The sequence below is a fragment of the Moritella sp. JT01 genome (assembly GCF_001574435.1).
Lineage (GTDB): Bacteria > Pseudomonadota > Gammaproteobacteria > Enterobacterales > Moritellaceae > Moritella.
Window position 1 is genome coordinate 1 of record NZ_LOCN01000006.1, and the last position, 49,177, is coordinate 49,177.

At 38.8% G+C, this 49,177-nt stretch carries 45 protein-coding genes and 2 pseudogenes; 15 read left to right on the plus strand and 32 right to left on the minus strand.

Going from position 1 to position 49,177, the window contains the following annotated elements; genetic code table 11:
- Window positions 1-45: 45 nt before the first annotated feature.
- The 8 genes from AKG98_RS22975 to AKG98_RS05155 all read right to left on the minus strand — a co-directional run bounded on the left by AKG98_RS22975 (window position 46) and on the right by AKG98_RS05155 (window position 4,199).
- The gene (locus AKG98_RS22975; RefSeq protein ID WP_369814913.1) at window positions 46-192 is read right to left on the minus strand and encodes a DUF3465 domain-containing protein; all 147 of its coding nucleotides are present in this window, start codon (window positions 190-192) and stop codon (window positions 46-48) included.
- Entirely contained in the window at window positions 167-226 is a 60-nt protein-coding gene (locus AKG98_RS22980) for a hypothetical protein (protein ID WP_369814917.1), read from the minus strand. Before AKG98_RS22980 ends, AKG98_RS22975 begins: the two co-directional genes overlap by 26 nt.
- A 1-nt stretch (window position 227) precedes the next feature.
- Complete coding sequence (locus AKG98_RS22430; protein ID WP_067042387.1) at window positions 228-434, minus strand: hypothetical protein; 207 nt, start codon at window positions 432-434, stop codon at window positions 228-230.
- 105 nt (window positions 435-539) lie between these two features.
- Entirely contained in the window at window positions 540-962 is a 423-nt protein-coding gene (locus AKG98_RS05135) for a VOC family protein (protein ID WP_067042391.1), read from the minus strand.
- A gap of 117 nt (window positions 963-1,079) precedes the next feature.
- Window positions 1,080-1,703, minus strand: a complete 624-nt coding sequence (locus AKG98_RS05140; protein WP_067042394.1) for a DUF3885 domain-containing protein — start codon at window positions 1,701-1,703, stop codon at window positions 1,080-1,082.
- Between the two features lie 116 nt (window positions 1,704-1,819).
- A complete protein-coding gene (locus AKG98_RS22435; protein ID WP_067042396.1) occupies window positions 1,820-2,029 on the minus strand; it encodes a hypothetical protein in 210 nt (69 codons plus the stop codon).
- Window positions 2,030-2,249: 220 nt separating this feature from the next.
- Window positions 2,250-2,597 carry a hypothetical protein gene (locus tag AKG98_RS05150; protein WP_067042399.1) on the minus strand — a complete coding sequence of 116 codons (348 nt, stop codon included), beginning with the start codon at window positions 2,595-2,597 and terminating at the stop codon, window positions 2,250-2,252.
- A 555-nt stretch (window positions 2,598-3,152) separates the two neighbouring features.
- Entirely contained in the window at window positions 3,153-4,199 is a 1,047-nt protein-coding gene (locus AKG98_RS05155) for an alcohol dehydrogenase catalytic domain-containing protein (RefSeq protein WP_067042402.1), read from the minus strand.
- A gap of 729 nt (window positions 4,200-4,928) precedes the next feature.
- On the opposite strand from AKG98_RS05155, the gene AKG98_RS05165 reads away from it, so the two are divergent.
- Window positions 4,929-5,336, plus strand: a complete 408-nt coding sequence (locus AKG98_RS05165) for a LexA family transcriptional regulator (RefSeq protein ID WP_067042408.1) — start codon at window positions 4,929-4,931, stop codon at window positions 5,334-5,336.
- Window positions 5,336-6,592 (plus strand): Y-family DNA polymerase, encoded by a 1,257-nt coding sequence (locus tag AKG98_RS05170; RefSeq protein ID WP_067042412.1) that lies wholly within the window; start codon window positions 5,336-5,338, stop codon window positions 6,590-6,592. Before AKG98_RS05165 ends, AKG98_RS05170 begins: the two co-directional genes overlap by 1 nt.
- Window positions 6,593-6,925: 333 nt before the next feature.
- Here AKG98_RS05170 and AKG98_RS05175 read toward each other — a convergent pair whose 3' ends face one another.
- The 9 genes and pseudogenes from AKG98_RS05175 to AKG98_RS05220 form a co-directional block, all read right to left on the minus strand.
- Window positions 6,926-7,285 (minus strand): hypothetical protein, encoded by a 360-nt coding sequence (locus tag AKG98_RS05175; protein WP_157534067.1) that lies wholly within the window; start codon window positions 7,283-7,285, stop codon window positions 6,926-6,928.
- Window positions 7,248-8,312 (minus strand): annotated as a pseudogene (locus AKG98_RS05180) (IS3 family transposase). Before AKG98_RS05180 ends, AKG98_RS05175 begins: the two are co-directional and overlap by 38 nt.
- A 327-nt stretch (window positions 8,313-8,639) precedes the next feature.
- Complete coding sequence (locus AKG98_RS05190) at window positions 8,640-9,398, minus strand: hypothetical protein (protein ID WP_067042421.1); 759 nt, start codon at window positions 9,396-9,398, stop codon at window positions 8,640-8,642.
- Window positions 9,398-11,923 carry an N-6 DNA methylase gene (locus AKG98_RS05195; protein ID WP_067042423.1) on the minus strand — a complete coding sequence of 842 codons (2,526 nt, stop codon included), beginning with the start codon at window positions 11,921-11,923 and terminating at the stop codon, window positions 9,398-9,400. The genes AKG98_RS05190 and AKG98_RS05195 overlap by 1 nt, the downstream gene beginning before the upstream one ends.
- The gene (locus tag AKG98_RS05200) at window positions 11,923-14,889 is read right to left on the minus strand and encodes a type I restriction endonuclease subunit R (protein WP_067042426.1); all 2,967 of its coding nucleotides are present in this window, start codon (window positions 14,887-14,889) and stop codon (window positions 11,923-11,925) included. Before AKG98_RS05200 ends, AKG98_RS05195 begins: the two co-directional genes overlap by 1 nt.
- Window positions 14,890-14,891: 2 nt before the next feature.
- Window positions 14,892-16,100, minus strand: coding sequence for a restriction endonuclease subunit S (locus AKG98_RS05205; RefSeq protein WP_067042429.1), 1,209 nt, complete (start codon window positions 16,098-16,100; stop codon window positions 14,892-14,894).
- Entirely contained in the window at window positions 16,097-17,578 is a 1,482-nt protein-coding gene (locus AKG98_RS05210; RefSeq protein ID WP_157534068.1) for a class I SAM-dependent DNA methyltransferase, read from the minus strand. Before AKG98_RS05210 ends, AKG98_RS05205 begins: the two co-directional genes overlap by 4 nt.
- Entirely contained in the window at window positions 17,578-19,359 is a 1,782-nt protein-coding gene (locus AKG98_RS05215; protein ID WP_067042432.1) for a DUF262 domain-containing protein, read from the minus strand. Before AKG98_RS05215 ends, AKG98_RS05210 begins: the two co-directional genes overlap by 1 nt.
- Window positions 19,359-20,837 carry a class I SAM-dependent DNA methyltransferase gene (locus tag AKG98_RS05220; RefSeq protein ID WP_067042435.1) on the minus strand — a complete coding sequence of 493 codons (1,479 nt, stop codon included), beginning with the start codon at window positions 20,835-20,837 and terminating at the stop codon, window positions 19,359-19,361. The genes AKG98_RS05215 and AKG98_RS05220 overlap by 1 nt, the downstream gene beginning before the upstream one ends.
- Before the next feature lie 504 nt (window positions 20,838-21,341).
- Between AKG98_RS05220 and AKG98_RS05225 the strand changes: the two genes are divergently transcribed.
- From AKG98_RS05225 to AKG98_RS05235, 3 genes are all read left to right on the plus strand, one after another.
- A complete protein-coding gene (locus AKG98_RS05225) occupies window positions 21,342-22,370 on the plus strand; it encodes a tyrosine-type recombinase/integrase (protein ID WP_067042438.1) in 1,029 nt (342 codons plus the stop codon).
- 361 nt (window positions 22,371-22,731) lie between these two features.
- Window positions 22,732-23,493, plus strand: a complete 762-nt coding sequence (locus AKG98_RS05230) for an SDR family oxidoreductase (RefSeq protein WP_067042441.1) — start codon at window positions 22,732-22,734, stop codon at window positions 23,491-23,493.
- Window positions 23,493-24,122 (plus strand): TetR family transcriptional regulator, encoded by a 630-nt coding sequence (locus AKG98_RS05235; protein WP_067042444.1) that lies wholly within the window; start codon window positions 23,493-23,495, stop codon window positions 24,120-24,122. Before AKG98_RS05230 ends, AKG98_RS05235 begins: the two co-directional genes overlap by 1 nt.
- 25 nt (window positions 24,123-24,147) lie before the next feature.
- On the opposite strand, the gene yqfB is transcribed toward AKG98_RS05235, so the two are convergent.
- The 3 genes and pseudogenes from yqfB to AKG98_RS05250 form a co-directional block, all read right to left on the minus strand.
- Complete coding sequence (yqfB, locus tag AKG98_RS05240; RefSeq protein ID WP_067042447.1) at window positions 24,148-24,468, minus strand: N(4)-acetylcytidine aminohydrolase; 321 nt, start codon at window positions 24,466-24,468, stop codon at window positions 24,148-24,150.
- A gap of 59 nt (window positions 24,469-24,527) precedes the next feature.
- A pseudogene (locus AKG98_RS05245) lies at window positions 24,528-24,842 on the minus strand (DUF2268 domain-containing putative Zn-dependent protease); the annotation flags it as partial.
- A 211-nt stretch (window positions 24,843-25,053) separates the two neighbouring features.
- On the minus strand, window positions 25,054-25,794 hold the full coding sequence (locus tag AKG98_RS05250; RefSeq protein WP_157534069.1) for a hypothetical protein: 741 nt from the start codon (window positions 25,792-25,794) through the stop codon (window positions 25,054-25,056).
- Between the two features lie 356 nt (window positions 25,795-26,150).
- On the opposite strand from AKG98_RS05250, the gene AKG98_RS05255 reads away from it, so the two are divergent.
- Both AKG98_RS05255 and AKG98_RS05260 read left to right on the plus strand, forming a co-directional pair.
- On the plus strand, window positions 26,151-26,354 hold the full coding sequence (locus tag AKG98_RS05255) for a hypothetical protein (RefSeq protein WP_067042457.1): 204 nt from the start codon (window positions 26,151-26,153) through the stop codon (window positions 26,352-26,354).
- Window position 26,355: 1 nt separating this feature from the next.
- Window positions 26,356-27,123: a sulfite exporter TauE/SafE family protein gene (locus AKG98_RS05260; RefSeq protein WP_067042460.1), complete on the plus strand. Its 768-nt coding sequence runs from the start codon at window positions 26,356-26,358 to the stop codon at window positions 27,121-27,123.
- Between the two features lie 83 nt (window positions 27,124-27,206).
- Here AKG98_RS05260 and AKG98_RS05265 read toward each other — a convergent pair whose 3' ends face one another.
- From AKG98_RS05265 to AKG98_RS05285, 5 genes are all read right to left on the minus strand, one after another.
- The gene (locus AKG98_RS05265) at window positions 27,207-28,706 is read right to left on the minus strand and encodes an ABC transporter substrate-binding protein (protein ID WP_067042463.1); all 1,500 of its coding nucleotides are present in this window, start codon (window positions 28,704-28,706) and stop codon (window positions 27,207-27,209) included.
- Complete coding sequence (locus AKG98_RS05270) at window positions 28,687-29,727, minus strand: Gfo/Idh/MocA family protein (protein ID WP_067042466.1); 1,041 nt, start codon at window positions 29,725-29,727, stop codon at window positions 28,687-28,689. Before AKG98_RS05270 ends, AKG98_RS05265 begins: the two co-directional genes overlap by 20 nt.
- A gap of 168 nt (window positions 29,728-29,895) precedes the next feature.
- Window positions 29,896-30,486: an N-acetylmuramoyl-L-alanine amidase-like domain-containing protein gene (locus AKG98_RS05275; protein ID WP_198155429.1), complete on the minus strand. Its 591-nt coding sequence runs from the start codon at window positions 30,484-30,486 to the stop codon at window positions 29,896-29,898.
- A gap of 308 nt (window positions 30,487-30,794) precedes the next feature.
- Window positions 30,795-32,276: a hypothetical protein gene (locus AKG98_RS05280; RefSeq protein WP_067042469.1), complete on the minus strand. Its 1,482-nt coding sequence runs from the start codon at window positions 32,274-32,276 to the stop codon at window positions 30,795-30,797.
- Entirely contained in the window at window positions 32,269-32,853 is a 585-nt protein-coding gene (locus AKG98_RS05285; RefSeq protein ID WP_067042472.1) for a chromosome partitioning protein ParA, read from the minus strand. Before AKG98_RS05285 ends, AKG98_RS05280 begins: the two co-directional genes overlap by 8 nt.
- 354 nt (window positions 32,854-33,207) lie before the next feature.
- On the opposite strand from AKG98_RS05285, the gene AKG98_RS05290 reads away from it, so the two are divergent.
- From AKG98_RS05290 to oleD, 5 genes are all read left to right on the plus strand, one after another.
- A complete protein-coding gene (locus tag AKG98_RS05290; protein ID WP_067042475.1) occupies window positions 33,208-34,431 on the plus strand; it encodes a multidrug effflux MFS transporter in 1,224 nt (407 codons plus the stop codon).
- Window positions 34,432-34,539: 108 nt separating this feature from the next.
- Complete coding sequence (locus AKG98_RS05295) at window positions 34,540-35,589, plus strand: 3-oxoacyl-ACP synthase III (protein ID WP_067042478.1); 1,050 nt, start codon at window positions 34,540-34,542, stop codon at window positions 35,587-35,589.
- A gap of 4 nt (window positions 35,590-35,593) precedes the next feature.
- Window positions 35,594-36,472, plus strand: coding sequence for an alpha/beta fold hydrolase (locus AKG98_RS05300; RefSeq protein WP_067042482.1), 879 nt, complete (start codon window positions 35,594-35,596; stop codon window positions 36,470-36,472).
- Window positions 36,473-36,477: 5 nt separating this feature from the next.
- On the plus strand, window positions 36,478-38,214 hold the full coding sequence (oleC, locus tag AKG98_RS05305; protein ID WP_067042485.1) for an olefin beta-lactone synthetase: 1,737 nt from the start codon (window positions 36,478-36,480) through the stop codon (window positions 38,212-38,214).
- Between the two features lie 25 nt (window positions 38,215-38,239).
- On the plus strand, window positions 38,240-39,307 hold the full coding sequence (oleD, locus tag AKG98_RS05310; RefSeq protein ID WP_067042487.1) for a 2-alkyl-3-oxoalkanoate reductase: 1,068 nt from the start codon (window positions 38,240-38,242) through the stop codon (window positions 39,305-39,307).
- A gap of 125 nt (window positions 39,308-39,432) precedes the next feature.
- Here the strand turns inward: oleD and AKG98_RS05315 are convergent, their stop codons facing one another.
- From AKG98_RS05315 to AKG98_RS05335, 6 genes are all read right to left on the minus strand, one after another.
- Window positions 39,433-40,275, minus strand: coding sequence for a mechanosensitive ion channel family protein (locus AKG98_RS05315; protein ID WP_067042490.1), 843 nt, complete (start codon window positions 40,273-40,275; stop codon window positions 39,433-39,435).
- Window positions 40,276-40,591: 316 nt separating this feature from the next.
- Window positions 40,592-42,154 (minus strand): methyl-accepting chemotaxis protein, encoded by a 1,563-nt coding sequence (locus tag AKG98_RS05320; RefSeq protein WP_067042493.1) that lies wholly within the window; start codon window positions 42,152-42,154, stop codon window positions 40,592-40,594.
- Between the two features lie 650 nt (window positions 42,155-42,804).
- Window positions 42,805-43,431: an HAD-IA family hydrolase gene (locus tag AKG98_RS05325; protein WP_067042496.1), complete on the minus strand. Its 627-nt coding sequence runs from the start codon at window positions 43,429-43,431 to the stop codon at window positions 42,805-42,807.
- 93 nt (window positions 43,432-43,524) lie between these two features.
- Entirely contained in the window at window positions 43,525-43,890 is a 366-nt protein-coding gene (locus AKG98_RS05330) for a GFA family protein (RefSeq protein ID WP_067042499.1), read from the minus strand.
- A 182-nt stretch (window positions 43,891-44,072) separates the two neighbouring features.
- Window positions 44,073-44,219: a hypothetical protein gene (locus tag AKG98_RS22440; protein ID WP_198155431.1), complete on the minus strand. Its 147-nt coding sequence runs from the start codon at window positions 44,217-44,219 to the stop codon at window positions 44,073-44,075.
- 846 nt (window positions 44,220-45,065) lie between these two features.
- Window positions 45,066-46,160 carry a YdcF family protein gene (locus AKG98_RS05335; protein ID WP_067042502.1) on the minus strand — a complete coding sequence of 365 codons (1,095 nt, stop codon included), beginning with the start codon at window positions 46,158-46,160 and terminating at the stop codon, window positions 45,066-45,068.
- A gap of 316 nt (window positions 46,161-46,476) precedes the next feature.
- On the opposite strand from AKG98_RS05335, the gene AKG98_RS22915 reads away from it, so the two are divergent.
- Together AKG98_RS22915 and AKG98_RS05345 are read left to right on the plus strand one after the other, a co-directional pair.
- Complete coding sequence (locus AKG98_RS22915; protein WP_067042505.1) at window positions 46,477-47,643, plus strand: methyl-accepting chemotaxis protein; 1,167 nt, start codon at window positions 46,477-46,479, stop codon at window positions 47,641-47,643.
- A gap of 60 nt (window positions 47,644-47,703) precedes the next feature.
- The gene (locus AKG98_RS05345) at window positions 47,704-48,138 is read left to right on the plus strand and encodes an Rrf2 family transcriptional regulator (RefSeq protein WP_067042508.1); all 435 of its coding nucleotides are present in this window, start codon (window positions 47,704-47,706) and stop codon (window positions 48,136-48,138) included.
- Between the two features lie 107 nt (window positions 48,139-48,245).
- Here AKG98_RS05345 and soxR read toward each other — a convergent pair whose 3' ends face one another.
- On the minus strand, window positions 48,246-48,686 hold the full coding sequence (soxR, locus tag AKG98_RS05350; RefSeq protein ID WP_067042510.1) for a redox-sensitive transcriptional activator SoxR: 441 nt from the start codon (window positions 48,684-48,686) through the stop codon (window positions 48,246-48,248).
- 111 nt (window positions 48,687-48,797) lie between these two features.
- Between soxR and AKG98_RS22650 the strand changes: the two genes are divergently transcribed.
- On the plus strand, window positions 48,798-49,177 hold a 380-nt coding region (locus AKG98_RS22650), incomplete at its 3' end, for an MFS transporter (protein WP_228140209.1).

Below are 49,177 nucleotides of genomic sequence, written 5' to 3' on the forward strand. Positions count from 1 at the left end.
CGCAATAATGACTTACATCACCGCCCTAAAGGACAGTGTTTTTCGTCAAAGGTGATAAACCCTAAATATTGTCATTTGGATCTTTGTGGTCCAATCTACTACACCACGTTTGTTAGTCCACTTATACTCACCGTAGAACTGAACAGAATCGCCTTTTGAAATAGAATTAATTCTTGGGGGAAAGATCAACATTGTGAGCGACTAATCTAGTTTGACCTGAAGACAATTTAAGAATGAATGTTTGATGGCGAGTGCCTTGATGACCATGGAGGACAAGGCAGTTCATGATTAAATTTTTCAAATATTGCCACAACCAGCTCCTCCTCATATGGCGCGAGTAAACCCTCTTCTCTTAGATGCTCAACTTCAGTAAAAGGGCCATGCATTTCCCTTGGATCTTCGCTTTCGGCTCCAACTGCAAAACGAATATACATAATATGTTTTCCTCACCTAACGCCCAAATAATGGGAAATATCAGTTGGTTAAAATAAGCGACGAAGGAGCAAAACCAACTTTTTTAGTCCTGATTAATTTGCTTGTTATAGCGCTCTTGATGCTATCGGATGATTTGGGTTTAATTGAAGTAAATCCCATAAATTACCGTAAAGATCTTCAAATACTGCTACAGTGCCGTAATCCTGCTCTTTAGGCTCTCTAATAAACTTTATACCTTCAGATAACATACGATTATAATCACGCCAAAAGTCATCTGTATTTAAGAATAGGAATACTCGACCACCAGCTTGATTTCCCACAAAGTCATTTTGCTCAGGCTTAGATGCACGAGCTAATAATAGTGTGACACCATTGGAACCTGGTGGCGAAACCACAACCCAACGTTTATCTTGTTCTGGTTGGTAAGTATCTTCAACAAGCTCAAACCTGAGTTTATTTACATAAAAATCAATTGCCTCATCATAGTCTTTAACTACTATCGCAATATGTACTATTGATTGTTTCAATTCATCTATCCTTGAATTCAATGCTGATGTAACTCAGCGCTATAACGTTTTGCTAATGGGTGTGCGGTGTTCGCACATCCCAGTGAGTTTACGAACGAATTCAGCAACTTGTTATATTCATGAAAACAGGCTATCCATGTGCTTCTTGTCGTAGCCTAAAAGTAACTTGTTTTGTTCATGATAAATAGGCTCTAGCGAATCTTTACTTTTAGAAGCAATGTCCATTCCACGATCATCATAAATATGGAATACCAACCCTTTAGTGCAGTTCACTATGTACAATTCTCCACGTAGATTGGGACCTCTAATACCAAAATCAGAATTAATCAACGTTTCGATCATTTTTTTTACATCTAATTCACTTGTAAATAAACCTGAAATAGTCACTCTTTTCAAGCAATATGCTTTACGTTCAAGAGCTTCACTATAAATATCTCTATGTTCGGTAAACTCAATTTGCTTCCCCATCAAATCATTAAATATCTTAAAGAAATAGTCACCCTTCTTTATTTTCTTACGCCCATCAGAAAAAATCTGATAGCATATTTTTATTTCATCCGACGATATAAAAGCTGAATTAAATATACTTATAGCTCTTTCGGAGGCAATGTTAAAATATTTTTCATTTATAACTTCTTGCTCTCTATCAATCCAAAGGTCTACATCAGGAGGCCCTAACTCAAACCTTAAAGCAAACTCATTATTGTAATACACCGGCTTTTCAAGTTTTATTGACTCCATGCGTCTCAATTACTCCAGTATGAATATAACGCCTTACTAATGGGCGCAAAAATGCTTGGCTAAAAATAGCGACGAAGGAGCGCAAGTCAAGCGTTTTGCGTCCTTTTGATAACTTGTTATATGCCCACTTCAAAAGCTTGATCTTTGTACTTAACAACGAATTCTTTTGCTTGTTCCAAAGTACTCGGATACTTTTCTCGATACCAAACAGGACCTTCTTTACAATAAACTTTTTGAAAAAGGAAGCCATGTGAAACAAGAAACTCTACCTTTTTCCATTGTTTGTCATCTCGCTTCTTCGGTGGCCTGAATCTAATATCCATCATCAAAGCGTCACCTTCGCATGTTGGACACTTTCTGAGAAATACTTCCTTCTCAAATTCTCGTTTAAATGTGCACCTACATTCAAAGCAGGTAAACGGTACTAAATTAGGCTCGAATCTACTCTTAGCATATAACGCCCCGCTAATAAGTGACCAAATGCTGGCGGGCGATTTGCGCAGAAAATGGCATGACAGACTTGGTGAGTCTGAATTCAGCAGCTTGTTAGCTAATAATATTTTCGACAAGGCTAACATCTGCGTCGTAAAACCTTAACTCGATATAGCGATCATCAACAGTATTGATGGTTAGAGAGCAGAAGCGATCTTGAACCTCCAAAGCCAATAATAAGCTCGGAACCCCTAAATGAGCATCTAACTCACTAGAATTTGAGTCTTTATAAAGGCAACTTTCAGCTTTAGACCAACAGTCAATATTTAGATCATGAGGAGTATAAATAATCTCTCCCAAAACACAAACGGACTGAAACGTTACTGATAAATGCTTATTGATAGAGTCATAGCTAAAGCCTGTCACTATTTCATCAGAAAAATCCACGTCCTCGATTTTCATGCAAAACCCTTACGTCAGCTAACATTTGTATAACAGGACTCTCGATTCCCCCAAATTCATTCACCTCAATAAAAGTAGATCAATCAATTGAAAAATAAGATTATACTTCAAATTTATTAATTACATGTTTATGGGAAAACGAGCCGTCCTGTAAATTATTTCTTTAGTCTTGTAAGTTATATACAAGACTAGCTATGCTGTTGATTATATTACATTACTTTCAGAGTACAAGATAAACCTGACTGCCTTTTGGCAAATCGAGACTGGGTTCACCAGAATACCTATAACACTGTATAAAATCAGCCTATCTAGTCATTTCATTACACATAAGTAGGATTAACCTAGTTAGTAAATTTTGCATGATAAAAGTCTGACCGAATTGAGGTTAACGCCCATATTTAAGGGGCTGATAATTGTTTTCTAAAATATGTAGTTTAGGTAAAAGATGTTATTAGTGTGATTGAGTTAGGTGCCCTATTGATAAGTTTATAAGGGGACCTATCAATAGAATTTTAAATGGTGTATTAATCAATTTAACCTCTATAAATAGCTGTGTTATAGGAGATCATTAGAAATAATAACTTTTAAAGATTTGTAGTCGGAGGCATGCGTAAAGGTTGTGTATGCTTTTTCTGATTCTGATAGTTTAAATTGATGGCTAATTAATTTTTTAGGTTCCAGATGACCAGCCCTAATTTGTTTGATTAACATTGGGATCGTATTAGTATGAACCATTCCAGCAGTCATTGTAAAATTTCGCTTCCACATATCTTCAAGATTTATCGTCGCAGATTTACCGTGCACACCAAGTACCGCGATGTTACCGCCAGGGCAAACAAGTTTCTGGGACATCTCCCAACCTGCTGGAATGCCTATAGCTTCAATCACGACATCAACACCAACACCATCAGTAATGTCTAGAATCTGTTGAACTGCAGTGCCATCCGAATTATTAATTACATGTGTAGCACCGAGTTCAGTGGCGACTTGAAGTCTATGATCGTTTGTATCAATTGCATAAATGTCGCTTGGCGAGAAGAACTTTGATGTCATTAATGAAGAAAGGCCTACTGGACCACACCCAATAACCGCGACTGAACATCCAGGTTTCACTTGTCCATCAAGAACACCTACTTCATATCCTGTTGGGAATATATCACTTAATAGTACAAGAGAATCTGTATCTATATCTTTAGGAACTAGGTGTAGACTCGTGTCGCCAAAAGGAATTCTGACATACTCCGCCTGACACCCATCAATCTCATTCCCTAATAGCCAGCCACCATCTAAGCATTGCCCAAACTTTGAAACTTGACACATTTTGCAGCTACCGCAAGATGTAATGCATGAAATTATAACTCTATCACCCGTCTTGAATTTACTTACGAGATCCCCACATGATTCAACTATTCCAACCCCTTCGTGACCCATAATGGTACCAGGATTAAATGTAGCAACATTATTTCTCAAAATATGTAAGTCAGTGCCACAAATAGTAGTTTTTTCAACTTTAACGATCACATCACTTTGCTTTATGATTGTTGGTATTGGCCTATCTTCTAATTTAGCGCTTTCTTTTCCGTCGAATACATATGCTTTCATAATTTACCTTCGCTAGATTCGTTGTTGTATACCTTTATAATATAATAACTATTTAGGCATCAATACGACGCAAATGTCAAACCATAAATAGTAAACACCCAAATAGTCAATACCCATTTATGAATAACCCGGTAGTTATGGCTGTCACAGTTGTAATTTGTAGTGCTTCATTGAAATGTACGGCCGCACATTACTTTTGGTAATTGTCGGTGGACTAGTAATATCATTAATAAATACATTGTGATGAGTAACTGCTCTAACACGAAATGGGGTCGGACCTTGATAGAACCTAATGTAAAACCTGTCAGCTTAAAGTAGATTAATTCGCTGTTCTGCTTCTAATCTTTTAATAGAAACTTCATGAAATTAACATCACTTAACTGATTTGGGTGAATTGCAATTTATCGCCTCATTAAATCAGAAGGGTTTGTCACTTTGTGTCAAAAGGTGTCACAATTTTGACATTAGCGATCTTTAAATGATCGTCTAGATCCTTTACTGGCAAGGCTTGAGCTATAGTAGCGTGTCCATCGCCATGTCCAAAACGTGAAAAAATTGCGAAAACGCGGTAGGCGAAGAGGAGTGAATTTACCGGTAGTTTAGCCATAAGATTTAATCTCACTCTTCCCCTGGAGGAGTTCAAATTAAATGGTGGAATAAACCTCACTTCTTGAGTTTTCCTTATAACTGGCCTAAAATGAATACTGTATATAACAACAGTGTTTATTTATGAATATAATTCCAATCTCTGCAAGTGCCGGTATCACTGGTTTTGAAAGTCCTGCAGCTGAATATAGTCAGCTTAGATGTACCTTGGACGAAATTCTTATCGAGCACCCGAGCTCCACTTTCATTGGTAAAGCCAGTGGTGATTCAATGGAAGGTGTTGGTATTTTTGATGGTGACTTATTGATTGTTGATAGGCATGTTACGCCCAGGCAGCACGATATTATTGTTGCTAATTTAAATGGAGAGTTCGTTTGTAAGTTACTTGATGTTCGCCAACGTATGCTAGTGTCTGCAAATGATAAAGTTAAGCCTGTCTTCATTAATGATTTAGATTCATTTAGCATTGAAGGGGTTGTTATACGCTCTATTCGTTGCCATCGCCCTAGCTATCTATTGGATGATAATTAGTGTTTGCCCTCGTTGATGCTAATTCATTCTATTGCAGTGCAGAGCAAGTGTTTCGCCCAGATTGGCGTAATAAACCCATTGTGGTTTTGTCTAATAATGACGGATGTATCGTTGCCGCAAACAGGCAAGCAAAAGAAGCCGGTGTTCCAAAGTTTAAGCCTTATTTCCAGATCAAAAACTTATGTGAAAAAAAAGGCGTTATTGCGCTCTCTTCTAACTACGAGCTTTATTCAGACCTCTCGGCAAAGATGATGCAAGTCATTGGTCGTTTTGCGCCTGAACAGCATATCTACAGTATCGATGAGTCTTTCTTGTCATTTAAACAAACTTATCCCGCAATACCTTGCCTTCGAACCCATGGTGCTAAGATTCGGCGTGCTGTATGGAAAGAGTGCCGGTTACCTGTATGTGTCGGAATTGGCCCTACCCTGACTCTTGCTAAGATAGCCAACCAGGCTGCAAAGAAATTACATCACTATAATGGCGTTTGCGTACTCGACAATGACGCAGAACGATTAAAGGTACTTGCAGCGATGAGTATCAGTGATGTTTGGGGGATTGGTCGCAAGCTATCAAAGATCATGACAGTGATGGGATTGAATAACGCATTAGACCTTGCTGAATACCCTGCGGGTTTAGCGCGCAAAGAGTTCAATATTGAAGTTGAACGCACAATACGAGAACTCAATGGGCTACCTTGTAAAAATTGGGATACAGCTAGGGCTGATAAAAAACAAATTTACTCTACACGCAGTGTCGGCGAACGAATTACAGAACTCAGTACACTACAACAAGCGCTAAGCCAGCATGCTGGCATTGCATCGCTAAAAGCACGTAAGCAACATTCATTGTGTAAAGTAATGCTGTGCTTTGCGGCAAGCTCACCGTTTGATGACAAACCCGCGAGTTACCGCGCTATTCATCATTTCCCATACCCGACTGCAGATGTGGATCAAATAACGAAAGCTGCAACCCGATTAGCAAAAGATCTGTTCCATAAAGATGTAAGATATTACAAGATAGGTATCGGCCTGATCGATTTAGTTGATGGTACCCATGAACAAAAAAATTTATTCAACTCTGAGCAAAATAACGAAAATCTGATGCAAGTGTTCGATAAGCTCAATCAGAGATATGGCAATAATACCGTATTTTTAGGCGCCCAAGGCACAGAACAAAAATGGGCCATGCGACGTAAAATGCTTACACCACAATATACAACCAACTGGCAGGATATACCGAGAGTAAAGTGCTGAACGCTCTTCGTCATCTTTACAAGAAAATAATGATTAGATCCGTCAATTTCCCTTGGTAATTATAAAAACGACAGAGTCGCTTGGTAGTTATGGTACGACAGAGTCCCTTGGTGTTCACAATGAGTTAGCTGAGCTAGCTAACTCAATTCTGGACATAAACGGCTTAGAGTGCTGGCTCCAACCAGGTTTATATGTATTAAGAAAAGTATGGGTAAATTGAGATTAACGTCTCGCTATAAGACACTCGCACTGTACCTTGCCTGCCATGTAATAAAACCTAAGTTTGTTATTAATTAGAGGTTAATATTAAACACATTAGTTGCACTTCCATATTTACACTTTTATATTAAACTTACTTAATCTGTGTTTATTCAACGGACTTTCATTCCCTATTTCTTCTAGGGCTTTTTGAGTATTTCGCATCAATCCCTCACTGTTTCCAGCAAGCATTAAGCATGCTCTAATCCTTCGAGTAAGATCTTCACCTTTAAAGCTCTTAAACAGTTCTTTTAGCTCATCTGAGTTCAACCGTTCTAACACTGCCACTTCAGATGAATTGTAAGAGTCCTGACCACTTCGGCGTTCTAATATCTCAACTGGATCATCATCTTTTAGTTGTCCATCGTAATGTGCTTGGTGAATCGCCCCCAGTTTTCTAGACACCATCCAAGCTAGAAAAATACTGTTTTTCAAACGTTACCGGAGATTGCAGATTATTAAAACCATGTCGACGTTTTGAGTTATAAAACATTTCAATATAGTTAAATACGTCACCTTTAGCTTCATCTCTAGTATTATAAATTCGGCTCTAAATTATTTGCAGTTAAAAAACTTTTCCATTCGATACTACTAAACTGGCTACCTTGATCTGAATGGACCATGACTTTGTTTACAGGTTTTCTTCTCCAAACTGCCATTAGTAATGCATCTAGAGCCAAATCTGTTGTCATTCTACTTTTCATCGACCAGCCAACAACTTGCCGTGAGAATAAATCGATTACAACAGCGAGATACAACCAACCTTCATAGGTCCGAATATAGGTGATGTCAGTTACCCATACCTTGTTTGGCTCTGCTACATTAAATTGACGTTCAAGTAAGTTAGGCGCAGCTACAGGTGGTTTTCCACTGTAATAACCAGGTCGTCTTCTATAGCCTGTTTGCGAGCGTAAACGCTCGCCTGACATTAACCTCGCTACACGGTTTTTACCGCATATTTCGCCTTGTTCTCGAAGATCACAGTGAATCTTTCGATAACCGTATACGCCACCACTTTCTAGCCAAGCATGCTTAATTATACCAAGCAGTCTGGTATCTTCTTTCTACCTTTCAGACCTAGGTTGTTGCAACCATGCGTAATATCCACTGTGATGAACGTTCAGTACTTTACATAGTCGACGAATGCTATACACACTTGCTTGAGCCTTGATAAAGCCGTATCTCAGCCTGACTCCCTGGCAAAGTACGCGGCGGCCTTTTTTAGGATATCTCGTTCTTCAGTTACCCGCTTTAGCTCCGAGCGTAGGAGTCTTAATTCAGACTGCTCGCTAGATTCAGCTTGCCGTTGTTTCGCAGGTTTAGAGAACTGCTTACGCCATGCGTAAAGACTGTGGGTGGAAACACCAAGTCTACTGGATACATCAGCGACAGAATGGCCTCGCTCAGTGATCTGGCGTACAGCTTCAATTTTAAATTCTTCAGTGAAATGTTGTTTGCTCATAGAGACTCCTTTCTTACCTCATTATAAGGCTTGAAAGTGTCGAGTAAACTGGGGGCGATTCACTATGGTAAGTCGATATGAGCATATTATGCATGAGTAACAACTCAAACTAGAAAGGGGCAGAGTGTAGTTAGTAACTCGAAATTTAGAGTTGTGAAAGCTGCTTTTTCCAGCCGTACGAACCTAACTACCTTTACGTATCTAAACGATAAAAAAGGAACTTCAGCTTAGTTATTTTAACTATCGCCAGACGACATAAGCTCTGGAAACTACCCAAACTGGTAATTTAGGTAGTTATATTTAACAGCTAGCGTGATTATAATAGACTTATACTTCAAGACTGTATTTGCTATAAATCAGACTTATAAATGGGTGCCCGTACATACCCTCTTCATCTATTTCGAGCCAATCATCCATTAATTCATCAACCGTTTCAGCATCAAATTCAAAAGCTTTATTAAACTCGCTCCTGAGTGAAGTTGCTAATGCTAACCTTCCACCTCTTAACCGTTCACTATCTAAATTCAATCTTGTTATATGATTAACTCCTAATTCGACAGATATGTTTTGAGTTACACAATTATCTTCATTTAAGGATATTGAACCATCGGCTTCATTAAACAAAAAAATAGGATTTTGATTGTTTAACTCTAACGGTGAAATGAAAACACCCTCGGGATCGGCTTCCCCCTTCTTTTGCCCACATGTAAGTTTATTTTTATTTCTTTTATTCGCTCCAGTTCGACAATCAATATCTTGTTGAACAGAAAAATGCGCTAGCTTAGCAGTGCCACCTAAGCAACCTGGATACAAGTTTGCCCACTCTATAGCTCTATTCGCTATTCCATTTCCGAACTCACTATTGTCATTTCCTTTTTTAGGATAAAAGTGTTCAATCTGATAATCTATTTTAGCTATTAACTTATGTTCACAATAAACACATAGTCCACCAGTTTTCTTTATCGCAGTAACCTTCAGTGCATTGTTCACATCTGAATTAGCTTTCAACTGATTCCAGGTGGCATTGGGGGTAGCTAGCCTAAAATCCCTTAACAATATAGGTTCTTCAATATGTTGAATTGACATTACTGGCTCTTTCTTGACTTCATCCAATTAACACGCTTAATGGCTAAATCAGCCTCTACCAGCATGGGCTCTGTACCTCCGGTTAATAGTGAGAGTTCTTCTCGCAACCTTATTGCAGCTTCCTCTTCCCCTTTACCTAACTCAATTAAGAAGAAATATTCCTTTAGCTTTTCAGACACCTCTGTTTCAGGTCTAGGGTTAACATGCAGAATCTGCTGCATTACTCGGCTATTTTCACCTCCATACGGAGAAGTAACAGCCTCAGCCACTCTTGATGAACTCGATACCACCCGAATGCATTCACCCTTAACAGTTGTTAACACCTGTGGACTATGAGTTGTAACTACAAATTGTATATTAGGAAATAGTCCAGTTAACTCACTTAAGACCTTCTGTTGCCATCGAGGATGTAAATGAAGCTCAATTTCATCAATTAATACGACACCAAAAACAGATAATGGCTTAGGCATATCTGGATTTAACAGATACGCCCTACGCACTAGATCAATAGTGAGGGCAACCATATTGCGATAACCTTCACTCAATTGCTCAAGACTTAATGAGATAAACTTATTCTGTTCATTTTTCCAAACTACAACGACATCGTTAGAACCTTTATCGAAAGTTACATCATTAACTCTGTCTACAATTTGCTTAACCGCTTTAGTAATTAATTTTTTTGCCGGGTGAGTCAGCTTGTGATTCTTCTTTTCATCCCTTAATTTTAGTTCGTCGACTTCAATTTTAGAGAACCAGTTCTTTAATATCCCATAATTAATTTTGGCATCTAATGCGGAGTCGTACCCTTCACCTCGCAGGACTTCCTCAAAAGGGTTTATTGATACTTTGCCACTTTGTGTGGATAAAGCACGGTTAGTGCCATAATAGGCTATTAAAGGGTATTGCTCATCGCTATCAACGATTTGTTTCGCATAATCAGAAAGCGCTAGTGTCCCAATTTTGGCAAGCGTATTTCTATCCGAACCTTTAGTCGCTAAGTCCCAGCTGAGACTTGATGCTGTATCAATCGATATACGAGCTGAGTCTGCGACTCCATTAGCTCCAACATGAATATCAGATTTACGTATCAATTTACCTTTTGCATCAGGCATTGCGGTTAAAAATGGGCCTAGTCCACATGCAATAGCTTCTAATATTGACGTTTTTCCTGCTCCGTTTTCACCAACTATAACAGTCAACGATTCATGTAAAGGTATTGTAAAGTCTGTATATCCTCGAAAATTAGTCAACTGAACCAGGCTTACTTTGATTGTCTTTTCAACATATAAACTTGGATCTAAATTAAAATCATTTTTAGCAATATCATCACTCGTTGCTGTAATGCTAAACCTTCCATCCCTATGACAAGACTCTAGTATTTTTTTTATGTTATCGGGAGATAGAACATTTCTACCTCGACGGGGCTCATAAAATAATGAAGCATCAACAAAACGAATCCCTTTTTCTCTATGGCTAGTGTTAGCATCAAGGACTAGTAATACAGTTGATATTGAAGTGGAAAAATGAATACTTTTTGGCAAAAGAATTACCTTATCAATTACACCTTCATTAACAAGCCTCTCTCTAATAAATGCTTCAGCACCGGTACGTGTAAATGCACCTAATGACATACCAATAATTAGTTTCCCTTGTTTTTTTAAAGCAGAAAACATCGATAAGCATACAAACCAATCACTTCTTGATTCAGGAAGATTGTATGTGAGCCCTAGCCAGGGGCTATTTGAGCTATCAATAATATGTTGCCTTGCTAATTTTCGTATCTTTAACCCAAAAGGAGGAAACGAAGTAATCAAATCGTATTGATTATTTGAGAATTCAGGTTTTGTTAACGAATCGCCAACGAAATCAGAGCCTTTAATACCTCGAATGATTCTATTCACCACGATTTGAAAATGAACATTTCGATTAATTTCTTGAGTATCAATTCTCACACAGCCATTTAGGGCTTCATGAAAAGAAAATGCAGTATTGCCTCCACCAGCAAAAGGGTCACAAATTGATTTGGGTTCATAACTTAGACCAAGGGCAGTAACAAGACTGCTTACATCTTGAGGAGTGTAAAACTCACTACCCGACTTAGATTCATTTTCAGAAAAAAGAATATCGAGTTCACTTAAAGTAGCACGAGCTACACTGCTGTTTTTATTCAATAAATCACTTCGGATAGCTAATCTGATATAATCTTCATCTATATTATTATTTTTAAGTAAAATATCTTCAATATACTGACTTATATAACGCCCTTCATCTACAGAAAAAAGTTCTAAGTTTACACAGCTCTGTGAAAGTTCATCAATGTGGTTTCTAATAATATCAAAGGAATAGTACCTTGGAGAGTTAAAATGTGTCCCGCATTTATCTTGCATATAACGAATAAATAAAAGTGCATATGCTAGTGAACGATAATCAGAGATTGGTGAAGCACCACGAATATATTCAAGTAACTTCCATACTTCTTTTGCTTGAGCTTGAGCGACGCTATTAGCGTCTTCAAATTTACCCATTAATAATATTCCTTAATATACCCATAAGCCCTGTCAAATAGCACTTGGTCTGTATGTAGTCTGTATTTCAACAAAGCCTTACGCAAAGACTTCTGTACTTCACGTTCGCCGCCTGTTGTGTTCTGCCAACCAGGAAAGCGAACCACTCGTACAATGGCGTCAATATCGGTAACGATACGCTCTACAACTGCTGGTGTTTCATCATTTTTAAGTTCTAAGAACAAGTCAGTTAATGCGGATTTTGGCGATTTATCTTGTACTTCTTGCTCTAACGTCTTCTCTGCTTGTAATGTTTCTTTTGCTATCTTACAAAGCTCTTTAACAAAATCGATTGAAGCGATTAACCCTTTTTCAGCTTTATCTCGCAGTTCTTCCAGTCGTTCACTAAGCGATTTAAATACAGGTAAGTCCCCACGGTCTTTAAACCGTTGGGCAAGAGCTTTTTCTAATTGTTTCGTTTTCTTAGGGTCTGGATTATTAAAGATGTTTTCAATAACATCGGCATCAAGCACAAACTCTTCTAGATTATGTACTTCACCAACATGAATATTGTCGTGAATGAGTTGAGTCGTTTGAGCGCCTAGAGCTAACCACAACAACTTACCAATATTGTCTGACGCAGGTTTAACCGACTCATAAACTTGTGCGAGCCATTTATAGTCTTCGTTGTATTGGTCGAGGATACCATCAGGCGATAAAGACTCCCATAGCTTCGCGAGGTACTTAAAGTCTAAAGCAAAGGCATCTTTCTTTTCATTATTACCAATGGTATTTTGCGCGGCTTCTAAGCCTTCAAACCCTTCTATGCTTCTATCAACACTAGGAAAATGAGCTAACGTATCCAGCATCGCTTGAGGTAATTTTTCACGTAGTTCACTTAAATTAGAAATCACTTGTTGAATGCTTGTTTCATCAAACTCTAATGCTTTTGCTGCATCATCAAACACACCAAAATAATCGACAATACATCCAAAGGTTTTATTTGGGTATAAACGGTTAGTACGACAGATTGCCTGTAGCAATGTATGATCCTTGATGGATTTATCCAGATACATTGTTTGTAATATCGGAGCATCAAAACCCGTTAACAGTTTGGCGGTGACAATAATAAACTTTAACCCCGACTGAGCATCATTGAACTCATCCACTAATTTTTCTTGCTGGCTTTTATCAACACCCCATTTTTGTTTGAAGTCAAAATCATCATTTGCCGTTGTTGAAATCACAACCTTACTGGCTGATTCAGGGAAATGTTTATCTAGTTCTTCTTTGTATTGCACGCAGGCATGGCGGTCTGGCGTGACAATCATTGCTTTAAACCCTTGAGGGTCTACTTTATCCATAAAGTGAATGGCAATGTCTTCGACAATCTTTTCAACACGCTCCGGTGATTTTAAAAATGCAGACATTTTGGCTGCTTTTTTATTTAACGCATCGGCGTCTTCATCGCTTAGTGCTGAACGTTCTTGAAATTCTTTAAAGGCTTTGTCTAATGATTCTTTGTCAACATGCACATCTACGAGTCTAGGCTCAAAGTGCAAGGGCAATGTTGCTTCATCTCGAATAGACTCATGGAAGGTATAACGCGACATGTAGCCGCCTTTATCTTCTTCTGCACCAAATGCCCAAAAGGTATTTTTATCGGCTTTGTTTACTGGCGTACCAGTTAAACCAAATAGAAATGCATTAGGTAAAGCAGCTCGCATTTGACGGCCTAAATCACCTTCTTGGGTTCGATGAGCTTCATCCACCAGCACAATGATATTATCTCGTGTATTCATATTAGGTTTGGCATCACGAAATTTATGGATCATTGAAATGATAATCTTACGTGTATCGCGCTCTAACATTTGTTGTAATACTTTGATGCTATCTGTTGATTCTACGTTAGCGACATCAGCAGCGTTAAAGGTGCCGCTAATTTGGGTATCTAAATCTGTTCTATCAACTAATACAATCACCGTTGGACTCTTTAACTTCGGCTCACGGCGCAATTTTTGCGCGGCGAACACCATTAATAGTGATTTACCTGAGCCTTGGAAGTGCCAGATTAACCCTTTTTTAATTTTACCTTCAATAACACGCTGAACAATTTTATTTGCTCCTTCATATTGTTGAAAGCGCGGTATTATTTTCATGCGTTGTTTCTTTTTGTTACTTGAAAACAAAGAGAAGTTTCGCATAATATCGAGTAGTCGTGCGGGGCTTAATAAGTCAGTCAGCTCTCTGCCAATCTCAGCTAAACCTAACGCCTTAGAAACTTGATTGTCATCACCTTCAATGCGCCACGGAGCCCAAAATTCTAAGGGGCATCGAATTGCACCATAGAAGAGTTCCTTACCTTCAGTGGCAAACGATAGGATGTTAGGTACAAATAGTTGTGGTACCGCATTTTCATAGATGTTGTGTACATCATGAGCACCGTCTAACCAACTCACTGATGGTCTAACTGGTGTTTTAGCTTCGCCCACAACAACCGGAATCCCATTAATCATCAATACAACGTCAGGTATTTTGGTTTCTCGGTGATGAATACGAAATTGATTAGTCACTACATAGTCGTTGCGAGTTAAGTCGTCAAAATCGATTAATTTAACTGGTACATGCCGATTGTTTTCACCAAACGGCATGGTTTTTTCACCGGTCATCCAAGTAAAAAATTCTTCATTGGCTTTCACTAAACCAATTTGATTTACCGAAATTAAAATAGCACGGAGTTTATGTATTACTTCATCAGCTAAATGTGGGTTAGCTTCAATTTCAGGATTAAGACGAATTAACGCCTTAACCAATTCAGACTCAACCAAGACTTCATTGACACCACGACGAAGTTCATCATGTGATTGATATTGCCATTGAATACCATACTGACTATGAGGTTCACTTATCTCATTGGTGTTTAAGTTAACACCACTAATTTGATGAATGATGTAATGTTCCACACTATTTAATTCAGTAAATCCCATACCTAAAACACCTTGTTTATTATTTTACTATGAAGGGCTTGGCTTGTTTTTATTTGGTTGTCAGTTAAAGAGATATTTTTAAATACACTTTCTAATTCTTTTCCAACTGAAGTTTGTTTATTTCTACTTAATACAGGGACTTTAATTTTCTTTATATCAGAACCATAAACATGCATTACAGTTGCGCCCGTTCCAAACTTATTTAACTGCCGCCTAACCAATTGACTATTCATTAAATAACCCGAAAAAGCTGGGTCCATTGAATCAGGCCTAAAAATAATAATGTCACTTCCAGCATATGCTTCGACATCTGAAATAAATACAGCAGACTTTCCTATTTCCGAAATTGTCTCACCTGAACTTGCAAAAAGTACATCTCCATGCTCTATTTTCATAGATTTTCTTGCTGAGTCTTCCGAAATAAAAGAATGAAATTCTCTAATCACTCTATGGTGTTTCGTGTAAAGTTCCCCGTATCGAATACACGGCAACCCTTCATGATTTACTTCGGATTTTTGAATTCCCTTTCCTTTGAATATGGTTCCAAGCTCACCTAGAGTCTTCATTTGCACTGAGGAGCCTAACTCATTAATAACCTGATTGATGGTCTTCCCTCCCAATTTTACTCCATGAATTTTTTTCTCAATCAAGCTTACTAAAAGTTTATTAAGCTCTTTTTTGGTTACTTTCTTATTTTGGACCTCTTTATCTGAACTCCAAAATAACTCTAATATTCGCTCTTGTTCTTTCTTCGGTGGCAATAAAAATTCAAAGCCAGCCACATCACGCCATCTAACATGAGGATTAGTAGAACCTACAATTGAAGAAATTGTATGCGCATAAAATGAATCGCTATGAAATAAAAATGGTAAAAAATCAGGTACAACTAACTCTATATTTGGCTCTAAAGTTAATGTTTTTTCTCCACAAATCCCATCAAATGAAGCTAAAGCAGACCTGCGTAAATGAGGATTTCTTGTCGGAAAAAGAATTTGCCCCTTTCTAAATATTTTATAAAATGTAGGTGGGACCTCATCACCTTCCTCTTGTGATGCCCACCTTTTTATGTGTAAAGATTCAGCATCTAAATGTTCAACCTTCAAGAAACGATCAAACCTATTTCTAGCATTTTGTTTATCGTTTTCTTCTTTTTTGGTGACTACATCACCTAATTTCACTTTATTCCAAAGCGATTTTTCAAAATTGATCATGATTCAGCACCTAATTCGATATTTTCAAATAACGAGTTCATGCTACTTTTTAAGGCTGTAGAATTTTCATTCCATTTAGCAAAAACATCTTCAAATTTTATAGTCGATACATCTGAAATTCTTGTTGATTTTATATAGTTAGTTACTAATAAAGAACCATCATTTTTCATAATATCTTCGTTTGATACCACCCGAGAAAATCCATCTAGATCGGTATAATCACTGTAAGATTTAAAGATCTTATCTATATGACCTTCTAGTAGGTAAGAGATAGTCTTTTCATCTTTCACCTCATCGAAAGCGTTAATAAAAAGAACTTTACCTTTTGTTTTATTACTCTTATTAGTACGGCGAATCAGCAATGCTGATTCCATTGACGAGTTATAAAAAAGGTTTTTACCCAAAGCAATTACACACTCAACTGTATCCGTTTCAATCATCGCTTTGCGCATTTTCTTCTCACTATCTCTAAAGAGAATGCCATGCGGCCAAAGTTGAATACACCGTCCATTTTCTTCATTCATACTTTTATGTATATGCTGTTCGAATGCATAATCCGCACAACCTTGAGGGGGAGTTCCCCAAACATTACGGCCATAAGGATCATTAATAAATGAATCTTTATCCCAAGATTTTATCGAATATGGCGGGTTGGCCAGAATAACATTAAACTTTTTCAGTTCGTCATTTTCGAGTAAACCTGGATTGGCTAAGGTATCACCACGAACAATATCGAACTCTTCAATGCCATGCATAAACATATTCATACGGGCAATAGCTGAGGTAAGTAAGTTTATTTCTTGGCCGTATAATTTAAGGGTACGGTATTCTTTGCCTTCACTTTTTAGATGCAAAGCACAATTAAGCAATAAACCACCTGAGCCACAGGTGGGGTCGTACACTGACTCGCCCGGTTGTGGATCCATGATCATGGTCATCAACTTAACTACGGTACGGTTAGTATAAAACTCCGCGGCGGTATGACCGCTATCGTCAGCAAACTCTTTAATTAGGTACTCATAAGCATTACCTAGCTTGTCATCAGGTACATTCTTTAAATTAAGCTTTTGCTGAGAGTAATGCTCAATGAGGTTAGTAAGCATGGCATCGGTAAGGCGCTCTTTATTGGTCCAACTGGCATCACCAAAAATACCATGCAAGGTATCAGGATTAGCTTGCTCGATTGCACGCATGGCATTTTGCAGTGCTAAACCTATATTAACGGTAGTTTCTCGAACATCATTCCAATGTGCACCTTCAGGGATTTGAAAATGATGATGTTCAGCAAAGGCCGCGTATACTAAGTCGTTGTCGCTTTCTGCTAACGCAATTTCAAACTCTTCATCGTATACATCTGATATACGTTTGAAGAACATTAGCGGAAAGATATACTGTTTGTAATCACCCGCATCTATGGTTCCTCTGAGAATGACTGCGGCACTCCAAAGGTATTTTTCTAAATCTTTTTGGGTCATCATTATTCTGTTAACTCCAGTTCAGCTGTCATGGTTTTAACATCAAGCATCGTCATTAATTGGTTCTTTAACGTTTTACGGCGCACTTCGATAAAATTGATAAAGTCAGAAAATTCTAGGGATTGATTTGGTGCTATGTGATTTTGCATCAAGCAACTTTCGCGTTCAGCCTGAGTTGAATATGTTTGCTCTAACCAATAAGAAAAAGGTTTGTCACTTTTTTCTATATTTTGTGTGGCTTGTAATAGTTGTAAATTAGCAAGTGAATTGTAATGACTTAAATATGTATCAATTACTTCTTCGCTAAAGCCGTCTTTACGTAACGTTTTTTTATTAAAGAATGATTGAGGATGAATATGATCTTGATGATATTTAAAAGAATAATTCAGTCCTGGATATAACAAAGACAGTGCACAATATGTTTTGGCTTTACCATACTGTAAATCTAGAATGCTTTCGATATCATCTTCATTAAAGGAAATAGATTTATTACGACCTCGGTAATGCTCAATGATTTCAGGTAACGGAAAACGACCAAGATTGCCATTAAAGATATTGCGCATCACAGGGTAGATGGAATCAGGTGTACCACCAAACGAGCCTCTTAGCAGAACTCGAGCCAACCATTCTTTTATTGCTTTACGATCACCGTCACGCTGGCCAGAATGTAATATTGAATCTACAAAATCGTTTTTATAAATAAAATAAGCGATAGGAATAATGGTATTAGTTGCTGAAAGGTTATTTCTGCTATAACCAAGTTTTGAAACAAGTTCGATGCTAGAACGCATTGCAGCGGACGTTTTATCCCAGTTAGACTCAATCGTTAGCATGTTTTCTTTGGTGAAATTATCTACTTTAAATTTCACGTCAAAGTCAGCAAGTACTAAGCACGATTTTAATACAATATCTTTATTAAAATTAAAACCATCTCCGATTTGATTTATTGAATCGACAAATTCATGAATAACTTCTCGCGCATCTTTTTCTTTCCATTGTGCTGTGGCTATCGAAAGCAAGAGGTCAGAATAACTCAGTTTTGTTCCACCACTATTAATTCGAATGAAAATCTGAAGAACTTTATCTAATTCTTCACTTTTTTCAAGATAATAGCTGATAGTACCCTTTTGATGGATTACGTTAAAAAATTCATTGAGTGTATTGATAGCAAATTCTGATTGTGCCTCTGCATAAACAGAAGTATCCATTAATTTACTTTTCATCATAAACATGGATATTTTACCCATGTCTGTTAACTCTAATATTTTCCCACATTCAAACCAAAAGTAGCCTTCAGTAGGAACCGCATCATCTTCGGTTAAGAATTTAAAATCATATTCGATTTCTAATTCATCTGATGGTTTTAAAAGATTAAGATACAACTTTTTCTCTGGAAATGCATGAGGGCTATTCCATTGATAGTAAGGCATCTTTTTAGCATACGAACCGGTAAGAGCGACATACAAGGACGTCATACGTTGTTGACCATCTAGTAATGCAATAATATTTTCGTCATCATTAGGCTCAGCCTTACGGTTATGACGATTATCTTTTTCATGGTATTTATTTAAAAACTCATAAAATTGAAAGTCTTTAATCTTGCTTTTATCAACTTGCCAAAATAAAAATGTGCTTATTGGATAGTCACGCATGAGAGAATCAAATAACATTTCTATTTGATTTGTATCCCAAACGAATTCTCGTTGAATAGAAGGCAATAAATAATGACGTTTTTTAATATTATCGATTGTATCTTTAATCGTAATTGGGGTTTGATATGCCATTATATAAATCCTTCTAATACTTGCTTGAACTTTTCTTCTGCTTCTAAACTTGCTTGCCATGCAGCTTTTAGATCACTCATTGCTTCTTCTACGGATGGTAAGTTATCTTCAATGATCTTTTCGACATACAGTGGAATGTTAAGGTTGAAATCGTTCTCTTTTAACTCATCCATTGATGCTACTTTGACGTAGTTTTCTACATCTTGATAATTGTGATACCAGTCGTAAATTTGTTGAATATGCTTTGGTTCAAGAAAATTTTGTGCGCGACCAACACGGATTTGATCTGAGGCATCAATAAACAATACTTTACCTTTTTTATCAGCGGCTTTATTTTGTTTAAATACCATGACGCATGCGGCTAATTGCGTGCCGTAAAACACGTTGGGACCTAAACCAATAATGGCTTCGAGCATATCTTGTTCTAATAAAGCTTTGCGTATTTTTCCTTCAGCCGCTTTACGGAATAATGCGCCATGAGGCAATACTACAGTCATGCGTCCAGTGCTATTCATGGATTTAACCATGTGCTGAACCCAAGCCATATCACCATTACCTTTTGGTGGTACTCCGATAATATTGCGTCCATAAGGATCGTTAGCCCAGTTTTCTGCCCCCCAATCTTTAAGTGAGAATGGTGGGTTAGCAATAACACAGTCAAAGGTTTTTAAACCATCAGCTTCAAAGAATGCCGGGTGACGTAAGGTATCACCACGTAAAATATCAAAATCTTCAATGCCGTGTAAAAACATATTCATGCGAGCAATAGAGCTAGAAGTTAGGTTCTTCTCTTGGCCGAAAAGTTTAAGTGTTCGGTAATCTTCATGATTATGCTTAAGATGATCAACACACTCCAACAACATACCGCCCGTTCCACAGGCAGGATCGTAAATAGTTTCACCTTCATGCGGATCTAGTATTAAACCAAGCAAATGTACAACTGAACGTGGTGTATAAAATTCGCCGGCTTTTTTATTGGTTAAATCAGCAAAGTGTTTAATCAAATACTCATAGGCATTGCCTAACATATCAGGATCAACATTTTGATTACCAAGCGTATACTGAGAGAAGTGCTCAATCATGTTGATTAACAATGCGTCACTGAGCTTGTTTTTGTTGCTCCACTGAGTATCACCAAATATGCCATAGAGAAATTCTTGGTTAGCTTGCTCTATTCCACGCAATGCTGTTTCTATCGCAATACCCACATTTGTCGTAGTTTCACGGACATCTTGCCAATGGCAACCAGCAGGAATTTCAAAACGATGCATTTCTGGTAATGATGCGTATTCTTCATCACCATCAGACTCTTCCAAAGCAACACGATATTCTTCATCGTACACATCTGAAATGCGCTTAAAGAAAAGTAGAGGGAAGATATATACTTTAAAATCGGAAGCATCAACCGGACCTTTCAAAATCCAGGCTGCTTTTGATAAGTATTGCTCTAATTTCGAGAGTGTTAGTTTATCTGTCATTTATCGCTTCTTTGAGTAATTATCATACGAATTATATTCAATTTTATGTTATGGATGATACGCATTTATCATTAAATTTTCTACATTAATGCTCGTTATTTATACTAACTAAATCAAACAATTATCAATAAAGTTATTAGCTATACGATTTCAAAAAACCACAAGCATATATCACCTCTATGAATCCAATCACTGAGGTAAAAATAATGACAGAAGTACAAGCAGTAAATGACCAGGATAAAGTTAAGTTGATTAGTAACTTATTAGAACAACGCTATAGCAAACAGGTAAATCATAATCTTCCATAAAAAGAACTAAACATCAATAAATCTATGTTTAATCCTGCGTGATAAAACATAGACTATTGCTACAATTTATATGACTGTATATAAAAACAGTATTTGTTGTTTTATAATAGCAAATACGTCATAAACTGTATATAAAAACAGTATTTGTTGTTTTATAATAGCAAATACGTCATAAACAGTTATAAGGAAATTCATCATGTCTGTTCGTAACCTCAAAGACGGCCACAAGAAACCTTGGCTTTGTGAGTGCTATCCACAAGGCCGTAACGGAAAGCGTATTCGCCAGCGCTTTGCCACCAAAGGCGAAGCAACAGCCTTCGAACGTTACACAATGAACGAGGTTGATGATAAGCCCTGGTTAGGTGATAAGCCGGACACAAGGAAGTTATCAGACTTAATTGAGTTGTGGTGGCAACTACACGCTAAAAACCTAAAAAGTGGCGCGCATGCACACAGGCGTATGGTTATAATTTGCGAACACCTTGATGATCCCATCGCAACGAGTATTACCGCTAAGGATTATGCTCACTATAGGGCAAACAGGCGTATGGTCGGTGCAAGTCAGCGCAGCGGAATAGAAGAGCTATCTGCAGCATCACAAAACTATGACCTGAAATGTATGCGAGCAATGTTCAATGAGTTGATCAGATTAAAGGAATGGAACTACCCTAACCCACTAACCAGCATTAATCTTATTCCAAAGTCAGAACCAGAATTAAACTACTTATCCCAACAACAGATAATAACGCTGCTAAGCTTTGTTCAGGGTCAGTACCACGCAAAACAATTGACACAGATAATTAAGATTTGCCTAGCCACCGGTGCCCGGGTTAGTGAAGCAATGAACCTTAAAGGGTCACAACTATCCAAGTATAAGATCACATTCTCAAACACAAAAAGCCGTAAAAACAGAACGGTTCCTATCTCGGAAGCGCTTTACAACGAAATTTACCAGGATAGAAATGACAAGCTATTTACTTGTAATTACGTGGCAATATGGAAAGGTGTTTCACATTGTTTTACCGATTTACCAAAGGGACAAGCAACGCATATTTTGCGACACACATTCGCCAGTTATTTTATGATGAACGGGGGGAATATTTTAGTTTTACAGAAGATATTAGGCCACGCAGACATAAGCCAAACAATGCGGTATTCTCACTTCTCTCCAAGCCATTTACAGGATGCAGTAAGCTTCAACCCACTCGTAAACCTAGCACTGTAACGTGGCGATAAAGTGGCGACAAATAATATTGATATGCACTCATATTCAGAATTATTTAAAAACTGGTTAATTTAATGAGTTAACCAGCCTTGAAAGTATTCCCCTTCCCGATATGACGCTTTGCTAGAAAATCACTATAAAGCCCTAAACAAAACAGTTTTAAAGTCACCACCTATCAACAACTTAACTTCAAAACCTGCTATGCACACTGTAACAGAGCACGCTAAACCCAGCTCTCAAATCAACAAAATACTCTCACCTTATGATTTACATTTTAAAAGCGCGCCTGTAGGTTAAATAACTCAGGGTTATTTATTTTAAATTTACGTTATGTCTAATGACAAATACAAAAGGAATTGCAATGAGCTATACAGTGATCACAGGTGCAAGTGCCGGTATCGGCAGTGAATTCGCGAAACAACTGGCACAGACAGGTCAAAACTTAATATTAGTCGCTCGCCGTAAAGAGAAGTTAGAAGAGCTAGCGCAAACGCTACAAGCCCAACATGGTATTGATGTTAGATGCTTTGCCATTGACCTTGCAGAGCCAACTGGCAGTGAGATATTAGCGACTGAGATCAGCATTAACAACCTTGCTGTCAATGGCCTAATTAACAATGCCGGATTTGGTAACCGTGGTAGCTTTGCAGACTTACCACTGCAGCGCCAAATGCAAATGATCCAATTGAATGTAAGTACCTTAGTCGAACTTACCCACCGTTTAGTACCAAACATGCGTGAACAAGAAAAGCCGTTCATCATCAATGTTGCGTCAATAGCGGCGTTCCAAGCGGGTCCTAATATGGCGATATACTATGCAACAAAAGCATTTGTACTGTCTTTCTCTGAAGCGATACACGAAGAGCTCCGCCATCAAGGTATTGCAGTGAGTGCACTCTGCCCTGGACCAACGCATTCCGAGTTTGCCGAAGAAGCAAATCTTACCGATTTAAGTCTATTTAATGCCGTTGCGATGACATCTGCAGACGTTGTCAAGCAAGCCTTAGCAAACCGCAACAGTGCCATTGTTGTTACAGGTATCAAAAACCAAGTTGGCGTATTGGTTGGCAAAGTATCACCCCGCTTCATTACGCGTAAAATTGCTGGATGGTTACAAGCATAATGCACTGTATTATTAAATGCCGCGCAACGACACCAGAGCAAAAAGCGTTACGTCTTACCCAGATCATGGACGTAACCGCTGCTCGTTTTACAACGCTCAGTTATGAAGACGTTAACCTAAAGCATATCGCTGCCGATGTGGGGATCACCAAAGCAGCCTTGTATCGGTATTTCAGAAATAAAGAAACCTTGTTCCTCGCTGTCTATACACAAGAAATAGCATGCTTAGCGCAGACAGCAGCAGGTGATATGGGGCAGCTACCGCTGACTGATTCAATTTGTAATACGCTAATAAAACACCCGTTATTTTGCAAACTCAGTGCGATCATGCACACAGCGTTGCAATGTAACTTAACACTAGACGAAGCGTGCCAATTCAAAAACACGTTATTACAATTCATTGAGCAATATGCAGCAATGATAAGTGAACATTATGCACTGAGTATCGAGCAAGCGACCGAGCTGTTATTACAGGTTCAACAGGTGATAATTGGCTGCTGGCACATGAGTCATTCAGTAGGCTCGGTTGCAGAGGTAATTAAAGAAGGACCATTACAGTTATTTGAACTTAATTTTGCAGACATATTACGATCGCATATAGCTCGACTTGTTACTAGCTATCAACAGTAAACCTAGGTACGCCGAACATTAAAATTTATCCGTCACTTAACACCCTAAAACGTATGAAAAACAAGTTTTCTTCTGCCGGATAAATTTTACGAATGATCCACTTAAGAATGCACACAAACGGCAAATTTTCAGATTTTGCATGTATCCGATTCAATTCACTAAACTTCACAGCCTCAATACTCAAAATTTCTATTTGGCATATTTTACGATTATCTTCGTGAGTGCGAGCATCTAATACCTGACCAACTGAATAATGGCTATCAAATTTATCACGGATCGTCGCGGTCTTTTTACCCGACAGAATTGAATGTTCCAACCGCTGGAAAAACGTCATACAAGGACTCATCAACTACACCGACCTCCTGTTTAATAACCCTTAAACACATAACCGCTTGCTATCTAACGCTAAGTGACATCAAAAAATTCACTTGCCGATACATCCCACAACTGTGATGCAGGAGTCCCTGTTTTGTTTATGTATTTTGAAACAATATAATAACCCAGTGTATAGCCTGCATGCAGAGGTATTGCATCAGGTTCAGTCCCAAAAAACCAAGCATTATGATCGTAATTTAAATTAGCAGTTTCACTTAGCATTCTTGAATGTAAAACATCAATCATATCTTGGTTTATTGCTTTCGCATAAAATGGAATATCACCATTCCTAAGCTCGGTTTCAAAATGGCAGGCTAGGCCTTCGCTTATTAGTGCTTCCTGTAAAGTGACTCCATACCCAACCCCTTTATGTCGAAGTCAAAAAGGTCATCAAATTTTCCATGTGCATTTAACTTATGCAAAAAGATGCTCATATATAGCCTAAGCTCAGCAGCTTATTATAACGCTTTGCTTTTAAAATCAATAACACAAGAAAGATATACATGGTGAAGCCTCTGGGGCCCACCACTTATTTTGTTAACGAACTAAATAATATCTAAAAGTCTTCTAAGGCAGCAAAATACGCCATCACTTCATCGATATGAAATTTACCATCTTTGTTTGTATCAGCATTTTCCATCATAAATGCATCAAAACATTCTTCCCAATACACAGAAATGCTTCTGATATACTCAAGATCCATACCATCATCAGGATCAATGAATCCCGTTTTATCGTAATCGTAGGTTTCTAAAAACGCTTTAATCTGTGTTAGTTCTTCACTTGTGAAGCGAGCGGTATCATTTGAAATGATTCGGCGAAGTTGGAAGTTAAATACTGCACGGCCTGCACCATCTAAGGTTACAGACAGATTTCGTTCTGTTTCATTATTTTTGATACCGAAATTGTCAGCGCTCTTAAAAGTAAGGGTTTTTTCACCAAAGTCATCATCACCACCATTGAAACCACCATCTATATCTTTCATGCTGCATCGGATAGACACTTCATGAATAGCTGGGATCTGAAAAGTATTTGTCAAATTTTTATGAAGGCAATCGATGGTTTCACCACTGCTTACGTTATGGGTTTGAGTCAAATATGCATTATTATGTGATGGGTCCACTTCTAAAAAGGCAACGTGGCTTGCCAGTGTTAGCATTAAATTATCTCGGTCATCTAAAGGGTGCCCATTTGAAGCAGAATGCACAGCCCATTTTAAATCACCTGAACTCCAATTATCAGAATCGTCAGTAATGTTAATAGACATTAATTGGATTTGAAATTCATTTTTCATCATTTATTCCCTTAAGTGAATGATATATAAGTTTTAATGGTTAAATATTTAACTACTTAGGTGCAAGCTATCAAACTTAATTATTAATTAATAGTATTATTTTTATTGGTTTAAAAAATTTTGATAAGGCCGTGATTACTCACCACCATAAATGGCGATGCTTCATAAATTGTTAGCTACAGCCTGTAAATATTACAGGTCGAACACAGCTTCACTATGCAGAAACGGTCAATCTAGCCGCTTTCAAATCAACGTCTTTACCTCTAACTTCTAATAAAAACAAAAATGAAATAAAAACGTCACAATATTCACTTACAATTGCCACTTTAGTACTATTTGTTTAAAAAGGACGATATAAAGTGGCTAGTTGTAACTTACTTAACTTTTCAGAGTCAGGCGGTTATGGATGTAAAATCCCTCCTAATATGTTGGGGGAAATGCTGAAAACCACCAGCAAAAATAATGGTTCTTATGATCATAAATTACAATCTTTAATAGCAGACAGACCTGATCAATTTTATGTTATAGGTAAGGTAAATTCTGGCTCAGGAAAATTATCTTAAAATGAGTCATGAAATACTCGTGGGGATTTTCGGTATTTTAACAGGCTGTCTTTCTGGACTTTTAGGCATTGGTGGGGGGATTTTATTAGCCCCGTTACTGCTCATCTTTATGCCTTTAATTACGCATATACAATTACCCTTGCTAACGATTACCGGTTTAACTGCCGCTCAAAGTTTTTTTGGATCAGGAAGTGCTATCTTTCATCACGCTAAAAACAATATGCGAGATAAGGTATTGATATACCGATTCGGCGTTCCAATGGGCTTGGCAAGTTTAGCCATTTCTTTTTTCTCATTACAAATTCCAAATCGAACTGTACTTATCGTCTTTGCCATTTTAGCCATCTGTTCAGTACTTATCACTATCACAGATAAATGGTTTTATAAGCAATGGGGAAAAGTAGATATAGCAAACTCAGCTTCAGTGCCCTTGATCGGTATTGTACTTGGCTTGATGTGTGGTGCTGTAGGCCAAGGTGGCGGATTTATTTATCTACCTGTGATGATTTATATTTTCCACTGTAATCCTAAGGTCGCGATAGCATCTGCCCCTGTGATCGGTTTACTTTCGTCTGTTAGTATATTTTCCGGGCGAGCGTTCACTGACACTATTGACTGGTGGCTCTGCTTTTATCTTATTATTGGTATTTTTGTCGGCGCAAAAATAGGAGCGATGATCTCATTAAAGCTCAATGAGGTTGTTTTAAGAAAATGTATTAATGTATTTGTTTTTCTAAGTTCAATAAAAATTATCTCTATGGCTTTTTAAGCAAACAAATACGTTCAACAATTTATTACAGCTTTCTCTAGAAGGCATTTTTGAGAAAGCTGTAATATTAAGTAAGATTATGATTAACGCGGATTTGAATCTAATGAAATCCATATTTTATTTAATTCACTCCAGCCATATCCATTCACTTGAGCGCCATTAATTTTTTCAGATAACGCGAGTACAAAAGGTTCATGTTTTGATTCTTTAACTACGTTTTGCTCACTCAGCCAAGAGAACAATACGGCCAATAAGTCTGTAGCTTGATTGAAGTCTCTCTCGTTCCGAATTGACGTAAGAGATGAGTCTAAAGCTTTGAGTATTCCAGCATCCAATTCATGATTTTCAAATGGATATTGTAATAAAAAACTTAACCAAGCACTAAATGAATCATTTTCTTCAATAATACTACAAATACTTACTTGTTCAGATTTACTGTAGTCCCCATAATCCACTGAAATACCTTGATCATTCTCAGTTGATATTCTGCTAAACAGTTTCTTGCATTCCGCTGTATCTTCAAAAGTGATATGACGCTTCGTAAGCGTTTTATTTGGATTTTGGATCATTAAGAAGGAGGCACATTTATCACTTCGGATCGTAACAGTTTTATCAGGTATCTGAAGGCAAATCTGATTTTGTGCACACGCTTTGCTTTGTGCCCATTCAGGGTAAACCCACAGTTCAACCCAGTCGAGGATAGAGGTCTCATGTGAATAGTAAGCATTACGACTTAATCTAAGCATTTTAGAAGAGAATACTGCCAAAGAGAAAGCCCCCGAACCAATAAGTCGTGTGGTCGTCGAGGTCATCTTAAATATTGATGACTCTGCCCGAGAAAGTAATCTGGGTAGGTGCCAATCTGTCTGATTTAATTTAACTTCCAACTGATCATCGGAAAAAGCATTCACTTCTATAATATGCTTATAAGTCGAATGCCAATATGCATTTTGGATTAACCTATTTAGGCAATGAGCAACATCTTGTGCTTTGAGTATACTTCCATCATGAAAACGTATCCCTCTGCGAATTTGAAATTGCCACGTTGTAGCACTGTCATTAGAGACCCAGTGATAAGCTAAATCACCGACTACACTCCCTTTCTCTACAGACGTCAAACATTGGCAAATTTGAGTGACCAAAAAGCGTTCCGTACGCCTCCTCACCTTGTGAGGTTTTAGCTCTTCTAACTCACGATGAAAAGGCATATAAGCAATACGACGAGCTGAGTGACTAGCGTCATTTAAATATGATTGAAACTCCCTTCCTGCATCTCTACCACCAAAGCTAAGGATACTAAGTAACTGATCTAAATTTCCTTCATCGGCTAGACCTCTAGCGGATTCATAGCAAGCATCAATGGGCTCGACTTGGCAAGTGAGTATCGCTTTTTTACTTCTTCCAGAGCTTGCCTCCCATTGAATCCACCCAGCACTCACCAATTTTTTTAGTATGGTTTGAACATGTCGTTCAGTGACATGCAGCAGAGCAGCTATCTGGCTTATTTGACAAGCCGATACTCCGGGACCAAATGTTTGAAAGATTTGTTCGTAAATTTCAAGCTTACGCTTTAAGTTTGCCATTCAGTGTTCCAAAGCCCCCTAATTGAGTTAGGTAACCATATCCAGCGTTAATTAACCCATGTTCCATAATCGATTGGACTTGAGCTGTTACTTCTGACAATAGGATGTCAGATTCAGTTTTATTTTCAAGCACAAGCTGTGAAAAGTGATCGATTTCAAATTCAAAACCATTCCCTTCTACTGGATGATCAATGGTGAATGTTTTTCCTTGATATTCAATATCAATGACACTGGGGTTCCACCATTTGTCTCGAATCGTAATGGCTAATTGATCACCACGTAATATCGCAACTCGTGGTAAATTGTTCACAATTGAAGCTGATATTTTTCCGTTAATCTGACCTGTAAAAGTAAAACAAGCATCGGTATCAACGTATGATTCGGTAACCAGCGTTGACATCTCAACAACAGGTGCCGGGACATTAGCCCCTAACGACCGGCATAAGTCACAGTATAACCAAAGCCCGTAAACCCCCACATCGAGCGTTGCACCACCCGCTAAATTTGGATTAAATATGAACAACTCAGGATCATATTCGTGTGCATTACCAAAACTCGCTTCAATTGAAGTCAGTTTAAGATTATGCCTGATCAGGTAGTTCTTCAATTCTTGGTAAGCTGGAAATGTAACGGTTTTCATTGCCTCCAGTAAGATTACCCCATTTTTTGTTGCTAACGCCTTCATCGATAACCAATCCTGTAGGTTGGTGAACGCTGGTTTTTCAACAAATACATGCTTCTTATGGGTTAAAAATAGTTCAACTAAGGGATAGTGGTACGGATGTACTGTTGCAATATATACAGCATCAACATTAGGATCCTTTGCCATATCGTCGTAGCAGCCATAGCTCACGTTACTTTTAAACTCTTCACCAAATTGTTCAGCGCGACCTAAATCTCTGGCGGCTACAGCATATAACTCGCCATATTGACTATTGTCATTCAAAGCCGTAGCAAACCGCCTAGCAATATTGCCTAATCCTGCGATTCCCCATCTTACTCTTTTGTCCGTATTAACCATTATCTCTCTCACTATTTAACTTGGAGTCAAGAGTTTATAGGCAAAAGCATTCTTTAAATATGGAACAAATGATAGAAGTTGTTCATGATTTAGGGCGAGAACTGAATGGGGTAAGTGAAGGCATATCATTGACGCCTTCACTCCGATGATCAGGATAGGATTGTAATTTTAAAGTGCCCTGTAGACTACAATTCCCGGTTTACCTTGGACATATTCTAAAAATGGCGTATCAACGACTTTCATATTGTTAGAAAGTGATGATGCATTTCTATATACGGGTCCATTTTTTCCTCTAATAAATATCCCCGTGTGGGTTACATCTAGTCCTGCTATGTTTGTATATATACCAATGTAGTCACCATTTTCAAGGTTATTAACGACACTGCCATCTATACTATCTCCTGGAATATAGGATATTTTTCTTGATACTATTGGTAGACCTGCGATGTAAGTTCCACCATCCGCTTTTTGATTTAACTCTTTTTGTATCGTGTTAGTGTGCTCAGTTAAATACTCTGTTATATCTTCAGCATTTCTATCACCGTTATCATCTTCATAGGTCCAGTCTGAAAAGAAATGTTTTCTTAATAAGAAGTCAACTTTACTATTTTTATATCGCGTTTTAATTAAATTATCTGAAAAGTCATATGACTTTCTTAAAGATTCTACATAATCTAAAAAGGTAAAACAGTCTAATGCTCTGAAATCCGCTACAAACCTTTCTTTTTCTACACCAGATCCAATAAGACGATTTTTCACATAGGACTAATTTAAAAATAATTTAGAAATAGCTTTAATCTTTTTTGGGTTACTCTGATTTCTTTGTAAAATACGATCAAGCTTATTAGATTTTTTCTCATACAGAGATGCATAAAATTTAAAGTCATGAACTTTATGTTTGTTGGTTAAAGTATCATTGTTAACATTATGCTCCCCTAGTGCTGCATAACTAGAGGTACTAAACAATATTGATGTAAGTAAAATATAATAGTGTCTTGGTTGATCTATACACCTCTCATGTAGGCCACCCCCAGATAGAATTGATAGAACTCGATAGTGATAAGTATTTATGATGAAGAGGCAAAAATAATTGAGTCCGAATAAAGATTGTATTTAGTCTCTAACTTGTTTTGTTTTATAAATGCTTTTTCTTCTTTTTTGTAAGGGCTAACCGCTTTAATATCAAGGAAAATCCCATGATATTGCCATCCTTTAGCACGGACTTCATTGATAGACACTTCGTCAGTTTGTAGCTTAAAACCATATCTGTCTCTGACCGTAATCGATGCTTTAGTATTCGGTGGTACCTTATCCCATCCGTATCTTATGGTTTCAGTTGATTGCTCTCCTAATATGAAGGGATCATTATTTGGTATATCAGAGCATTGCACGATACTTATCACTTGATTCAGTCTGTCAGTGTTATCATGCTCGAATAACAGCGCTTCAAAATCATTTTTTGGATTAAGCTTATAGTCGTTTTGGTATGGCTTTGTTTCTTTTAAGTAAGAGTAGTCATCTGCATATAGGCTAGCTCTCTCCTTCCAATCATCATTTGGGTTGTCAACAAATAAAATTTCAGGTGAAGCATGGCTCTTTGCAAACGTTGGCGTGTAATGATAAGTCACTTCAAAGAGGTAATCTTCCATATCTGGTTTAGCTAGTGAGCTGAAAGCTCGTTTAACGGATGCTTTGATTTTTTCTATTAAATCAGGATGAGTTAAATAAATCTCAACCAATCCGTGCCCAGTTATGTCTGATGAGCTAGGGGCTACCACGGTGTTTGGAGGCGGTACAGAGCCTATTCCTGTGAAATTCAAGCCGTTAATGACAAGGTCAGATGTCGATAATATATAATCACTATCAGGGCTTAATGTTGGGGAGGCGGGGGCGATATGAACGACGTGAATATTATTCGCATCGTAACCTAATTGAGAAACCACGTGATTATAAGATTTATTAACCCATAAGTTCCCTTGTGAATGAGCAATATAAATCAGTTTTTTCCCTTTCCATGTATTAGAGTCATTGATTAAGTTATGCTTCATCTGAGTTTTTTCTGTTTCTGGCGCGTCAACCAGTAGTGTTAGTGCTTCTAAAAACTCTCGGATAATAACATTTGAGCTTTGGCTAATGAAGTCTGCAACAAAACCACCAAACCAAGAAAATGCCGCGCTTATTTTTTGGATTATGGAGCTGTCTTGTCTACCATTGACGATATCCCAAAACGCTTCCCATCGGTCAAATTGTTTTTGTTCTAATTCTTGTGTTCTTTGGTCAAAGGTTTCAGCAAAATCAGCCAGTACATTGAAGCCACTTCCGTCAATGTAAGAATCATTATAGAAAAGTCGATATTCCACCTTTTCGCTTTTGTATTCGTCGATATTGAGGGTTGATTTGATTTCATCTTTACCGCGTTCTGCATCCATTCTTGTTGTCGCTACACCATTAAAAAACCCAATAGCATAACCCTCGACCTCACAAGAATTATTAGCCAATGCAGATTGTGATGTTACAAGCAGAATAAGTAACCAAGTGAGTCTATTCACAGTATTCTTCCTTGGCTGGTAAGGATATCGATGTCGAACCGTCGAGCAAGTGATTGTAAGTTAGGTAGGCCATAGTGCGAGATTTAGTATTATAGGTTAAGGCCTCAATTGTACGCGAGGTATTGGTTCTATCCCTTACCGGAATACCGACAAACCTTTTGCATGCAATGACTTTGTTATGTTTATTCGCAATTTCAAGCGCTTTTACGATGTTAGTATCGTTTTTTTCGCTGAAATCATAATGCAGATTTTCCTGCATAAATTTTGCATCTTGCTTTAGTGCTTTACGAACAGGTTCTGTTACTTCTAATGCATCAATAAAGGCTTCAACATCGTCACGAATGCCATCTGCATTCTCATCGGGTCCAGTGAGCGAATCTGAGCGGTCTAGAATAGGTTCAAATTTATCATATATAATTGAGAATTGGTCATCAATAGTAGGTTGGTCTTTTAACTCCTGAATAAGCTCGGGTGTTTTATCTATCTTCGTAACAGGTGTCTGTTCATTATTACTTTCGTTATTGGCGTTTTTACAACCCGACAATAATAAAAATAAGATTAAAGTAAACTTTCTCATGAGATATGTTCCTAATTACTCTTGCTATCAAAAAACTTTATATCTGTCACTATGCATGTGCGTTATCGACGTTTAACACCAGATGAAAACAACATATAAAGCAAGTTAAATCAATGTACTAATCGACAATATCACGTTGATAAATGCTAAAAAACTAAGGATTTATAAGTAACACTAAGTAACATTAAGTAATGCGTAGCGAGTGTATGTAAGATCGATATGAACATATTATGAATGGGTAAACATGAGTAACAAAAAATAGACAAACCAAAGCTTGTTTAGGTCCCACCAGAACTTAATGACGTTCCAATAAAGCTTATTATCATTTAGATAGCCTTAATATATACTGGCTACATGAATATAAATAAAACGCCATTTAACAAAATCCCACTTGCCTTAGCCATGATGATCATTGCTACAGGACAAGTCGGTGTCAGTATTTATCTGCCTTCACTGCCATTAATAAGTCGTGATCTTGGTGTGCCCCAAGCCGACATACAGCAGCTTGTCACCCTATTTTTAGTCGGCTTCGGATTATCACAGCTTTTCTATGGTCCGTTGTCAGACGCTATCGGTCGTCGCCCAGTATTTTTACTCGGTCAAGGTATCTATTTAGTCGGTACACTCATGTGTGTGCTACTACCCGACAGCTATACTGCACTGATTACAGGTCGCTTATTACAAGGTTTAGGTGCAGGTAGTGCATCTGTATTAAGCCGCAGTGTGCTTCGCGATAGTTACAGTGGCAGCCAACTCACCCAAGCGATGGCTTATATGTCCATAACAGCATCTATCCTGCCTATTTTGGCACCTGTTGTCGGCGGCTGGGTAGCATGGCATTTTGGCTGGCAATCCGTGTTTAGCTTTGTACTCGTTTATCTATTGGCCATTTTCACCTTGGGCTACTTTGTCTTGCCTGAAACGCTACCTCATGCAGTAACAAAATTTAAACTAAAAGAAACACTCCGTGGTTATTGGCATTTATCAAGAAACTATCAAGTAATTTCATCAGCAAGCTATAACTGGATCGGTTACTTATCGAGTCTGGTCTCTGTATCACTACTGCCCTTTTTATTACAAGAGGGACTAAATCTCAGTGCAGCAGAGTACGGAGAAGTGATGATCATCCCATCTGCAGGATTATTAATGGGCAGCTTGATCTTAAATAAACTAAATAAGCGCTTCACCACCAATCAACTAATGTACTTAGCATCGAGCATTATGATGATGGCTGGCTGTTGGTTAGTGTTTAATGAGATGTCGTTGCGTAACCTGATATTTGGTTTTACTTTGCTATCCATAGCACAAGGGATCAGCTTCCCATTATCGATAAGCATGTTACTGGCACCACACAGTAAGCAAGTCGGTGCGGTATCTGCATTATCGGGGTCGGTACAGATGTGTATTGCCGGGCTAGTCGGTGGATTCTTAATCAAGCATTTGATCAACAATCAGACAAGTTTGGGGATCTTCTATTTACTCACAGGTTTAACCATCGCGCTGATATTAACGCATAGCCGACGTAGGTATATAAAAATCAACCCTATTTTAGCCTTAAACTCGCATGACTCAAAATAAACTTTTAGTTGAATCTGCACCGCTTTCTTGCTCAAATAACGTTAACGTAATTTATGTAATTAAATTAAGGCGATAATTAGCCTTACTATTGAGCAAAATAACCTAGCCATGAAATATAACCGCGTTTTTATTAATAGCCTGACCTATGAACTGGCTCCAGAAATCATAACAAGTACAGCACTAGAGCTTCGCTTAGCTCCTTTATATCAAAAGCTACGTATTCCTATCGGCCAACTTGCCGCACTCACTGGTATTACCCAACGTCGCTGGTGGCCAAAAGACTACATGTTATCTGATGGCGCGTTAATTGCCGCACAAAAAGCCCTTGATGAAACGGGCATCAATGTCAGCGATATCGGCGCGGTAGTATATACCGGTGTCTGCCGTGACCAGCACGAACCAGCAACAGCATGCCGTATCGCCGCAAAACTAGGCGTATCTAATAACACCGCCATTTATGACATAAGTAATGCCTGTTTAGGGGCCTTGTCCGGCATGTTAGATATCGCCAACCGCATCGAATTGGGCCAGATCAAAGCTGGTTTAGTGGTTTCTTGTGAATCTGCACGTCACATTGTTGATGTGACTATCGATGATATGTTAGCCGATCCGACCATCAGAAATTACGCCACATCACTGGCGACCTTGACTGGCGGCTCTGGTGCCGTTGCTATATTACTTACCGATGGCAGCTTAAATTTAGCTGGGTCTCGAAATCACCAATTATTAGGGGCCTCGCACTTATCTGCGCCTGAACATCACGATCTATGCCAGTGGGGATTGAAAGAAATCGATACTCAGTTATACCGTGAATATATGCGTACCGACGCAGTCAAATTACTCAAAGAAGGCGTCGCACTGGCGCAAGAAACCTGGCAGCAATTTTTAGAGCAACGCCAGTGGACACCCGAAGATGTCGATAAAGTAATTTGTCATCAAGTGGGCGCAGCCAACCAAAAGAAAGTATTAACCGCCTTAAATATTCCGGTTGAAAAAGAATTTCCGACCTTCAAATATCTGGGGAACATGGGCACAGTATCACTGCCCGTGACCGCAGCGATGGCCGATGAAGAAGGCTTTTTGAAGAAAGGTGACAACGTGAGCTTCTTAGGAATAGGCAGTGGCTTAAATTGTATGATGCTTGGATTAAAATGGTAACCCTATGTTAGATAAATTATTCCCGTTTAAACGTAACTACCTTGATCGTAATGGTCAGCAATATCATTACCTCAATGAAGGAACCGGAGAGCCTGTAGTCATGGTTCACGGTAACCCGAGTTGGTCGTTTTATTATCGTAATCTGGTCTCGGCATTAAGCACCAATTATCAGTGTATTGTACCCGACCATATTGGTTGTGGTCTTTCTGATAAGCCCGCTGATAACGATTACGACTATACCTTAACCAGCCGAATCGATGATCTAGAAGCATTACTTGAGCATCTGGATATTAAAGAGAACATCACCTTAGTCGTCCACGACTGGGGCGGCATGATAGGTATGGGTTACGCAGCGCGATATCCAGAGCGGATCAAACGCCTGGTGATCTTAAATACCGCGGCTTTTCATCTGCCTTTATCAAAAGCGTTTCCGCTACCATTATGGATCTGTCGCAATACATTTGTCGGCACGTTTTTAGTGCGCGGTTTTAATGCCTTTTCATCTATCGCTTCAATTGTTGGCGTTCGTCGCAAAGCAATGAGCCGAGATGTTCGCCGCGCTTATGTGTCACCTTTTAACTCTTGGCGTAACCGTATTTCCACCTTACGTTTTGTGCAGGACATTCCGCTAAAACCTGAAGACCGCAATTACCAGCTAGTGACAGATATTGGCGATAGTCTGGCTAAGTTTTCGACTGTACCAACCCTAATCTGCTGGGGATTAAAAGATTTTGTGTTTGATAAACACTTTTTAGCGCAATGGAAACAACGCATGCCGCACGCACAAGTGAATGAGTTTGATGACTGCGGTCATTATATTCTTGAAGACGCCAGTGATGAAGTCATTGAATTAATCACCGACTTCATGACCGATAAGCGTTGAGTTTCATGGCCATTAACGCAACGTCAGAGGCGATAAATTTCTGTCGCCACCTCTCTCACGCCGCATTCGCTACTCCCGACTCACTTGCGGTCGCAGTGCAGCGTAGCAGTAAAGGGCAATTGGTTTATGACGAGATTAATTTATCGTCTCTTGATCAGCAAAGTGATGAGCTCGCCTATGCGCTAAATGCTTATGGCATAAAACGAGGAATGAAAGCCGTATTAATGGTCACGCCAAGCATCGACTTTTTTGTCTTAACCTTTGCGTTATTTAAAGCCGGTATTGTGCCGATCTTGGTTGATCCTGGTATGGGGATCCGCAATCTAAAACAATGTTTTAGTGAATCGGCTCCCGATGCTTTCATTGGTATTCCCAAAGCCCATATCGCGCGTAAACTGTTTGGCTGGGGTAAAGACAGCGTCAGATGTAGCCTGACCGTCGGCGGCTGTGAAATACTGTCTCGCCTCACCGGGCAAATGAGCTTACTGCGTTTATTAACCGAGTATCGTGCCAATTTAACCCCTAATAAACAGCAAGATGAGCAGGTTAAGCCTTATCCTATCGCGCTATTTGATAACAGTGAATTGTGCGCCATATTATTCACCAGTGGCAGTACTGGCGTGCCTAAAGGCGTTGTTTACAGCCACCAAATGTTTGAAGGGCAAATACAAGCGCTCCGCGATGATTACGGCATAAAGCCCGGAGAGAGGGATCTCAGTACCTTTCCGTTATTCTCGCTATTTGGTCCGGCGCTGGGCATGGCGTCAATTATTCCAGATATGGATGCCAGCAAACCGATAACCGCGAACCCGAACTTTATCTTTGCTGCCATTGAAAAATACCAGTGCACTAACCTGTTTGCTAATCCGGCATTAATCGAGGTCCTTGGTCAAGCAGGCTGCAAACACGGTCAGCCGCAGATATTAACCAGCTTGAAACGCGTGATCTCTGCTGGAGCGCCAGCAACCTTATCGTCAATTTCACGCTTTACTCGCTTGCTTAAAGCCGATGTAGAAGTATGGAATTCTTATGGTGCCACGGAGTCATTGCCCCTCACTAAGATTGGCAGTAAAGCACTGCTAACCATGCAAGACATTACAGATAATGGTGGCGGGATCTGTGTTGGCCTGCCAATCAAAGATGTTGAGATCGCCATTATTGCGATCAGCGAAGATGTCATTGCAGATTGGGATGATGACTTAACCTTACCAACCCAACAAATTGGTGAGATCGTCGTTAAAGGACAAGTGGTCAGTCAGCGCTATTATCGCCGCGACGTCGCCACCCAACAAGCCAAGATCAAAGACCCAACGAGCACTGAATCACAGCCAGTGTTTCGGCACCGCATGGGGGATCTGGGATATTTGGATGAACAAGGCCAATTATGGATGTGTGGACGTAAAGCCCACAGTGTCGCCACGCCGAGTCAACGCTATTTCTCGATCCCTTGTGAGCGTATATTCAATACCCATAAGCAAGTGAAGCGTACTGCACTGGTGGGGATCCAATACCAAGGTGAAACCATACCGTTACTGTGTGTCGAGTTAGAAAATGATGCTGTCATCTCAACTGAACAGTTATTTAACGAACTTAACGTGATTGGCAATAAGCATCAGCAAACATCCGCGATCAACGCGTTTTTAATTCACCCTGATTTTCCTGTTGATATTCGCCACAATGCCAAAATATTTCGTGAAAAACTAGCGGTTTGGGCGAAAAAACAAGCACCTTACAATCGTTAACAGTATTCCAAAACAAGGTCTTAACATGACGAATTTCAGCTCGCGGCCACCCGCAGAACAACGTGCCCTTACTGCATTAGCCGCGACCACCAAACATGCATTTGTCACTGGTGCCGGTGGTTTTTTAGGGACCAGCATCTGCCTTGCATTAAATGCTGCTGGTATTAAAGTAACCGGGTTCGCCCGTGGCCATTATCCGCACTTATCAACGTTAGGTATCAACATGGTGCAAGGCGACATCAGCGATTTGTCGGCGCTCACCGCGGCGATGAAGGACTGTGACTTGGTCTTTCATGTCGCATCAAAAGCAGGTGTATGGGGTTCGAAAGCTGATTATTATCGGTCGAATGTGGAAGGTACTGCCAATATCATTCAGGCCAGTCAGTCACTGGCTATCGAGCGCTTAGTATATACCAGCACCCCAAGTGTGACATTTACGGGGGAAGACGAGGCTGGGATCAATGAATCGCAACCTTACGCCCAATCATTCTTAAATTATTATGCGCAATCCAAAGCGCTTGCCGAGCAAATGATACTGGCCGCGAATAGCGATAGACTCAAAACCGTTGCCTTAAGGCCGCATTTAATTTGGGGACCCGGTGATCCGCACCTAGTGCCACGAGTCATTGCCCGAGCCAAACTCGGTCGATTAAAATTAGTCGGTAAAGAGGATAAACTGGTTGATACTATCTATATCGACAATGCCGCCTATGCCCATATTCTGGCCGCGTTAAGACTCGCAGATCCCACGCCAAGTTGCGCCGGTAATAGTTACTTTGTCAGTAATGATCAACCGATCACGATGGCCAGCATGCTCAATAAAATACTCCATTGTGCTGATTTACCACCAGTGAAGAAACGGGTGCCAGCACTACTGGCCTACTTAGTCGGCACCGTACTGGAGAAGGTATACCTGTGGCTTGGCAAGACCCAAGAGCCGATGATGACGCGTTTTGTCGCACGTCAATTATCAACCAGCCATTACTTTGATATCAGCGCGGCTAAAGCGGACCTGGGTTACCAGCCTCTGGTATCTATTGACGAAGGTATGCAGCGTCTGAGAGTTTCCTTGTCAGGAGAAAATAAAGTTTGAGATTTAAAGGATAAGATTCACACTACAGAAAATATGGGGTAATTGAAATTAACAAATTGCAATTATCCCATTCACTAGGCTTTGCCCTACGAATTTTCACTTCATCGAGTTCCATCATGGCGTGCTTAAACCTTTTCTGAAAGTAATCGTACTTCACGTTGTGGAAAGGGTATGGTGATTCCGTTTTGTTTCAATGCCTGAAACATCTTTAGGTTAGCGCTGTATTTCACTTCAAAATAGTTTTTCGTCGGCACCCAGAAACGTATGCCTAAATTAATTGAACTATCGCCAAAGGCTTCAATGCCAATTTGCGCTGCGGGATCTTTGGCTACTGCATCGATGCTAGCCAGCGCTGTACCCAAAGTGGCTATAGCCTGTTCTGGATCGTCGTTGTAACTAATGCCTATGGAGGCTTCCACCAACATGTATTCGAAGGAATTATGCAGAATTTCACCAACGATATGCTTGTTGGGGATACTGATCTCATCACCCTCTTCATTCGTGAGGATAGTCATCCCGAGAGTGATCTCCTTAATTACGCCAATCACCCCCTGGATTTTGACGGTATGACCCACCACAAACGGGCGGGTTAAAATAATGGTAACCCCAGCGGCATAGTTTGACAGCATACCCTGTAGAGCCAAACCAGCACCCAATGCCAACGCACCGACGGCAGCAATAAACGGCGCCACGCTGATCCCTAGTTTGCCCAATGCAATCACTGCGACCATCACAATGACGAGCATGCGCACAGCGTTGGAAATAAATCCGCTCAGGGTGACATCAACATCATGCTTTACACATTGGGCTGCAATAAAGCGTTGAACTTTACCAGCCACCCACAAGCCGATGATGAAAATAATCATCGCACCAAAAGTCTGGAAACTGTATTGCACCACAAATTCAGTTATTATGGTATACACGTTCTGTAGTTGTTCTAGCTCTTCTTGTAACGCGATTTCGTCCATATTGTTGTCCTTTAGTCCTTTAATTTCCTGAATAATGATATTGCTTGCCAATGCTCATTAGCATTCGATCGAGTACGCTTATGTCTTGGCTGTTTATCTCATAACAGCTTATGATACGGAGTTCTGTATATAAGACTAGATTACCGATAACAAAAGAAGGTTTTAGTTATTACGCTAAGATCGTAACTGGCAGAAATTCGACAGTAAGTCTGAGTTGAGGATGATTACTGAAAGGTTAATTGAATAGTGAGCGTGACGTCGTCACACTCACTATTTGAACATAATAAAGAGCCCCTAGAATTAAAAGCCTTAAATATTATATTTTGAATGAACCTACATGAAGATCTAAAGTTTGAGCAAGCTGCTCCAGGGTTTTACTAGACGCTTCTAGCTCCTGGCTAGCGATCAAGCCTTCTTGAACAGAATTATTGACCGAATCCATGTTGATATTGATTTCATTTGCTACACAAGATTGCTCTTCGGTAGCAGTTGCGACTTGGGTATTCATATCAAGGATAGTAATTACTTGCACTGATATGTTTTCGAGGACTTCCAGAGCTTGAGCAGTGGTTCTTGTACCTTCTTCTGTTAAAGATCGACTACTCTCCATCGCCTCTACCGCATTTTTCGCCTCATTCTGCAACTGATTAATCATACTTTGAATTTCATCGGTTGACTGTGCAGTTTTAGTAGCAAGATTTCTGACTTCATCTGCAACTACAGCAAAACCTCGGCCAGCCTCACCTGCTCTGGCAGCTTCAATTGCGGCGTTGAGAGCAAGGAGATTAGTCTGTTCTGAAACACCTCTAATCACGTCGAGTATGGACCCGATTGACTGTGTTCTTCCCGCTAATGCTGTGATAACCGATGACATGTTATTCATTTCACCACCAAGGCTATTGATGGTATTAGATGAGTCTTGTAATGTTTTACGCCCAGCTTGAGTTTCGCTATTTGCACCATTAGCCGAATTTGCTGCACCCGCAGCATTTTGCGATATTTCATTAATAGTCGCGATCATTTCATTTATTGAAGTTGCTACTAATAACGTTCGCTCGCTTTGCGCTTGGCCTCTTGATAACCCAAGCTGAGACTGACTGCGAAGTTCAGTCGCTGAACGACCTATACCTAACCCCGTATCTACTACTTTAGAAATTATTTCATTAATATTACCCACAAAAATATTGAATGCTTTAGAAATATGGGCTATTTCATCTGTTCCTTGTACAGGTAATCTAACGGTAAGGTCTCCATCGCCTTTTGATATATCTTCTAATGCCTGTTGCAAGCCAGCAAGCGGTTTAAAAAATCGACCCAGTAACCACATCAACACGCAGGCACATATCAGAAAGATAGCAATGATTGCGATTAGCTGAGTGAGCACAATATCTGCTACAGCATCATCTACTTCTGAAATTGGGATGCCAATATCAAAAGCACCCAATAGCTCACCATTCTTATCATAAACGGGGACGATTATGTCGTACACCCACATTTTTTGCACATCCGCATACCATTTAGAGTATTTTTGCTTGCCTTTCCCTGCCGCTTCCACAGTGTAGCTATCTTTGTAGACCTTATTTAACTTGCTTATATCGCTATGTGCAACGGCTTGAATTTTTCGGTCGATGAAAATCGCGTAGATAATATCTGAACGTTCTGAAAGTGACACTACTAACTCTTGTAAATCAACCAATGGCTGGGAAGATTTTTGTAATACATACTCGACGTTTTTAGCAATGACTTCAGCCTTTGCTTGGGATTTTTTTAATATAATTTCATCAATTTTTTGATTAGATATATAAGAAGTAGAGGTGATACTTGTAATGCCTGCGATCGCAAACATTACCAATACCGTTATTAATATTAGATTTTTCATACACGACATCCTTGGTGTTATCATTCAGTTACAGTAATTAAATACCATGTATTCATTCCACTTGTTATCATCTAGAAGCAGCAGACTACAATAACTAAAATATTCTACCCCCGCTTTTGGATCAGAGCATAGATTGAAAAATCAGAATACCATGATGCCATGTTACAGGACATTGAAACTTGTTCATTTAAGGTGAGGTTTGCAGCTACTTAATCTACTTTTTACAATTGTAATGGCTCATTGGAGGCTTTCTTGATCTAGAGATCAAATCGTCGATATACGGCCTATTGAACATGAAGGTGATAATGTGCAGTGTCATACACCATTCAGGCGAAAGTCCTCTCTAACGCTTATTCTACCCCTTTAGAATCAATTTCAACCCGTAATTCTGGATGGATCATTTTACACTGTCTTAGTGAATATCCCTTTTGCGTCGATTCTAATGGAAATACTTATTTCTAATACTTTTGTAATATGCGATACAAGTCACCATAAAAGGGAGAGCGCCTTGCATAATATCTAGTCTAATCAAGGCTGGATCACAATTTAACTCGTAATAGGGTTACCGAGTGCTGTTGCAATATGGGAATGAAATGTCGATGGCACATAACGCCTACCAGCAATGATCGGCGTCGGATTGCATGGCCTTGTTAAGTGATTGCACGCTGAAATTCCCGCATATGTCTGATGGTGTGCAAACATGAAATTGCACTATGTATATTGTTTGGATCATACAATATTGGACGCATACCTGCTGCCTTTGCTGCTGATATACCTACCGGACTATCTTCAACAACTGCACATTCATTGGGTTGGAAACCCATTTCTTTTGCTGCGTGTAAAAATATACCAGGATCAGGCTTCCAAGAGTCGACTACATACGAACTATAGATTTTTCCATTAAAGTGATCGGTCAGTCCAGTAATGGACAACGCTTTTTTAATTTTCTCAAGTGGACCACTAGATGCGACACATTTAGGCAGTAAGATTTCGTTCAATGCTTTGTCCACGCCTTCGCACGGTCTTAATTCTTTTTCAAAGAGTTCATCAACAAGTATTCGATAGGACGTTACGAAATTATCTTTTAAATTAATTTGGTGTTCTGATTCTATATCCTGAAGAATTTCAGCTAATTTACCACCACGATACTTTTTCATCATCTCTGTAGCAGAGGAATCTATACCGTAATTTTCTAGCATCATTTCAAGGCCAACATTACAAAGGTACTCACTGTCTACTAATGTTCCATCGCAGTCAAAAATTATACACTTAATCATATTGTCCACTTAACAGATTATATAAACGGTACCAAATATACTATTAATTACAAATAGATAATGGAGAATTGACATGAGTACATTGTAAATAGGTTACGGCTTTATTTCTACCCATGTATCAGCAGCACCATCAACACACCTAGTTCTAAGTGAACGAATAATATTTGGGTTAACTAAACGAAAATTAACAGCCATTCTATTTTGATTGCCAATTTTTGTTGGTGTGTAATGAGTTAAACAACCACAATTATTACAGTGATGGAATTCAAGCGTTTTGTAACCCCAGCAGTATGAAGATATAGCATCTTTTGCAGCGTTAATCGTAACTTCTGTAGGTGAAAAATACGCCCAGAGTGATGCATATTTACTACAAGCGGAACAATTACAACTTGTGACTGTTTCTGTTGTGGCTGGAACAGTGATTTTGATATTGCCACAATGACAGCTTACTTCAATCATTTAGTGAAACTCCTTGATTTTCAACACCCGAATAAGGCGACACCTATTCTTATTTTGTTATAACCTTTAAATAATGTTGATGAAACCGTAACGGCTTATTATCAACTTTAGAATAGCTATCTTGATAGGCTCATTTTCAGAATATTATATCTTTGAAGCATCAATAATAATCATTTATTACGTTATTTTTTCTTCGTTACAATAACGTAATTGATTAGAGTTAGCCCAACAACAAAACACCAAAACTGTAAATTCGGTAATACTGTAGAGACAGAACCCACAAGTAAACCAGAGCCAAGCCCAATTGCAATTTTTTGAGGCGTTGTCATTTTATAAGTCCTTTTTAAATTCAATGAATATTGAGATAACCACAATCTAAAACAAGATATTTAGTTTAACTTAATTATCAATTAACCTATTAATATTTAAGTATATTTGAAAACCATCTTACTGGGTTATAACATTTGTATAATAGGACGTCTCGATTACCCAAATCTGTTCACCCTAGTCAGTCGCGACTAATAAAATGAAAAATAAGATAAAATACCTATCTGATATTAAAGCAGACTCTGAGAAAGCGTGCTGTCCTGTTATTTATTTTTTAAGTCCTGTTAATTATTCACAAGGACAACTATACAACTGATTTTATTGATGTTTAATTTTATAGCAAGGAAAAATAAGACTATTTTATGACAAAGTGTGACAACACGTAGAAATATACAAATAACGCTGTATAAAATCATAGTATCTGATTAAGAATGGAGGCGTAAAATAGATAGAATAAGTAGCTTATTGGGTAATAACGACAAGTTAGGGAACATAGCCCAATTAAGTTGATAAAAAACCACAGTTCTTGGTTAGCCAAAGAGCCAATTTTGTAGGGGGAAGTAAAGGTATCTAACGAGCAGCTGATGATCATCGAGAAGCGGAGCTATATCTAGAGCTCCAGCGATCAGTAATGTATCAAGAGGGTCGTTGGTCAAGGTCGGGGACCAACTGCGCTCCGGAACTGCAATTGATAGTTTGCCACTGCAAAAACTTCTAGTGGTCCCAAGACATCAATACCCATTACCCATTACCCCATCGTATATATAGATGGCAATTTGACGTTGCATTGTTTGAGTTCGCTAGATTTCATGTAGCGAACCATTATCTTATTTAGAGTGATAGAGCAATTAACGCTGCTCTAAAGGGTATGAGCGATAGCTCCACATACCATATACGCGTAAAGCATCACGGTAAATACCTAATAATTCACCATCACTTGGTACTTTTAGCTCTTCTAATGGTCTGTCATTAGCAGCATAAGTATCAAAAGAGATACCTTTAGGGCCAGTCTGCCAGCTTGCTACTTCAAATAATGTTTGTCCGCGGCGAACATGACTTGCAGAGCTGATAATCGTTGCATGATCAATATTATGACGAGCCAAAGCGTAGCTGCTATACAGTGCATTTTCTACCGTACTTCTCGCGTAGTTATCTTCTATAATACGAGATGAATCAATGCCATGTTTCACTAACCAATCAGCCATTAATTTACCTTCGGTTTTGTGGTTTTTAGGCACGCCACCAGTAACCACAATATAGGACTCAGGGTTCGTTTTCGCCATAGTCAAGGTTGCGTTAAGTCGGTCAATTAAAATTGGGTTCATGCTACCATCTGGATTTAACGCGTAACCTAACGTAATGATCGCGTTATTGCCTTTGCCTGATTTTTTGATTTTATTGCTTAGTGGCGTTTCGACAATGCGGTCAATGGTAGATATGATTTTCTTCAAGTCCGCTACACGTCCTTTATTCAGTCGTTCTAATGCGTTTAGATGGCGAGAAACTTCACTTTTGTTGCCTTTAAAGTTCTGCCAAATAACTAAATAAGAGTGTGCATCTACGTCATCAGGAGCCACGCTTAAGATTTGGGTGAATAGTTCAATCGCTCGGTCTACATTCTTGTTATAAATCTGAGCATTGGCTGCAGAAAATAGCAAATCGATTCGGTAAGGTTCTAATTGATAAGCATCAAGCAAGTTATTGGTGATGATTTCCATATTACTTGGCATTTTTGCCGTAAAACCAGCATGAGATATACGAGCTGGATTTTTGAAGGCTTGATAAGCATCGTTAAGTAGTTGATCGACTACTTGACGTTGGGATGTCATTTCCGTGTAATTTGCTCGCGGCTGAACAACATCTGATGCCGCAACAGTTTGCGCTGAATACATAGAACTTGAAAGAATAAGTGCGAGAGTAAGTGTTGATAATTTGCTTTTCATGGTTGTACCGAATGTATAAACAGGTGTCTTATCCTACAATGATAAAAACCAGAATACTATGCATGGAATACAAATCACTATAGGAGAGATAGCACCTTTGCAGAATAGCTATTAATACCAACAAAGATAAAGCTTCGCTATAAGCCCAAAGAGCTTCTCCGATTAAGGAATCACCTTAATAGCCGCTATAACAGAAGTATTATGATTAATAATATTTGTATTTTTCAATTAACTCTATAACATGCATCAAAAATACTACTTATATGAGTGTACAGACTCAGCTAACTTGTAACCATACAATTTATAGGAAAAATTTATGCGCTCACTATTTTTACGAATGCGTTTTATTCACTGGCTGGGTGCTGTTGCACTGTTTATTAACGCACTATTTTTAACTGATAATCTAGCTGCACAGATCATTCAATATGTCGTGATAGTATTTTTAATCCTCCACGACATCGATGAAAAATACTGGGGAGTAGACTCATTAGAAAATGTCACTGTATACATGAAATCTTTTGAGAAAAAAGATCTTTCAATCCCCTGCGACTTAGATAGCCGCTACAACAGTGAGATTGGTAACGTGCTAGATGTAATCAATGCCTTCCGAATAAATGTGAGAGATGCTTTGGTCGATATTCAAGATCAAGCGAATACCTCGGATGATATTGCAGAGCTCCTTAAACTAAAAGCACAAAATATCTCTTCACGAATTCAAGAACAGGATAATCATGTTGATTATCTGACGGATAGAATCGACACTTTGGACAGTACTTCTGTTGCGCTACAAGAAAAAGCAGAAGAAACGCGTCTGCAAGTAGAACGAGCCCAAGCAGGACTAATTATATCCAATAATAATATGGGGGCGATGTCGAAAGGACTGAAATCATACATCAAAAGTAACGACGAGTTACACAGTAAATTCAACCTGCTTTCAGCGCAAACGAAGTCTATCGAGAGTGTGGTATCAGTGATACATAATCTAGCCGATCAAACCAATTTACTCGCATTAAATGCAGCTATTGAAGCAGCACGAGCAGGTGAACATGGCCGAGGCTTTGCAGTAGTAGCTGATGAAGTCAGAAACTTAGCTATATCGACTCAACAAAGTCTGGTTCAAATTAACCAAATCATCGCAAATATTTCTGCCGCCGTGGTCGATGCTGGTGAACAAATGAAAATACAGTCATTAGCCATCACCTCACTATCGGAACACACAGCTTCGAGCCAATCAGAATTGGAGGTCGCTTGTAGTAATATCGATGGGATTTTGTCATTGATCGGCGAAAATGAAACTAAAGATAATATTGATATTCAATATATTAATCGCTTAGTGAGAGATGTTGCAGGCGAAATTGAAAAACTTAAAAACCTCTCGAGTTCCAATGCTAATGACAGTAGCGAATTGGAACAACAAGGCCATCGACTCAGTGAAGCTACAGCACAAATTGTAGTACAACTTAGCAGTTTTAAAACTCGCTAATTCTAAATTTAATTTCACCAACGCTACGCAACCTAAAGTAAGCTTTAATGGAGAGACCACATGAGAATTACTAGTTTCACAGATTATAGCTTACGCACTTTGATGTATCTGGCAAATTTGCCAGCTGATCAGTTAAGCAGTATTAAAGAAGTCTCTACATTTTACAATATATCGCAAAACCATATGTCAAAGGTTATTGCTCAACTTGCCAAATGCGGTTATATCCATACAATCAAGGGTAAAGGAGGCGGAATTTCTTTAGCTATATCTCCTGACAAAATTAGGATCGGCAGGGTTATCCAACAACTTGAAAAGAAACTCGATGGTGTTGACTGTCTGAGTTCCAATTGCCCATTACAACCTGGTTGTAAATTAAAGATAGCCCTTATAAAAGCGGTGGAAAGTTATATCACCACATTGAATGAATATACTTTGGCTGATTTCGTTGAAAATAATGAAGACATATCTTATTTATTGCAACTCGATCCAACCTAAATTATTTTCAGGGTTACACCTTTCTACCACAGGTTAATTAACTGTATTTTAGATACTTTTTATCCTACAACGGTTATGTGTAATTTTCCTATAATTCGAATACGCTATTAGGTTAAATTGCTGCTTTCCCATAATACCGCGCCTTTGCCTGTCTGAGCTAAGATGTCTTGCGGATTTCTTAGTTTGCACTTATTGATAGATAGGCAACCACAACCTATGCATTCATCAAGGTCATCTCTCAACGTTTGTAAACGGTTAATACGTTCGTCCAACTGTAACTTCCACACATTTGCCATAGCTCTCCATTCTTCTTCTGTGGGGGCTTTTTCTTTGGATAAATGAGAAAGCATTAGTGTCACTTCCTGTAAAGATACCCCCAGCTTTTGAGCCATTTTAATCACAGAGATTCGCCTTAACACACTGCGGTCATAGCGGCGCTGATTTCCAGCATTACGCCGACTTTGAATAAGCCCTTTCGTCTCATAAAAGTGCAAGGTTGATACCTTAACACCAGCCCTTGTGGCGACTTGCCCAACACTCATTTCCATCTGATTTCCCTATCTAATTTTATATTTAAGTTTATGAAAATAGGACTTTACCTCAACATAGGTTGAGGTATTAGACTAGCACTAATATAAATAAAAAGCATGGAGCATAAAATGAAAAACAGAACTATTCCCTATCTATTCGCGCGATTTTTTGATGGTATTTCATCTGGAATGTTTATGATGGCGTTACCATGGATCATGCTTTCAGAAGAAGGTATGGGGTTGTTTGTGGCGATTACAGCATTAGTTTGTACCTCTTTATCATTTGTTTTCACACCTTTTTTTGCCACTTTGATAGATCGACATTCTAGAAAGAAAGTTTTGATCGTCATGCAGTTAATACAATCAAGTACCGCATTGATGGTGTTCGTTGCTTATTACAACGGTATTCAGTCTCACTGGCTTTTGGCTTTTTCTCAGTTAATATTTTGGTTAAGTAATGATTTAGCGTGGAGTTGTAATAATGCTTTCACACAAGAAAACTATCGCCC

Bases quoted from the DNA above. Each gene is read 5' to 3' on its own strand.
- AKG98_RS22975 (WP_369814913.1), bottom strand. From the start codon at position 192: ATGTTGATCTTTCCCCCAAGAATTAATTCTATTTCAAAAGGCGATTCT.
- AKG98_RS22435 (WP_067042396.1), bottom strand. From the start codon at position 2,029: ATGATGGATATTAGATTCAGGCCACCGAAGAAGCGAGATGACAAACAA.
- AKG98_RS05200 (WP_067042426.1), bottom strand. From the start codon at position 14,889: ATGGGATTTACTGAATTAAATAGTGTGGAACATTACATCATTCATCAA.
- AKG98_RS05220 (WP_067042435.1), bottom strand. From the start codon at position 20,837: ATGACAGATAAACTAACACTCTCGAAATTAGAGCAATACTTATCAAAA.
- AKG98_RS05270 (WP_067042466.1), bottom strand. From the start codon at position 29,727: ATGGTTAATACGGACAAAAGAGTAAGATGGGGAATCGCAGGATTAGGC.
- AKG98_RS22915 (WP_067042505.1), top strand. From the start codon at position 46,477: ATGCGCTCACTATTTTTACGAATGCGTTTTATTCACTGGCTGGGTGCT.
- AKG98_RS05140 (WP_067042394.1), bottom strand. From the start codon at position 1,703: ATGGAGTCAATAAAACTTGAAAAGCCGGTGTATTACAATAATGAGTTT.
- soxR (WP_067042510.1), bottom strand. From the start codon at position 48,686: ATGGAAATGAGTGTTGGGCAAGTCGCCACAAGGGCTGGTGTTAAGGTA.
- AKG98_RS05250 (WP_157534069.1), bottom strand. From the start codon at position 25,794: ATGATGAAAAATGAATTTCAAATCCAATTAATGTCTATTAACATTACT.
- AKG98_RS05165 (WP_067042408.1), top strand. From the start codon at position 4,929: ATGAATATAATTCCAATCTCTGCAAGTGCCGGTATCACTGGTTTTGAA.
- AKG98_RS05195 (WP_067042423.1), bottom strand. From the start codon at position 11,923: ATGGGTAAATTTGAAGACGCTAATAGCGTCGCTCAAGCTCAAGCAAAA.
- AKG98_RS05150 (WP_067042399.1), bottom strand. From the start codon at position 2,597: ATGAAAATCGAGGACGTGGATTTTTCTGATGAAATAGTGACAGGCTTT.
- AKG98_RS05290 (WP_067042475.1), top strand. From the start codon at position 33,208: ATGAATATAAATAAAACGCCATTTAACAAAATCCCACTTGCCTTAGCC.
- AKG98_RS05205 (WP_067042429.1), bottom strand. From the start codon at position 16,100: ATGATCAATTTTGAAAAATCGCTTTGGAATAAAGTGAAATTAGGTGAT.
- AKG98_RS05155 (WP_067042402.1), bottom strand. From the start codon at position 4,199: ATGAAAGCATATGTATTCGACGGAAAAGAAAGCGCTAAATTAGAAGAT.
- AKG98_RS05295 (WP_067042478.1), top strand. From the start codon at position 34,540: ATGAAATATAACCGCGTTTTTATTAATAGCCTGACCTATGAACTGGCT.
- AKG98_RS05300 (WP_067042482.1), top strand. From the start codon at position 35,594: ATGTTAGATAAATTATTCCCGTTTAAACGTAACTACCTTGATCGTAAT.
- AKG98_RS05210 (WP_157534068.1), bottom strand. From the start codon at position 17,578: ATGATGACCCAAAAAGATTTAGAAAAATACCTTTGGAGTGCCGCAGTC.
- oleD (WP_067042487.1), top strand. From the start codon at position 38,240: ATGACGAATTTCAGCTCGCGGCCACCCGCAGAACAACGTGCCCTTACT.
- AKG98_RS05330 (WP_067042499.1), bottom strand. From the start codon at position 43,890: ATGATTGAAGTAAGCTGTCATTGTGGCAATATCAAAATCACTGTTCCA.
- AKG98_RS05320 (WP_067042493.1), bottom strand. From the start codon at position 42,154: ATGAAAAATCTAATATTAATAACGGTATTGGTAATGTTTGCGATCGCA.
- yqfB (WP_067042447.1), bottom strand. From the start codon at position 24,468: ATGAGTCCTTGTATGACGTTTTTCCAGCGGTTGGAACATTCAATTCTG.
- AKG98_RS05285 (WP_067042472.1), bottom strand. From the start codon at position 32,853: ATGAGAAAGTTTACTTTAATCTTATTTTTATTATTGTCGGGTTGTAAA.
- AKG98_RS22440 (WP_198155431.1), bottom strand. From the start codon at position 44,219: ATGACAACGCCTCAAAAAATTGCAATTGGGCTTGGCTCTGGTTTACTT.
- AKG98_RS05345 (WP_067042508.1), top strand. From the start codon at position 47,704: ATGAGAATTACTAGTTTCACAGATTATAGCTTACGCACTTTGATGTAT.
- AKG98_RS05325 (WP_067042496.1), bottom strand. From the start codon at position 43,431: ATGATTAAGTGTATAATTTTTGACTGCGATGGAACATTAGTAGACAGT.
- AKG98_RS05225 (WP_067042438.1), top strand. From the start codon at position 21,342: ATGTCTGTTCGTAACCTCAAAGACGGCCACAAGAAACCTTGGCTTTGT.
- AKG98_RS05235 (WP_067042444.1), top strand. From the start codon at position 23,493: ATGCACTGTATTATTAAATGCCGCGCAACGACACCAGAGCAAAAAGCG.
- AKG98_RS05215 (WP_067042432.1), bottom strand. From the start codon at position 19,359: ATGGCATATCAAACCCCAATTACGATTAAAGATACAATCGATAATATT.
- AKG98_RS05265 (WP_067042463.1), bottom strand. From the start codon at position 28,706: ATGGCAAACTTAAAGCGTAAGCTTGAAATTTACGAACAAATCTTTCAA.
- AKG98_RS22430 (WP_067042387.1), bottom strand. From the start codon at position 434: ATGTATATTCGTTTTGCAGTTGGAGCCGAAAGCGAAGATCCAAGGGAA.
- oleC (WP_067042485.1), top strand. From the start codon at position 36,478: ATGGCCATTAACGCAACGTCAGAGGCGATAAATTTCTGTCGCCACCTC.
- AKG98_RS05315 (WP_067042490.1), bottom strand. From the start codon at position 40,275: ATGGACGAAATCGCGTTACAAGAAGAGCTAGAACAACTACAGAACGTG.
- AKG98_RS05260 (WP_067042460.1), top strand. From the start codon at position 26,356: ATGAGTCATGAAATACTCGTGGGGATTTTCGGTATTTTAACAGGCTGT.
- AKG98_RS05190 (WP_067042421.1), bottom strand. From the start codon at position 9,398: ATGTCAATTCAACATATTGAAGAACCTATATTGTTAAGGGATTTTAGG.
- AKG98_RS05230 (WP_067042441.1), top strand. From the start codon at position 22,732: ATGAGCTATACAGTGATCACAGGTGCAAGTGCCGGTATCGGCAGTGAA.
- AKG98_RS05335 (WP_067042502.1), bottom strand. From the start codon at position 46,160: ATGAAAAGCAAATTATCAACACTTACTCTCGCACTTATTCTTTCAAGT.